We start from the raw sequence: 55,494 nt of genomic DNA, 5'->3' as shown, positions 1-55,494 counted from the left end.
TTCGGGATCGATGCGTGGGCGTTGGGGGCAGTGCCCACCAGGCCGATGACATTATCGCCCAGGCCACCCATGGCCTCGGGCGACTCGGTGGCATTGACGGTGATGCCGTTGTGCTCGAAGTTCAAAACCTCAGCCATGATTATTCAGCCTTCTTGGGGGTGGAGTTGAGGACGCTGGTCAGTTCCAGACGGCCGGCGGTGCGCAGGGCGGATGCTTCGACGTCCAGCAGTTCAAGCTCCTCGCCAGCGGTGGACCAATGGCCGTTACCGATGGGGAAAGGGATGAGGACGGTGTAGGTTTGGCGCGTGGGCATGGGTAGGATTCTCCGGGTGAGAAATGCCAAAGCCCCTGCGGGAGGGGCTTTGGGGAGGCGAAAAAAAACCGCTTTCGCGGTGGGGGTTACTTAAGGAACGTAGGTTTTTCAGGCCAGACTAAGGCCTCGGGATCTGCGCCCTGATCCGGGATATCACGTAACCCTTGACGGTAAGCCACAAATGCTGGGCGATCTTTGTCCGCAATTGGATAATCAGGCATAGCCGCGTAGTCACTGGATGACAGGTCAGCATCACGCGCGGCGCGAATCAGTTTCCATTTAATCAATGGGTGAATTTCAGGAAGTACAAATTCTGGTTTCATCAATATTTCTCCTTAACCCAGACCCAATAGGGTTCCCCATTCGGTGGGGCGAGTGACAACGCCTGTACAGGCACCGGCAAGCATCACTTCAACCGTCCCCGTTGCAGAACCGCGGACTGGGTGAACGTGCATGTAATTAGCGAAGAAGTTGTCAGGCATGTGAAGCACGGAGCACCAGCGCCATTTGCCCTTCGTATTACCAGTGGCCCACGCCCCCTCAATGGTGCCTTCATTGACCCGAACAAAAGCGCCCATCGTCATGCAGTTATTCAACGGCACAGGAGTCGTTCCGCTCAAGCGCCCCGTATCGATCGATGTGGGAAACGCCAGCCAAGTCATGGATTTGTTTTCGGACCACTTCATTTGCCAAACATTAACCTGATTTCGCCAGTAACCTGCCGCCCTTATATCAAACCCGGGAAACTGCTCGCGCACATCAGCCTCCACTTGGCGCATAAACTCAACGTCAGCGTCCGGCCGCCCAGCAGATTGAGCCTGCTGTGTAATAGTCCGTACTTTGGTGGCGGTGACTTCGCTATGCACATACCAGCCATCAATCAGTTTGCCAGTGGTATCGGGCTCCATATGAAAGTTTTTCGTCACGGCAAGACGAGGCAAGCGGCTATTCAAACTGGATAGCTGCTCATCATATTTCGCCCTTGCGTCCGTTAGCGCCTTATCAATTTCGCCAATCTTCCCTGTCACGACGTTGGTTAGCGCATTCGCTGCGCTAACCACGGCCGCCAGTTGCTGTTCAGTACTCAATGTTTGAACTCCTTGTAGTGCATTGAACGGTTGGCTGACTCTCTTCAATCAAGCCAAGTTTGAGGGTAATTAAACAACCACTAATCCACCTGGGTCTCCGCCTCCAGATTCATAACCCGAAGGAGTATGGCGATATCTCTGGACATACTGTCGATGCTGGCAGCCGACAACGAAGCCAACTCTTCAGTTAGCAGAATATTGAGACTCTCAGTCCCCACGACTACCGTCACGCTATCCGCCGGCAACGGCGAAATATCCAGCGTGAACCTCTGCAGTACCCGAGCCGCCGCCGCTTTATACGTCAGCAACTTCCCCGCCACGGAATACACCGCCAGCAAGGTCCCACTGGCGAGGTAAAAGCCGAACTCGCCAATTTCATACTCATCGTCGCCGTCAAACAGCGCGGCCATCCTGAGTTGGCGCTCGCCCAGGTCTTCGTAATCCACAATGGCGACCCGTTGGCGCTCATCGCGCAAGACCACTTCCGTGCCATCGGGGTTGTAGCGGCCGGTACCGGCGCCGATGTGGGTGATTTCGCCTTTGAGGCCCTGGTTCCTGGCCTGCAGCACTTCATCCAAACCCTTGGAAGTGAAGCGCACCAGGCGCGTGATTTCATCTGTCATGGCTGCGCCCTGAGGTCGTAGTCGTTAATGGTGTAGTGCCGGGCAACCCCGGCACTGTTTAGCCGAGCAACCAGCGCAAATTCCGGCAGCGCGCCATCTAAATAGAACTCCCCGTCGCTTAAAGGGGCGTCAAGCACTTGCGTAAACGCAAGCTGACCTTCGGTTTCATGCACGATCGTAATCGTGGCCTGATCCCGCTCGCTTTTGGCCGCGTTGACACGGCGGATCAGCCGGTTGTGGTCGCCACTGGACCAACTGCGCCCAATGATCGCCTGCACGTCAAAGGTGTACGGCATACCGGTTGGCCGCTGCTGATACCAGGCGCTGATGTTGGGAGTAAACCCCAGTGACTCCACCGCATGGCTCAAGGCCTTGGGTGTGCCGGCCTGGCGCTGGATCTGCCAGGACAAGGCCACGGTCAGGCGCTTTTCCGATTCGCTGGCTTGGGCATCCCATTCGCTGACACCTCGGTCGGCGGCCAGGTAAGGCAGAAATTCGCTGGGGGTTTGCAGCGGGTTCATCAACGCTGGAAACGGCGGTGCGACCCGGTCAAGCAGCTTGCCGAACCCTGCATCCAGCGCCTTTTCCAGCGGTGAACTGTTGGCCGGCAATAAACTCGCTTTGGGTTCACTCATAGCGTGCGCACCTCCACCTCGACACCCGTGCAATACGGGGCCTGGAACGCGCTGCTGACAATCGGCGCCAGCGGTTCCAGGATTTGCAGTTGCGCCGCCCCTGCACTGTGAATGGCGTAGTCGATCCAACTGGGGTCGACGCGCCCTTCCAGGCGATGGCAGGAATCAGCGTAAGTCTGCAGCAGTTGCTGCGCCGCCATTTGGGTCAAACCCGAGTCTGGCCCGGCGTTGATCCTGGCGATGACGCGAATCTTGTAGGGTTGAATCTGTGCGCCCTGGACGGTGACGAGATCGGTTTCCGGGCGTACATCAGACCGTGCGAAATGTCGGCGCACACCGTCAAGCAAATCCGTGGATGGGGTACCGTCACCGTCACGCGACAGCACGGTGACCATCACTTCGCCGGGCGCGATGCGTCGGCCGTTACCGTCTTTGACCTGGGCCGCATAGCCGTCCGGATCGAAGGTGTAGTTGACGGTCACCACGCCCGGCGATGCGCTCTGGACCTTGACCGCCGGCCGCTCGCCGAGGGTGAACACTTCGCGGCGGTACTGCATCCGCGAACCCGCCGCCGGGGCGTGGGGTGCCAGGTAATAGCGCAGGCGGGCATCGTCGTCGCTTTCCAGGATCGGCGGCACCGGCGGGAAAGCCGCAGGGTCACCGGGATCGAGTACCTGGCGTTCCAGGCCCATGTCCGCCAGCCGTGCATCCAGGTTACTGCCGGTGGCCCACCACGCCAGCATCTGCTTGATGCGTGCATTGTATTTGCGCTCATGGGTTTGCAGGCGCACGCAGAAAGCTTCCAGCGCCAGGGTCAGCAGTTCGCTTTCGTTGTCGAGGCTGACCTTGAGTTTGGCCGCGCTTTGCGGCGCACTCGCTGCAACGTAGTCGACCACGAACGCCTTGAACTCGGCCAACAAGGGCTCGAACTCGTCAACCGCGATAATCGCCGGCTCGGCCAGTTGGTTCTGGCCAGGGATCAGCATGCTCATGTCACGACCTCAAAGGTTTGTTGGCGGTTTTTCCAGGTGCCGGCAAAGCGCAACAGCAGGCCAGCGCCCTGGCGGGTGGCGACGATGACCTGGGGCTGAAAGTCGCCGATGCCGTTCTGGCCGTTGTAGAACGCCTGGGCGGCATGGCTCTGGGCGAGCAACAGCAGGTCGTCGCCCAGGTTCTGTCCGAGCAACTGCGGGATCAGCGAGCCATACAGCGGACGCTTCTGCCGTGTGCCAATGGGCGTGGTCAGCGCTCGGGTGGCGCGCTGGACGAATTGCAGCCAGTCATCGACGGCCTCCCCGGTGTTGCGATCGATGCCAATCATGGAGTGTCCTTGTCAGGGGCTGATGACCCGACCTTGGTGGTCTATCACCGGGCCGCTGAAGTGAGCACCGCCGGCATCCAGCAACAGTGCGGTGCCGCCGATTTGCAGGGTGATGCCCTGCGGGTTGAGGGTCAGGCTGGCGGCGCCGACCTTGAGGTCGACCTGTTCGCGAGAACCGGTGACCATCGTCGGCCCGTTGGCCCAGTTGAAGGTGTGGCTGGCGTCGTCGTAATCGCTTTGGGTACCGTCTTGATGGCGCCGTCGGGTCACCGAGGGAACCGTCGAGACTGGCGGAAAGAGACTACTGTTGAGGCCGAACAGAGCCACGGACTGCGCGCCCCCTTCCCCACCGCCGTAGTTGAGCAACAAACATTGCTCGCCTACGGACGGAATACGGGTTTCGGTTTGCGCACCGGCGCTGGGGTTGAAAAAGCGGATGGCCGGCGTGAGCAACTCACCGTGGCTGACCCGGCAGGTATTGCTGGCGGCGTCGACCTGTTGGCAAACGCCAATCCGGCAGAAGCTTTCAGCGCGGCGGTACAAGTCCTCCAGTTGGGCCTCCATCTCCGCCAGCCGCTCGACGATTGGCCCCAGTTGCATGCGTAGCAGCGCGTCGAACATGGGCTACTCCGCCAGTGGTCTGTATTGATCGGGGTCATCGATGTTCAAGACGTCCCAGGTACAGGCGAACAGCGCTTGGCCCGTAGGATCGTTGAGTAACTCGGGCCCGAGATAGAGGGTTTGAGTGAAGGAAACAGTCCAGGTGTCGTAGTCCGTCGCTACGGTGGAAACCCTAGAAGGAGCGGCGACCATATTCGTCGGTAAATCGCACTGGGACTGAGGCAGGTTCCAACGGTTGTCCAGCACCAGGTCCATCAGTTGGCTGGCCAGGTCACAGGCATCGAACGGCAAGGCGCCGGGGGCAACCATGGCTCTGAGCGAAATGGCCAGGACATGGGCCTTGCGTCCTTCGCGAGAGCGAATGCCCGGACCGTTGCCTTCAACCGTGATCATGACGCCGGTATTCTCCAGGTCACTCTGGAAGTCCCGGTGGCTGCCGACCTTGAGGTCCGGGTAGGCCGCATGCAGCGCCGCGCCGATAGCCTGGGGTAGTTGGGATGGCTTTTCGATAAGGGTCATTTGGGTAGCATCCTTGCGGTTACTGCGGGTCCTGACGAGACCCTTCATTGATCCCGATGCGCTTGGCTGCCCAGCGCTCATACAGGCCGATGGCCACGTCGGCGCCGGCCATGGCGGTCAGGCAGCCAATGGCGCCGGCAGTCCAGATCGACATACCGGCGGCATAACACAGCATCAGGGCCGAAACCCCGCAGACCATGCACGCGCCGGACCTGAGCGCCAGACGGCGGATCAACGACCAGCCGCGGGCGCCCTCCTTGTCGGCGCGCCACATCTCTCCGGAAACGCCGCCGACCAAGGCCAATATGATCACCAGCCAGATAGGCATTTCCGCTAACGCTTGTTGTTCGTTTGTCATGTCACGCCTCCTGGCTGAGCACTGAATAGTCCGTTTTTCAATTACACACACTTCGATAGGTAGGCATTCCAAAAAGCCCGGTAGCCCGGGCTTTTCAGTAATGATGTCCTCGGACTTTCGGCGCTACTGGCGCGGTACGGTCCTTTCCTGAATGTTTTTCCGACCACGATCCCTGTCTGCCGGATAACTGCTTCTGGTGCTTTACGCTGCACACCCGGGTCAGTTGCCAACCCTCTGAACCGTTAAGGCCGGTTCATCGCTGCCTGTTTTTGAAGCTGGGCGAAACTAAAGAGCGTCGGCATCCTTGCCGGTGTTGCCTGGCATCCCTGCCACCGCTTCGATGGCGTCCTTGCCGATGTTGCGTGCCTTCCTTGTCTTCCTTGGCAGCATCCTTGCCGCCTCCACCAGGCCTTGTTGGCTGGCTTGAGATGGATAATATGCATGTATGCATATGCAGTCAATGCATTGGTGCATTTATTTTCTCGAAAGATATGCATTTGAGCATTCAAAGCCTTATGTGCTCGGGCTTGGAGGTGTTCTGCAGGCGAAAAAAAACCCGCTCATGGGCGGGTTTCGTCTTACGCGATGAGGTCAGCGGGCGTACATGCCCCACCAGAAAACATGACCGAGGATGCTGATCTGCTCATCCTGAATATCCTGGAAGCTATAGTCTTCATCCGGATGCTCATCACGGTTGAAGCTGCGCAGGCGAATCCCGGAAGGCAGACGGTAGAGCTGTTTCACCCGGAGCTGGCCATTATGATTGATGGCATACAGGTCACCATCGACGATGTCGCCAATCCCGCTCTTGCCGGCATTGACCCCCACCGTCGCGCCATCGCGCAGCACCGGCAACATACTGTTGCCGCGCACCGTCACGCATTTGGCCTGATCGAACTGCACGCCGTTATGCCGAAGGCTGCGCTTTCCAAAGCGCAGGCTGGCTTTCTCACTTTCCTCGATGACGAATCTTCCTGATCCAGCAGCCAATTCAACCTCGCGCAGAAAGGGGATCGACACCTCGTCATCATTAACGGGCGTGTCGTCGTCCCACAGGCTTATGTCCTTGAGCTCCGAATGCATCGGGTCGCGCCCATCATCCCGCAAAGCACCCACCCCGGCGCGCCCGCGCAGGTGATCGGTGCTGACGCGAAAATACTCGGCGATGCGAGAGATGTGTTTGTCCGACGGGTCAACGATCTTGCCGCTGAGGATCCGGGACAGTGTGGATTGAGGCACACCGGTGCGTCGGTGAAGCTCCGTGGGGGAGATCCGATCGCGATCCAGCAGCTCTTTCAAGACGATAGAAACGTTGCGTTTTTGCATAACGCGGATATTGCCGTGAGTCTTGAAGGTTGGCAAATGCTAATTTGCATATTTATGCATTAAACACACAATCTTGTTTAGATTGAAACAAAATACTGTATATGCAAACAGTTAATTGCTTTCTATCATTCAGAACCGCTTGATATCGCCGCAGGGTAGCCTGATGCCACACCGAGCGGATGGACAGGCGCCCTTGCTTATCGACAATTCAGGGCCTATGTATAAGACTCTGGAACAACATGGCCAGCAACGACGGAGGTGCTCATGGCTTATTCAGCGCTAGCTGTCGCTAACGCCTTCATTGAACGCGCGAAGGAAGGCAAGCTTTCGGGCCTGACGCCCATGAAGCTGCAAAAACTGCTGTTCTACACGCAGTCCTGGCACCTGCGTGAACGGGATCAGCCGCTCATGGATGACCACTTCGCCCGCTGGCAATATGGCCCGGTCATCCCGTCGCTGTACCATGAGTTGAAATCCTACGGCAGCCGTCCGGTCACTTCGCTGCTCAGCAATTTGAAGCCGGACGACGAAGACATCATCTTCGTAACACCGAGGATTCCCGACAGTGACACCTATGCCCACCGCCTGATCGATCGGATCATCAGCAAATACGGCAAATGGTCAGGCACCCAACTGTCCAACCTTTCCCACGAGAACGGCACAGCCTGGGCGCTCAAGGGCGCCGACGGTTCCGCCATCGACTGGCAAGACATGGCAGCACTCATTCATCCCAAGAGTCGCATCCGTGAGTGAAGAACTCGACAGTCTGGAACTCACCCTGCCCCCCGAGGCAGGACCTGACCAGGACTCACAAGCCGGTGGCGAGCAAGCCATAGGCACCGATGATGAGAGAAACCAGAACCTCAAAGACCAGAAGGCCGAACGGCAACTGCGCAAGAAATATGCGGGGCGTGCGTTCTGGTTTGCAGCTTGTGGTGTGATCTTCTGGGCGGTGCTGCTGGTGTGGAATGGGTGGTCGACGTATTACTCGGGTAAGGCGCCGTTCTCGGATAACGTGTTGATTGCCATCACCACGGCGACTTCAATCAATTTGTTTGCGGCGTTTCTTGGGGTGATCAGAGGGTTGTTTCCGGCAAGTGGGCGTAGATCCAGATAGCCTGGTCATACTCACGCCCTGCATTCTCTCTATCCGGCATTGAGATGTGAGTGTGCAAAAGTCAGTTCACCATTTCAGGCACTGATCGGACTATTAGTTTTTTCTGCCTTATCCAACAGTGATGGGTTGCAAAAATAACACTGGCGGCGAGAGCTGATTCCGCCGCTAACCCGTGACGGCTGTCGCGCCTTTTCAGTTGAAAATAGGCGACGCATTGATTTCAAGTGACACAACTATCCCAGTTGCGCCCTCCCCACCACCACGCTACCCTCCTGCCCATCGCTGCCAATTCAGCGATCGGGCCTGAGAACCCGGCAAGATGCAGGCGCACCAAGCGCACCATAACCCGACATGCAGGCGTTTTTCGTCCATCATTTCGTGCAATGGCGGCTGTGCGTGGGAGACCTTCGGGTCTGCCGGGTTCCTGTATCTCCGGTTTCTCAGCCTGCGCACAGCTGCCACCCATTCGCCTGAGAACGAACGTGGTAGCTCTCACTTGATATGGGAGTTTTACCGATGACCGCTACAAATGCGTCTGCATTAACCACCCTCGGCGTCACCCCCTTCTCCTTTCACTCCGACCAGCCTCTATTCCGCGTCAACAGCGGTGTTTCCCTGCAGGAAGCCTTGCATCACGCCTCCGATCTTCTCCATGTCGCCAAGCTGCTCGCAGAAGATGCGGCGATGACCAAGGAGACGGACCGTTACGCATGGGCGTCGCATTACTTGCAGGAGATGGTCAAGGCGGTGATTGATGATGTGGTGAAGGTGTTGGATTCGCCCGGCAACATTCAGTAAGGGGCGATAAAAAGAAGGGGGCGGTGTATTTGAATGAATGCGCTGCGCCCTTCTTCTATTTCTACCTGGCCGTTTGCAACCTGCGAACCCCCGACCTCGCGTGTTAACCTTGCGCCCATCGCAACAAATGCTGGGCCAAGCGCCCCCTTTGCCCCATCACTTTCAACGAATTTGCCTACTACCCAATGAGTAAAAACACCTCCGATCTGTCCTCCCACACGCCAATGATGCAGCAGTACTGGCGCCTGAAAAACCAGCACCCTGATCAGTTGATGTTCTACCGCATGGGCGACTTCTACGAGATCTTCTACGAAGACGCGAAGAAGGCCGCCAAGCTGCTGGACATCACCCTGACCGCGCGCGGGCAGTCGGCGGGGCAGTCGATTCCGATGTGTGGGATTCCTTACCATTCATTGGAAGGTTATCTGGTCAAGTTGGTGAAGCTGGGCGAGTCGGTGGTGATCTGTGAGCAGATCGGCGACCCGGCCACCAGTAAGGGGCCGGTGGAACGGCAGGTGGTGCGCATTATTACGCCGGGCACGGTGAGTGATGAGGCGCTGCTGGATGAGCGGCGCGATAACCTGATCGCTGCAGTGTTGGGCGATGAGCGTCTGTTCGGCCTGTCAGTGCTGGATATCACCAGCGGCAATTTCAGCGTGCTGGAGATCAAGGGCTGGGAGAACCTGCTGGCGGAGTTGGAGCGTATCAATCCGGTGGAGTTGTTGATTCCGGATGATTGGCCCAAGGACTTGCCGGCAGAGAAGCGCCGTGGGACCAAACGTCGTGCGCCGTGGGATTTTGAGCGTGATTCGGCGCTGAAAAGTCTGTGCCAGCAGTTCTCGGTGCAGGACCTTAAAGGCTTCGGTTGCGAAACCCTGACCCTGGCCATCGGCGCTGCCGGCTGCCTGCTCAGCTACGCCAAGGAAACCCAGCGCACGGCCCTGCCGCACTTGCGCAGCCTGCGGCATGAGCGGCTGGACGATACCGTGGTGCTGGATGGCGCCAGCCGTCGCAACCTGGAACTGGATACCAACCTGGCGGGCGGACGCGACAACACGCTGCAATCGGTGGTCGACCGCTGCCAGACGGCCATGGGCAGCCGCTTGCTGACTCGTTGGCTGAATCGTCCTCTGCGGGATTTGACCGTCCTTCAAGCACGTCAAACCTCTATTACCTGCCTGCTTGACGGCTATCGCTTTGAAAAACTGCAGCCGCAACTGAAGGAAATCGGCGATATCGAGCGCATCCTCGCGCGGATCGGCCTGCGTAATGCGCGGCCCCGTGACTTGGCGCGCCTGCGGGACGCGTTGAGCGCCCTGCCGCAACTGCAAGTGGCGATGACCGAACTGGACACGCCGCACCTGCAACAGCTTGCAGTCACCGCCGGCACTTACCCGGACCTGGCGGCGCTGCTGGAAAAGGCCATCATCGACAACCCGCCAGCGATCATCCGTGATGGCGGTGTGTTGAAAACCGGCTATGACAGCGAGCTGGATGAGCTGCAATCGCTGAGCGAAAACGCCGGCCAGTTCCTGATCGACCTGGAGGCCCGCGAAAAAGCCCGCACCGGGCTGGCCAACCTGAAGGTCGGCTACAACCGCGTGCATGGCTATTTTATTGAGCTGCCGAGCAAGCAGGCGGAGTCGGCGCCTATCGACTATCAACGCCGCCAGACGCTCAAGGGCGCCGAGCGCTTTATCACCCCCGAACTCAAAGCGTTCGAAGATAAGGCGTTGTCGGCCAAAAGCCGCGCCCTGGCGCGGGAAAAAATGCTCTACGAAGCCTTGCTTGAGGACTTGATCAGCCGCCTGGCGCCGCTGCAGGACACCGCCGCCGCCCTGGCGGAACTGGACGTGCTGAGCAACCTGGCCGAACGTGCGCTGAACCTGGACCTCAACTGCCCGCGCTTTGTCAGCGAGCCGTGCATGCGCATCGTGCAAGGGCGCCACCCGGTGGTGGAGCAGGTGTTGACCACGCCATTCGTCGCCAACGACCTGTCGCTGGACGACGACACTCGCATGCTGGTGATTACCGGCCCGAACATGGGTGGTAAATCCACCTATATGCGCCAGACCGCGCTGATCGTGTTGCTGGCCCACATCGGCAGCTTCGTGCCGGCGGCCAGTTGCGAACTGTCCCTGGTGGACCGGATTTTCACCCGGATCGGGTCCAGCGACGACCTGGCCGGTGGGCGCTCGACGTTTATGGTGGAAATGAGCGAAACCGCGAACATCCTGCATAACGCCACCGACCGCAGTCTCGTGTTGATGGACGAAGTGGGTCGCGGCACCAGTACGTTTGACGGCCTGTCGCTGGCATGGGCGGCGGCCGAGCGTCTGGCACATTTGCGCGCCTATACGTTGTTTGCCACCCACTACTTCGAACTGACGGTGTTACCGGAAAGCGAGCCGCTGGTAGCCAACGTGCACCTCAATGCCACCGAGCACAACGAGCGCATCGTGTTCCTGCACCACGTGCTGCCGGGCCCGGCCAGCCAGAGTTATGGCTTGGCGGTCGCGCAGTTGGCCGGCGTGCCCACTGATGTCATCACCCGCGCCCGCGAGCACCTGAGCCGCCTGGAAACCACGGCCCTGCCCCATGAAACCGTGGTCGCCAGCCCGGCCAAGGCCAGCAGGAAACCCGCCGCACCGCACCAGAGCGACCTGTTCGCCAGCCTGCCCCATCCGGTACTCGATGAGCTGGCCAAGCTTGACCTGGACGACGTGACGCCGCGTAAAGCGCTCGAAATGTTATATGCACTGAAGACTCGGATATAACGCACACGCGTGCAAGCTGGTAGACTCTCGCGCGGTTTGGGATGCTGCGGGCTTTTAGCCTGGCCCGCAGACTATCGCTCCCGAACCTCGCGAGCCCTGCCACACAGGGTTTCGCTGCCGCCGCCTGAGGAGAAAATTAGAAATGACCTTCGTCGTCACCGACAACTGCATCAAGTGCAAGTACACCGACTGCGTAGAAGTGTGTCCGGTGGACTGCTTCTACGAAGGCCCGAACTTCCTGGTCATCCACCCGGACGAGTGCATTGACTGCGCCCTGTGTGAACCAGAATGCCCGGCTAACGCCATCTTCTCTGAAGATGAAGTACCTGCGGGTATGGAAAACTTCATTGAGTTGAATGCCGAGCTGGCGGATATCTGGCCGAACATCACGGAAAGAAAGGATGCTCTGCCCGACGCGGAAGAATGGGATGGCAAACCCGGCAAGATTGCAGACCTCGAACGCTGATAGCAGCGTCGTTGCCCAAAAAAAAAGGCCCCTTGCGGGCCTTTTTTGCGTTTTCATGTAGCCGCTTTCACTTTTCTACAGGCGAAAAAAGGGGCGGTATGACCCGCCCACATTTTTTCCCTAGTCCCTTTAATCCTTTTCATCGTCCTGATGAATCGCATCCTGCGACATTCCTTCAAACCACCGTTCCTTGATGGCTGTGCCAATCCGTGGACACAGGGCTGATGTTAGAGCCTCCCAAGATAAGTTCAACGGGATCCAAACGGATCGCGGCCAATCGGCGATGCTCAAGTGAAATTAAATAACTGTTTAATTTCAAACAGTTAGAAATATCGCTCGCAGATTCGAGACGCTCATTCCCGGTAAAAAAACCGAAAACCTACATGACGGTAAGCGAATGCTTACACGACTGATTGGGAAAAGAGCGTCACAAGCCTGTGCGGTACTGTTCCTACATCGGGATTCAGTCGTCGCTGACGGTGATCGTCGGCATCGCGGGACTGCTCGCCTCCTGCAGGACTATCCGCGCGCCCACATGGCGGGCCAGTTCCTGATACACCATGGCAATCTGACCATCGGGCTCGGCAGCCACGGTGGGCTTGCCGCCATCGGCCTGTTCGCGGATAGACATCGACAGCGGCAACGAGGCCAGCAGTTCGACGCCGTATTGAGTCGCCAGCTTCTCGCCACCGCCCTCGCCGAAGAGATGTTCGGCATGGCCACAGTTGGAACAGATGTGCACCGCCATGTTTTCCACCACGCCCAGCACCGGAATGTTGACCTTGCGGAACATCTCCACGCCTTTCTTCGCGTCCAGCAGCGCCAGGTCCTGCGGCGTGGTGACGATCACCGAGCCGGCCACCGGGACTTTCTGCGCCAGGGTCAACTGGATATCGCCGGTACCGGGTGGCATGTCGATCACCAGGTAGTCCAGGTCGCCCCAGGCGGTCTGGGTGACCAATTGCAGCAGCGCCCCGGAAACCATCGGCCCGCGCCAGACCATGGGCGTGTTGTCATCGGTCAGGAACGCCATGGACATCACTTCCACGCCCAGGGACTCAATCGGCACAAACCACTTCTGGTCCTTGACCTTGGGTCGTATGCCTTCGGCAATGCCGAACATCACACCCTGGCTCGGGCCATAGATATCGGCGTCGAGGATGCCCACGCGGGCACCTTCGCGGGCCAGGGCCAGGGCCAGGTTGGCGGCGGTGGTGGATTTACCCACCCCGCCCTTGCCCGATGCCACGGCGATCACGTTCTTGACGTTGGCCAGGCCAGGGATCTGCGCCTGGGCCTTGTGCGAGGCGATCACACACCGGATGTCGACCTTGGCCGAGCGCACGCCGTCGAGGCCTTCGATGGCCATTTGCAGCATCTGCGCCCAGCCGTTTTTGAACAGGCCGGCGGCGTAGCCCAGCTCCAGCTGGACCGATACGTGGTCAGCCTGTACCTCGATGGCCCGCACACAGCCGGCACTGACCGGGTCCTGGTTCAAATAGGGGTCGGTGTACTGGCGAAGGACGGCTTCCACCGCTGCGCGATTGACGGCGCTCATGGGCAACTCCCGAAAAAGACTGACTGAAACAGGCGGCTATCCTAACCGTTCCAGGCCACCAGCGGCATGCTTTCGCAGGATCGGAAGATGCTGAAACAGCACCACGGGGTGAAATAAATTTCCCGGCGCTTTATAGTGGCCGACCTCCGTTTCATCAAGTAGCCGAGCCCCATGTCCGAGCCACGCAAGATCCTCGTCACCAGCGCCCTGCCCTATGCCAATGGTTCCATCCATCTTGGCCATATGCTTGAGTACATCCAGACCGATATGTGGGTGCGCTTCCAGAAGCATCGCGGCAATCAATGCATCTATGTCTGCGCGGACGACGCCCACGGTTCGGCCATCATGTTGCGCGCCGAAAAGGAAGGCATCACCCCGGAACAATTGATCGCCAATGTGCAGGCTGAACACAGCGCCGACTTTGCCGAGTTCCTGGTGGAGTTCGACAACTTCCATTCGACCCACTCCGACGAAAATCGTGAGCTTTCGAGCCAGATCTACCTGCGGTTGAAAGACGCCGGGCACATTGCCACGCGTTCGATCACCCAGTATTTCGACCCGGAAAAGAAAATGTTCCTGGCCGATCGCTTCATCAAGGGCACCTGCCCGAAATGCGGCACCGACGACCAGTACGGCGACAACTGTGAGAAATGCGGTGCCACCTATGCACCCACCGACCTGAAGAATCCGAAGTCGGCCATCTCCGGCGCTACCCCGGTGCTCAAGGATTCCCAGCACTTCTTCTTCAAACTCCCGGATTTCCAGCAGATGCTGCAAACCTGGACCCGCAGCGGCACCTTGCAGGATGCCGTGGCCAACAAGATCGCCGAATGGCTGGATGCCGGCCTGCAACAGTGGGACATTTCCCGCGATGCGCCGTACTTCGGCTTTGAAATTCCGGGCGAGCCGGGCAAGTACTTCTATGTCTGGCTGGACGCGCCGATCGGCTACATGGCCAGCTTCAAGAACCTTTGCGACCGCACACCGGCGCTGGACTTCGATGCGTTCTGGGGCAAGGATTCCACGGCCGAGCTGTACCACTTCATCGGCAAGGACATCGTCAACTTCCACGCGCTGTTCTGGCCGGCGATGCTCGAAGGTTCGGGCTACCGCAAGCCGACCGGCATTGCCGTGCACGGCTACCTGACGGTGAACGGGCAGAAGATGTCCAAGTCCCGCGGCACCTTCATCAAGGCGCGCACCTACCTGGACCACCTGTCGCCGGAATATTTGCGTTACTACTATGCGTCCAAGCTGGGCCGTGGCGTCGACGACCTCGACCTGAACCTGGAAGACTTCATTCAGAAGGTCAACTCGGACCTGGTCGGCAAAGTGGTCAATATCGCCAGCCGTTGTGCCGGTTTTATCCACAAGGGCAATGCGGGTGTGCTGGTCGCTGAAAACGCCGCGCCGGAACTGACCGATGCCTTCCTGGCCGCCGCGCCGAGCATCGCCGACGCCTATGAAGCCCGCGATTTTGCCCGCGCCATGCGCGAAATCATGGGCCTGGCCGACCGCGCCAACGCCTGGATTGCCGACAAGGCGCCATGGTCGCTGAACAAGCAGGAAGGCAAGGAAGCCGAGGTCCAGGCGATCTGCGCCACCGGCGTCAATCTGTTCCGTCAGTTGGTGATCTTCCTCAAGCCGGTGCTGCCGCTGCTGGCCGCCGATGCAGAGGCGTTCCTCAACGTCGCGCCGCTGACCTGGAACGACCACGCCACGCTGCTCGGCAACCATCAGTTGAACGCGTTCAAGCCATTGATGACCCGCATCGACCCGGTGAAAGTCCAGGCCATGACCGACGCTTCCAAAGAAGACCTCGTCGCCAGCCAGACCGATACCGGCGCGACCGCGCCAGCCGATGACAGCGAGTTGGCCAAAGACCCTATTTCCGAGGAAATCGAGTTCGACGCTTTCGCCGCCGTGGACCTGCGGGTTGCACTGATCGTCAAGGCCGAAGCCGTGGAAGGCGCCGACAAGCTGTTGCGCCTGACCCTGGATCTGGGCGGCGAGCAACGCAATGTGTTCTCCGGCATCAAGAGCGCTTACCCGGACCCGTCCAAGCTCGATGGTCGCCTGACCATGATGATCGCCAACCTCAAGCCACGAAAAATGAAATTCGGTATCTCTGAAGGCATGGTGATGGCGGCCGGTCCTGGCGGCGCAGAAATCTATCTGCTCAGCCCGGACAGCGGCGCCAAGCCAGGTCAACGCATCAAGTAACCCCTGCAGGATGCCCCGGCGTTTCGACGCTGGGGCTTTTCAGCCCGCCCATATCGGCGAGCCGGGCGTCAACGCAATGATCAAAGCATGAACCTGATTCAACGTATCGACGCGCTGCTACCGCAGACTCAATGCGGCAAGTGCGGGCACCCGGGCTGCAAGCCTTACGCCGAAGGCATCGCTGACGGCGAGGCGATCAACAAGTGCCCGCCCGGAGGCCAGGAAACCATCGCCGGGCTTGCGCAATTGCTGCGCGTGCCGGTGCTGGCCCTGGATACGAGCCGCGGCGATGCGCCGGCCCAGATCGCCTACATCCGTGAGGCTGAATGCATCGGTTGCACCAAATGCATCCAGGCTTGCCCGGTGGACGCCATCATTGGCGCCGCCAAGTTGATGCACACGGTCATCATCGACGAGTGCACCGGTTGCGACCTGTGCGTCGCGCCCTGCCCTGTCGACTGCATCGAGATGCGCCCACTTGCTGAAGTCCTGCCGATTGTGGGCGACCTGGCGCGCAGCGATGACGAGCGGCGCGAACGTGGCCTTAAACGCGACCGGGCACGTCGGCGTTTCGAACAGCGCAACGCACGCCTGCAACGTGAGCAAGCCTGCAAACACGCCGAACGCGTGGCGCGGGCCAAGCGCATTGCGCCCGTGGCAACGGCATCAGCCGATAGCCATCAGGCCGCTCAGGATGCAGCAATCAAGCAAGCCAAAATCAGTGTCGCCATGAGCCGTGCGCAACTGCACAAATCCCTGAAGGCGTTTGGTCATCCCCCGACCTTTGAGCAACAGTCGCAATTGATTGTCCTGCAAAGGCAGTTCGAAGCCTCGGAGCAGGCGCTTGCCGCGCTGGAGGTCAACGTCCCGCCACCGCTGCCGACAAGCAAAAGCGCTGAACTCAAGCGCGCGAAGATCCAACTGGCAATGCGCCGGGCCGCATTGAAAAAGGCCCAGGATCAACAGGCTGACGAACAGCAACTGGCAAGCTTGAGTGCCGCGCTGGACGCCGCCGAGCAGACGCTGCATGACGCCCAGGCCACTTGCGACGCCAGCGCCAACGGTAACGCCTGACCCACAACCGACGCTGCGCTGTGTATTGCTACAATTAAGTCGATAGCCTGCAAGGAAACGTCCCTCCCTATGAACGCTGCAAAACGCCTGGAAATTTTCCGCAGGTTTCACGAAGACAATCCGGAACCCAAGACCGAATTGGCCTACTCCTCGCCGTTCGAGCTGCTGATCGCCGTGATCCTGTCGGCCCAATCCACGGACGTCGGCGTCAACAAGGCCACGGCCAAGCTGTTTCCGGTGGCCAATACGCCGGAGACGATTTACGCCCTGGGTTTGGAAGGGTTATCGGCGTACATCAAGACCATCGGCTTGTACAACAGCAAGGCCAAGAACGTGATCGAGACGTGCCGCCTGCTCATGGAGCTGCACGCCAGCGAAGTACCGCAAACCCGCGAAGCCCTCGAAGCATTACCCGGCGTGGGCCGCAAGACCGCCAACGTCGTACTCAATACGGCGTTCCGGCAGCTCACCATGGCGGTGGATACGCATATTTTTCGCGTCAGCAACCGTACCGGCATCGCTCGCGGAAAAAATGTGGTGGAGGTCGAGAAACAGCTGATGAAGTTCGTGCCCAAACCCTATCTGCTCGATTCCCATCACTGGCTGATTCTTCACGGGCGCTATGTTTGCCAGGCGCGCAAGCCTCGGTGCGGCAGCTGCCGGATCGAAGATCTATGTGAATACAAGGACAAGACCTCCGACGATTGAGGGTTGTCGGGTTTTGCCTATGAATCGATTGAAAAAATCTTTTTTACGCGTCCGTGGTTTATCGCTATAAGGAGCGCCAATGGCAGTCTTAGCCTGGAGTGAACCTTATGAGCACTGGCAAAGAACAACTGGAAGTAGATGACGAACCGGTGGAGCTGGAAGACGATGACGCGCCAGCGCCCGTCCCGGAGGTGGCCAAGACCAATTTGAGCAAACGCCTGATTATCGACAATCTCCTGGAAGAGCGACGCTTGCAAAAACAATTGGCCGATTACGACTTCGACCTCTGACCATCCGACAGCCAGCCGGAAGCCTCCCTGACGGAGGCTTTTTTTGTGCCGGATTTTACAGCGGTGTCAGAAGGGTGAACGCCCCCTCCTCCTCACACCAAGCCATTGCGCTGGGCCAGCTCTATCAGGTCGACGAGTGACCGGGCATTGAGCTTCAGCAGCAGGCGCGTCTTATAGGTGCTCACGGTCTTGTTGCTCAGGAACATACCGTCGGCAATCTCCTTGTTGGTTTTGCCACGGGCCAGCTGTTGCAGCACCATCATCTCCCGCCCCGATAAACGTTCCACCATGTCAGCCTCACTGGCGTTGCCCATGGTGGACCGCACCGAGTTGAGCGCCTGGTTCGGGAAGTAGCTGTAGCCGGAAAGCACCGCCTTGATGGCGCTCAACAACTCGGTCAGGTCCTGTTGCTTGCACACGTAGCCGGCGGCACCGGCCTGCATGCAACGCATGGAAAAATGACCAGGTGCCTGGGACGTCAGCACCAGCACCTTGAACGACACGGCTTGCTTGGTCGAGGCCAGCCGGCAAATAACTTCAAGGCCATCGAGTTTGGGGATTCCAATATCCAATATGACAATATCCGGCATATGTTCCCGCGCAAGTTGCAGCGCATCGACACCGTTATCAGTCTCGGCAACAACCTCATAACCATGACGCTCCATTAGCATGCGCACAGCTAGCCGAATGACGGGATGATCATCCACGATCAGCACTTTATTCATGAGAAAGTCCAATTTCGCTGTTCGAATTATTTAGAGAAAGCACAATAGCCTAGTCGCCTGCTAGTTGGCATAGCGTGCCCCCCCGAGCAACAGCAGGCAGAGACCCAACCCACAACAAGAAAGGAATTAGCCTACAAAAATTCGCCAACTTTAGTGTATTGGGCTTTATGGAACCCTTCAGACCTTTCCCTGCTCGTACATATTTTGAGTGAAATATCCTCATCCCGAGGCCTATGCCGTAAACGTTGCGCACAGCGCTCTCAGGAAATACCCCTTGCTTACCGTTGCGGCTTATACAAAGGGCTGAAAAAAACCCGTCAGCTTCAGTTCCATTTAACATATTTATATACATCCAATTTTCCTACAGAAAATTCCACAAATTACAGATCCTTTGCGCCTATATGAGTGAATTTTCTGTAAGACATGGTTCCTGTCTAGATGTAAAAAACCTTTCCGCAGAAGAGTGGATTTCTGGAGCTGAAAAAATCTCGAAAGACTTGAATAAAACGCTTAAACACATACCAAACATTTTTAAACGTTGCCCACGCCTGATTAATGTTTGTATGGGTATATTCAGGGCAAAAAAAAGCCCCTTGCATAAGGGGCTTTCTCACAACAGGCAAAACACTCAGAACAACTTGCGTCCCTTGTTGGCCGCGATGCGCATGCGCAAGGCGTTCAACTTGATGAAGCCGGCCGCGTCCGCCTGGTTGTAGGCACCGCCATCTTCCTCGAAGGTCGCGATGTTGGCGTCAAACAGTGACTCATCGGACTTGCGACCGGTCACGATCACATTGCCCTTGTACAGCTTCAGGCGCACCACGCCGTTCACGTGGGCCTGGGAGGCGTCGATCATCTGCTGCAGCATCAGGCGCTCAGGGCTCCACCAATAGCCGGTATAGATCAGGCTGGCGTACTTGGGCATCAGCTCATCTTTGAGGTGGGCCACTTCACGGTCCAGGGTGATGGACTCGATGGCGCGGTGAGCACGCAACATGATGGTGCCGCCCGGTGTTTCGTAGCAGCCACGGGACTTCATGCCGACGTAACGGTTCTCGACGATGTCGAGACGACCGATGCCGTGTTCGCCCCCGATGCGGTTCAGGGTCGCCAGCACGGTGGCGGGTGTCATCTCGACACCATCCAGCGCGACGATGTCGCCGTTGCGGTAGGTCAGTTCCAGATACTGCGGCTTGTCTGGAGCATTCTCCGGGGAGACGGTCCATTTCCACATGTCTTCTTCGTGCTCGGTCCAGGTGTCTTCCAGCACGCCGCCTTCATAGGAAATGTGCAGCAAGTTGGCATCCATCGAGTACGGGGACTTCTTCTTGCCGTGACGCTCGATCGGGATCGCGTGCTTTTCAGCGTAATCCATCAGCTTTTCACGGGACAGCAGGTCCCATTCACGCCAGGGCGCAATCACTTTCACGCCGGGCTTGAGGGCGTAGGCGCCCAGTTCGAAACGCACCTGGTCGTTGCCCTTGCCGGTGGCGCCATGGGAAATGGCATCGGCGCCGGTTTCGTTGGCGATTTCGATCAGGCGCTTGGCGATCAGCGGACGTGCAATGGAGGTGCCGAGCAGGTACTCGCCTTCATAGACGGTATTGGCGCGAAACATCGGATAAACGAAATCGCGGACGAACTCTTCGCGCAGGTCGTCAATGTAGATCTCTTTCACGCCCATGGCTTGCGCCTTGGCACGTGCAGGTTCGACCTCTTCGCCCTGACCCAGGTCAGCGGTGAATGTCACCACTTCACAGTTATAAGTATCCTGCAGCCACTTGAGGATCACCGAAGTGTCCAGGCCGCCGGAATACGCGAGAACGACCTTGTTTACGTCGGCCATGCCATCACTCCACGGGGTTGTACGGAAAGGCAACGATTCTACCGATCAAAACCGCGAATTTACAGGGGCGCGACAGCAAATGAAGATAAAGCGACAGATTATGTCGAACGAGCGACCGATGACCGCGCCTTACGAGGTCGCAGCAGGGTTGCTCGGAGTTGCGGCCTGGGGTGCCGGTTTCTCGGGCGCCGCCACGCGTTCGAGCTGCACGTTGACCCGCCGGTTGCGCGCTCGGTTGGCGGCATTGGTGTTGGGCGCCAAGGGGTAGCTTTCACCATGGAAACGCATCGTGATCTGGGATTCAGGGATGCCGTTGGCCTTGAAGTAGTCCACTACCGCCAAGGCACGGCGTCGTGAGACATCACGGTTGGTCAGGCGGTTGCCGCTGTTATCCGAATGGCCGTTCAGCTCGATATGGTTGACCGTAGGGTCGGCTTTCATGAACGCGACAATGACCGACAGTTTCTTCCGGGCCGCTGCATCCAGTTCGATGCCACCACCGGGGAAACCGACTTCCGTCTGTTTAACCTGATCGTAGTTCATCGGCAACAGCTTGGTAGTACACAACTGATAGTCGTTGTAGGCCTTGGAGAATTTCACCGGCAGCAGGCGAATTTCCGAATAACCGCCTTCGCGTCCGTAGTGCCGCACGGTCGGGCTGCGGCCTTCGAGCAAACCGGTGAACAGACGCCCGGCCTGGGCCTGAGAGCTGTTAAACAGCACATCACCACTGCCGACGCGTACCGCACCGAGGTTGATGTCGCCGCGGCCCGGTTGCCAGGGCGCGGCGGCGGCCAGCAACGTGGCGGAGCCGGCACCGAGCGAACCACTGTAGGCTTTCAGGCGAAAGGTCGCCTGCTCGCCCGCCCGGCGCACAAACTCACCCGAACCGAAATCGGTGATCGGCTGGGTCAGGCGGCACTCGAACTGATCGCCCTCCACTTTCCACTCAATATTCTCCAGGCGTGTCTGGAACGTGAGGGCCATCGCGGGCAGGCTGGCGAACACACTGAGCAGGGCTAGATAATGCTGGCGCACGGGAGGCTCCACTGGTTTCTACAACACTTCAAGGCGTCATACATCGTTAAGGCATACCCAGTGCTATCGGTTGCATCCTGCAAAACTTGATAGCGAGTGCCTGCACGAGTCTTTTCCGGTAGCATTCCCACCAGATTGACCCGCCTGGAATCCCCAATGTCCGACCGCCTGACCCTGCTGCGTCCCGACGACTGGCATATACATCTTCGTGATGGTGCTGTGTTACCCCACACCGTGGCCGATGTCGCGCGAACCTTTGGCCGCGCCATCATCATGCCTAACCTGGTACCTCCGGTGCGTAACGCCGAGCAAGCCGATGCCTATCGCCAGCGTATCCTCGCTGCACGACCGGCCGGCAGCCGCTTCGAACCGCTGATGGTGCTCTACCTCACCGACCGCACCCAGCCTTCGGAGATTCGCGAGGCCAAGGCCAGCGGTTTCGTGCACGCCGCCAAGCTGTACCCGGCCGGCGCGACCACCAACTCCGACTCCGGCGTGACCAGCATCGACAAGATCCTGCCGGCCATCGAAGCCATGGCCGACGTGGGCATGCCGCTGCTGATCCACGGTGAGGTCACCCGTGGCGATGTCGACGTGTTCGATCGCGAAAAGATCTTCATCGACGAACATATGCGCCGCGTGGTCGAGCTGTTCCCGACCCTCAAGGTGGTGTTCGAACACATCACCACCGCAGACGCCGTGCAGTTCGTCACCGAGGCGTCGGCCAACGTCGGCGCGACCATCACCGCACACCACCTGTTGTACAACCGCAACCACATGTTAGTGGGCGGTATTCGGCCGCACTTCTATTGCCTGCCGATCCTCAAGCGCAATACCCACCAGGTGGCGTTGCTGGATGCCGCGACCAGCGGCAACCCGAAGTTCTTCCTCGGCACCGATTCCGCGCCCCACGCCCAGCACGCCAAGGAAGCCGCCTGCGGTTGCGCGGGATGCTACACCGCGTTTGCCGCCATCGAGCTGTACGCTGAAGCGTTCGAACAACGCAACGCCCTGGACAAGCTTGAAGGTTTCGCCAGCCTCAACGGCCCGCGCTTCTATGGCCTGCCGGCCAATACCGACCGCATCACCCTGGTTCGTGAAGACTGGACCGCCCCCGCCAGCCTGCCGTTTGGCGAGCTGACCGTTATCCCGCTGCGCGCCGGTGAAACACTGCGCTGGCGCCTGCTGGAGGAAAGCAAGTGAGTGAAGACCATTACGATGAAGACCAGGAACACGGCGGTGGCGGCGGTTCGCGCCACCCGATGGCCGAGCGTTTCCGCGGCTACCTGCCTGTCGTTATCGATGTAGAAACCGGCGGTTTCAATTGCGCCACCGACGCGTTGCTGGAAATTGCCGCGACCACCATCGGCATGGACGAGCAGGGCTTCGTGTACCCGGACCACACCCACTTCTTCCGCGTCGAGCCGTTTGAAGGGGCCAACATCGAAGCGGCGGCGCTGGAGTTCACCGGCATCAAGCTCGATCACCCGCTGCGCATGGCGGTGAGTGAAGAAGCGGCGCTGACCGACATCTTCCGTGGCGTACGCAAGGCGCTGAAGGCCAACGGCTGCAAGCGCGCGATCCTGGTGGGGCACAACAGCAGTTTCGACCTGGGCTTCCTGAACGCCGCCGTGGCGCGGCTGGACATGAAACGCAACCCGTTTCATCCGTTCTCCAGCTTCGACACCGCCACGCTCGCCGGCCTGGCCTATGGTCAGACCGTGCTGGCGAAAGCCTGCCAGGCAGCCGGCATCGACTTTGACGGCCGCGAAGCTCATTCGGCGCGCTACGACACCGAAAAGACCGCCGAGCTGTTCTGCGGCATCGTCAATCGCTGGAAACAGATGGGTGGCTGGGAAGACTTCAGCGACTGAGACTCGTCCCGCCAGGTCTGTAGGAGCGAGCTTGCTCGCGAAAAACGTCAACGATAACGCGTGCTTGCTGAATGAACGCGGTGCCTGTGAGGTTTTCGCGAGCAAGCTCGCTCCTACATGGGTTTAGGGCTTGCGGCGTTTCAGTGACGTATTTATGGGCTGATACAGCGCAATCACGCGCAAGTCGAATCGTCGCACCGCCCCGCCCATAAAAAAACCGGCCCTCACAGGCCGGTTTTTTTCTACCTTGAATCCGGCTTACAGCTTGCCGGCGTTCTCGGTCAGGTAAGCCGCCACACCTTCGGTGGAAGCGGTCATGCCTTTGTCGCCTTTTTTCCAGTTGGCAGGGCAGACTTCGCCGTGCTCTTCGTGGAACTGCAGCGCGTCGACCAGGCGAATCAGCTCTTCCATGTTACGGCCCAGCGGCAGGTCGTTGATGATCTGCGAACGCACAACGCCCTTGTCGTCGATCAGGAACGCGCCACGGAAAGCCACACCGCCTTCGGACTCGACGTCGTAGGCCTTGGCGATATCGTGCTTCATATCGGCAGCCATGGTGTATTTGACTTTACCGATGCCGCCATCGTTGATGGCCGTGTTGCGCCAGGCATTGTGGGTGAAGTGGGAGTCGATGGAAACGGCGACCACTTCAACGTTGCGTGCCTTGAAATCGTCCATGCGGTGATCCAGAGCGATCAGCTCGGATGGGCAGACGAAGGTGAAGTCCAGCGGGTAGAAGAACACCAGGCCGTATTTGCCTTTGATGGCTTCAGACAGTTTGAAGCTGTCTACGATTTCGCCATTGCCGAGGACGGCAGGTACGTCGAAATCCGGGGCTTGTTTGCCGACGAGTACGCTCATTGGATATCTCCTGATGAAGGGGTGACGATTGAAGTAACAGGACCAGCGTCGAGTCTGCCGTGTATTGGCGACAGACCTGTGACGCGGTCACGCTTCGTGAAGACCGACCATCATACACCGAAAAAACCGTTCGTCAGCGCGCAGGCAATACCCAAGGGACAGTCGACGAAACTATTTTGACAATCATTCTCGTTAACATTAAGATCCATCGCACTTAAGCCCTAAACCCGCGACGGTTCTCCTTATGTATGTGTGCCTCTGTACTGGCGTCACCGACGGACAAATCCGCGAAGCAATCTATGAAGGTTGCTGCAGCTACAAGGAAGTGCGTGAAACCACCGGCGTTGCCAGCCAGTGTGGAAAATGCGCATGCCTCGCCAAGCAAGTGGTGCGGGAAACCCTTACGCAGTTGCAGACAGCTCAGGCTGCGGCACCGTATTCAGTAGAATTTACGCACGCTTAAATAGGCGTGTTTTAAAGAACCGGACCCTGTGTCCGGTTTTTTTATGCCTGCAATTCAATTAGTTAGCGTCAAGACGCGGAACACAAACATTCTTATTCCGATTAATTTTCATTTATTATTCAATAACTTAGGTTTGACACCGGGATTGTCGCCGCTCAAACTCCGCCCATACACAGCTATTACAGGGCAGGACCCCAGTCATGAAAGGCGACATCTCAGTCATCCAGCAACTCAACAAAATCCTTGCCAATGAACTGGTCGCGATCAATCAGTACTTTCTGCATGCACGCATGTACGACGATTGGGGCCTGGAAAAGCTGGGCAAGCGCGAATACAAAGAATCGATCAAGGCCATGAAGGACGCCGATGCGCTGATCAAACGTATCCTGTTCCTGGAAGGCCTGCCGAATGTGCAGGACCTGGGCAAGCTGAATATCGGCGAGCACACCCAGGAAATGATCAGCAGCGACCTGGGCTTTGAACGCAAGAGCCACAGCGACCTCAAGGCCGCCATCGCTCACTGCGAAGCCACGGGCGACTATGGCAGCCGCGAATTGCTGGAAGATATCCTTGAAGACCAGGAAGAACACATCGACTGGCTGGAAACCCAACTGGGCCTGATCGACAAAGTCAGCCTGGAAAACTACCTGCAATCGCAGATGGGCGAATAACCCCAAGCGTTCAGGTACAAAAAAGCCCCGCTCTCTCACGAGAAGCGGGGCTTTTTATTGCAAGCCAATCAAGCGTCGGTCTTGGCTGCCGCGTTTGCTGCTGCGTCTTTGATCAGCGCCTGCAACGAGCCATCAGCTGCCATTTCAGTGATGATGTCGCTACCACCGACCAGCTCACCGGCTACCCACAGCTGCGGGAACGTCGGCCAGTTGGCGTACTTTGGCAGGTTCGCGCGGATTTCAGGGTTTTGCAGGATATCCACGTAGGCAAACTTCTCGCCACACTGCATCACAGCCTGGGAAGCCTTCGCGGAAAAACCGCACTGGGGAGCGTTGGGCGCGCCTTTCATGTAAAGCAGAATGGTGTTGTTGGCAATCTGCTCTTTGATCGTTTCGATGATATCCATGGAACACCTCTGCAGGAACTTTGCGACTCACGGGTCGGCACGGTGGCGCATTGTAACGCAAAAAACCTGCAGGATGCTCGGGCGCGCCGACAGCCAACCTCAAGCTGCCGAAACGCTCACCGGTACGCCGTTGAGCGCCGCATTGCCCGACAGCTCGTCCAATTGCCGCTCGTCGGTCAAGTCGTTGGCACTCGCCCCGGGCTGGCCGCTGGCGATGCTCATCTGCACACCCGGGCGCCCGTGCCCCCAACCGTGGGGCAGGCTGACCACGCCAGGCATCATGTCGGTGCTGGCTACCACCTCGATTTCGACCATGCCGATGCGCGAACTGACCCGCACCCGCTGACCGTCGCTCAATTGCCGACTGGCCAGGTCGTCGGGGTGCATCAACAGTTGATGGCGCGGCTTGCCCTTCACCAGCCGGTGATAGTTATGCATCCAGGAATTGTTACTGCGCACATGGCGACGGCCAATCAGCAGCAGTTCGTCAGCCACCGGTTGCGGATGCGCGGCAAAGCGCGCCAGGTCAGCCAGGATCACCACCGGCGCCGCCTGCACCTTGCCGTCGACGGTTTTCAGCCGCTCGGCCAGGTTGGGCTTGAGCGGCCCCAGGTCAACACCATGGGGATGATCGGCCAGCATCGCCACTGACAGCTTGTGCGCAGAGGCATCGCCGTAAGTCCCGGCGCGCAGTCCAAAGTCGATCATCTGCGCGGGCGGAATCGTCGGTTTGAGCACCACGCCGGTATGCGCCGCAAACGCCTTGGCCAGGCCGACGAAGATTTCCCAGTCGTGCAGCGCACCGTCAGGCTTGGGCAGGATCGCGCGGTTGAAGCGCGTGACATTGCGCACCGCGAACATATTGAAAGTGGTGTCGTAGTGATCGTTCTCCAATGCCGATGTGGACGGCAGGATCAGGTCGGCATAGCGCGTGGTCTCGTTGATGTAGAGATCGACGCTGACCATGAACTCCAACCCCTCCAGTGCCTGCTCCAACTGACGGCCGTTGGGCGTCGACAATACCGGGTTGCCGGCCACCGTCACCAGGGCGCGGATTTGCCCTTCACCTTCGGTGAGCATTTCCTCGGCCAAGGCAGACACCGGCAGCTCGCCGCCGTATTCAGGTCGCCCGGATACGCGGCTTTGCCAGCGGTTGAAATGCCCGCCTCCGGTCGACGCCACCAGGTCCACCGCCGGCGTGGTACACAAGGCGCCGCCCACGCGGTCCAGATTGCCGGTGACCAGATTGATCAACTGCACCAGCCAATGACACAGCGTGCCGAATGCCTGGGTCGAGACGCCCATACGCCCATAACACACAGCCTTGTCCGCTGCGGCGAAGTCACGCGCCAACTGGCGGATCTGCTCGGCAGGCACCGCGCACTGACGGCTCATGGCCTCGGCGGTAAACCCGGCGATCGCCTGGCGCACACTTTGCAGCCCCTCAACCGGCAAATGGCTGTCGCGGGTCAACCCTTCTGCAAAAAGCGTGTTGAGCAGCCCGAATAACAAGGCCGCATCGCCGCCGGGGCGCACGAACAGATGCTGATCGGCAATCGCCGCCGTTTCACTGCGTCGCGGGTCGACGACCACCACTTTTCCGCCCCGGGCCTGAATCGCCTTGAGACGTTTCTCAACATCGGGCACGGTCATGATGCTGCCATTGGAGGCGAGCGGGTTACCGCCCAGGATCAGCATGAAGTCGGTGTGGTCAATGTCCGGAATGGGCAGCAACAGGCCATGGCCGTACATCAGGTGACTGGAGAGGTGATGGGGCAGTTGGTCCACCGAGGTTGCGGAGTACCGGTTACGAGTTTTCAGCAGGCCAAGAAAGTAGTTGCTGTGGGTCATCAGCCCGTAGTTGTGCACGCTGGGGTTGCCTTGATACACCGCCACCGCATTCTGCCCATGCCTGGCCTGGATGCCCGCAAGGCGTTCGGCGACCAGCGCAAACGCGTCTTCCCACGGGATCGGTTGCCACTCGCTGCCCACGCGCAACATGGGCTGGTGCAGGCGGTCCGGATCATTCTGGATATCCTGCAATGCCACGGCTTTGGGACAGATGTGCCCGCGACTGAAGGTGTCCAGCGGGTCACCCTTGATTGAGGTGATCGACAGGTCGCCGTCGTCGTCTCGGGTGGTTTCCAGAGTCAGGCCGCAGATGGCTTCGCACAGGTGGCAGGCACGGTGATGGAGAGTCTTGGTCATGGCCAGTCTCTTTTATAAGGGCTTTGTTCAACTATGGGCCGCGCCTGCGCGGTGCGCCAGCAACGTTCGCGCGGTGAATCGACGGCTATAGGCAAGGGCATGGCTAAGCGTGAGCAAATGTTTCAGAAACTTCCCACAGGCGCCCCTGCACATTGCCTTGCGCTGCTTGCGACGCAGAAGGCTTTCGAGCCAATCCCCCGTCGCACCCCACCCATCCCCCCTATCAAAATTCATCCCTGGCCCAAGAATTGGCCCAGGTATCTACGGCGTCCTGCCGAAACGAACGAACGCAACTAACTTTGCCAATGCTAAAAATTGTGGCTATCTTCGCCGCCTACCCTATCCCCGTGGAAGGATTGCAATGATAGCCACAACTCTTACACCAATGCTGACCCTGTTTGTCATGACTGAAAAAGGGCTGGCTTTTACCGAACAGGCTGTTTCCCAGTTCAAAAGTATTATCGCCGAGGTGGTCATCGGACAAGATTCGGCACTCACCAACGATTACTCCGCTGAAATCGCCGGTGTATGCGATAGAGCTGGCGTCAAACACACCCAGCGCAAAGACTTTCAAGGACTCTCCACTGAATACGCCATGGCCATATCTTGGCGATGGCTAATAGATCACCCAGCACAGAAGCTGATCGTTTTCCATGACTCCCTGCTCCCGAAATACCGAGGGTTTGCGCCATTGGTCAATGCGCTGATCAACGGAGAAAGCAGGATCGGGGTGTCGGCAATCTTCGGCGCCAGCGAATATGATCGTGGCGACATCATCCATCAGACATCCGTGCCTATCCGCTACCCGATCACCATTGCTGAGGCGATCACAGCTGTAAACGAATGCTACCTGCATTCAGGTCTGGCGGTGCTGGAAGCGTTGTCCAGTGGAGAGCCATTGAAGGCTAAAGCACAGGACCATAGCGAGGCGAGCTATAGCCTGTGGCGAGACGACGAGGATTATCAAATTGACTGGACCCAGTCGGCCAGACGAATTCGACGCATGATCGATGCAGTCGGCAACCCCTATCGCGGCGCGTTCTGCCGGGTAGATGGTGTCCCGGCTCGCATCCTTGCAGCTGAAGAGTTGGACGATGTGCAGATAGAGAATCGAACAGCCGGGAAAGTGATATTCGTTGAAAATGGCACGCCTGTTGTCGTTTGCGGAACCGGCCTCCTAAGAGTTACCGCTTGCGTATCCGACGATGGTGGCGCGCCCCTGATACCACTTGCCAAGTTTCGTGCGCGGTTCAGTTGATAGGTGCTATCACACAATCCGTACCTTACCGCTGTCGTTACTGATGCCTGCGTCCAGTGGTATCAGCCATAGAATGGGAGTCGACCGGCGTTCGCCGCAATGCCACGCCACGATGTGCTTGATGGCGAACATGAATACCGCGTTCATTGCAAACCAGCTTGGTCACAGTGTACAAATGTTGCTCTCGACCTACGCGAAGTGGATCAACTGCGCATCCGACTGGGCCGAACTGAACAAGCTGAGCGTGTACAAATTGGCCCGGTTGTGGCCCATCGCACCAAAGGCGTCTGGCTAGAGCCCCTAAAAATAAGCCTCCTATTGGTAAGACGCGACATTTAATGTCAATATCGCGCCTTCCCCTATTTCGTCGCCCCGTGCGGCTTTCGCCGCAGGTCTCGCCCGTTGTCACAATAAACAAGGCTTTGAGTATCTGCGGTCTGTTGCAAAAAGGTAGTTAATGATGAGCGCAAGGCACTTTCTCTCCCTGATGGATTGCACGCCCGAAGAGCTGGTCAGCGTGATCCGTCGAGGCATTGAGCTTAAAGACCTGCGTAACCGCGGCGTACTGTTTGAGCCTTTGAAAAATCGCGTGCTCGGGATGATTTTCGAGAAGTCCTCGACCCGCACCCGCCTGTCCTTCGAAGCCGGCATGATTCAGCTGGGTGGTCAGGCTATCTTCCTGTCGCCACGCGATACCCAATTGGGCCGTGGCGAGCCGATCAGCGATTGCGCCATCGTGATGTCGCGCATGCTCGACGCCGTGATGATCCGTACCTTCGCCCACAGCACCCTGACCGAATTTGCCGCCAACTCGCGCGTGCCGGTGATCAACGGCCTGTCCGATGACCTGCACCCGTGCCAGTTGCTGGCCGACATGCAAACCTTCCTCGAACACCGCGGCTCGATCCAGGGCAAGACCGTGGCCTGGGTCGGCGACGGCAACAATATGTGCAACAGCTATATAGAAGCGGCCATCCAGTTCGACTTCCACCTGCGCATCGCCTGCCCCGAGGGTTACGAACCCAGCGCCGAGTTCATGGCCAAGGCCGATGGCCGTGTGCAACTGCTGCGCGATCCGAAAGACGCGGTGGTCGGCGCCCATCTGGTCAGCACCGACGTTTGGACCTCCATGGGCCAGGAAGACGAAACCGCCAGGCGCCTGGCCCTGTTCGCGCCATTCCAGGTGACCCGTGCCCTGCTCGACCTGGCCGCGCCGGACGTGTTGTTCATGCACTGCCTGCCCGCCCACCGTGGCGAGGAAATCAGCCTGGACCTGCTCGACGATCCGCGCTCGGTCGCCTGGGACCAGGCCGAAAACCGCCTGCATGCGCAAAAGGCCCTGCTCGAATTCCTCGTGCCGCCGTCGTACCACCACGCATGAGCCAGCCATTACTGCTGAGCCTGCGCAACCTGGCATGCGGCTATCAAGATCAACGGGTGGTGCAGAACCTCAACCTGCACCTCAACGCGGGCGACATCGGCTGCCTGCTCGGCTCCTCGGGCTGCGGCAAGACCACCACCCTGCGTGCCATTGCCGGGTTCGAGCCGGTGCACGAAGGCGAAATCAGCCTGGCGGGCGAAGTGATCTCCAGTGCCGGTTTCACGCTGGCACCGGAGAAACGTCGTATCGGCATGGTGTTCCAGGATTACGCGTTGTTTCCTCATCTGAGCGTGGCCGACAACATCGCCTTCGGCATCCGCAAGCACCCGCACAAAGAGCGTGTGGTCGTCGAGTTGCTGGAACTGGTCAACCTCAAAAACCTGGGCAAACGCTTCCCCCACGAGCTTTCCGGTGGCCAGCAACAACGCGTCGCCCTCGCCCGCGCCCTGGCGCCGGAACCGCAATTGCTGCTGCTGGACGAACCGTTTTCCAATCTGGATGGCGAACTGCGGCGCAAGCTCAGCCATGAAGTGCGCGACATTCTCAAGGCGCGCGGCACCAGTGCGATCCTGGTCACCCATGATCAAGAGGAAGCCTTTGCCGTCAGCGACCATGTGGGCGTTTTCAAGGAGGGTCGTCTTGAACAATGGGATACGCCCTACAACCTCTATCACGAGCCGCAGACGCCTTATGTGGCCAGCTTTATCGGCCAGGGCTATTTCATTCGCGGCCAGTTGAGCTCGCCCGAGTCCGTCAGCACCGAGCTGGGCGAGCTGCGTGGCAACCGTGCCTATACCTGGCAGACCGGTGGCGCGGTGGATGTATTGCTGCGACCGGATGACATCGTCTACGCGCCGGACAGTGCGCTGAAAGCGCGGATTGTCGGCAAGACCTTCCTCGGCGCGTCAACGCTATACCGCCTGCAACTTGCGACCGGCGCGCAGCTGGAGTCGATTTTTCCCAGCCATGTCGATCAGCAGGTCGGCGCGGATGTGGGCATTCGAGTGGCTGCCGAGCATCTGGTGCTGTTCCAGGCGTAAGCAGCGACCTGAAGAAACCGGGTTAAACCTGTAGGAGCGAGCTTGCTCGCGAAAAACTCACAGGCACCGCGTTCATTCAGGAAGCACGCGTTATCGTTGACGTTTTTCGCGAGCAAGCTCGCTCCTACTGGCATTAGGGCGAGCCCATCAAGCCCGGCCAATCGGCGCGAACCTGGCTTGGGTATGCTCAGCCAACACATCGGCCGGCAGCTCAACTTCCAGCCCGCGCCGGCCAGCACTGACAAAAATCGTCGCAAACGGCTCCGCGCTCACATCGATGAACGTGCGCAAACGCTTCTTTTGCCCCAAGGGGCTGATACCGCCCAATAGATACCCGGTGGAACGCTGCGCGGCCGCCGGGTCAGCCATTTCGACTTTCTTGACGCCTGCCGCATTCGCCAGGGCTTTGAGATCAAGACTTCCGACGACCGGCACCACCGCCACCAGCAATTCACCCTTCTCACTGCTGGCCAGCAACGTCTTGAACACCTGCGCCGGGTCGAGGCCCAATTTTTCCGCGGCCTCCAGGCCGTACGACGCCGCCTTGGGATCATGTTCATAACTGTGGATACGATGTTCGGCGCGAACTTTTTTCAACAGGTCCAAGGCAGGCGTCATGTGGGCTCCGAAAGATCAAACTGACCGTCGATTCTAGGCCAAGCCTGCGCAAAACGCTCTAGTACAGTCGCTCAAGCGCATACACGGCTGACTGATTCGATGATCATTCACCACACCAATAGTTCTTAAATGACCAACCGTTCACTTTCGACCTTTGACAGCGGTCATTCTTGTCTATATTTTTTCGTTTCCGAATGCTGTAGGAATAACTCCCCAGTACTCGAGCAGTAAGCCGTGACCAGGATGGGGATCCTCGCCACGGTGAAAATCGCGCAACCGTCCGTTGAGGCAGTGCGCCAGACAAGAACAACAACTGAGGTTTTCCATGACAACTGCTCTTCAACAGCCCTCACTTTCGAGCCAATGCATGGCCGAATTCCTCGGCACTGCGCTGCTGATCTTCTTCGGTACCGGATGCGTCGCTGCGCTCAAGGTCGCGGGTGCCAGCTTTGGCTTGTGGGAAATCAGCATTATCTGGGGCGTCGGCGTCAGCATGGCGATCTACCTGAGTGCCGGTATTTCCGGGGCTCACCTCAATCCGGCGGTGAGTATCGCCCTGTGCATTTTCGCCGATTTCGAAAAGCGCAAACTGCCCTTCTATATCCTCGCCCAAATCGCCGGGGCCTTCTGTTCCGCCGCACTGGTGTACACGCTCTACAGCAATCTTTTTTTCGATTACGAACAAACTCACCATATGGTGCGTGGCTCCCAGGCCAGCCTGGAATTGGCCTCGGTGTTTTCCACCTATCCCCATGCGCTGCTGAGCACGGCCCAGGCGTTCCTGGTGGAAATGGTCATCACCGCGATCCTGATGGGCGTGATCATGGCCCTGACGGACGATAACAATGGCCTGCCACGTGGCCCGTTGGCTCCGCTGCTGATCGGCCTGCTGATCGCGGTGATTGGCAGCGCCATGGGCCCGCTGACCGGCTTTGCGATGAACCCGGCGCGGGATTTCGGGCCCAAGCTGATGACCTTTTTCGCCGGCTGGGGTGAAATGGCCTTCACTGGCGGCCGCGATATTCCCTACTTCCTGGTACCGATTTTCGCGCCGATTGTCGGCGCATGCCTCGGCGCTGCCGCGTATCGCGGGCTGATTGCCCGTCATCTGCCGAGCGCCGCACCTGCTATAGCTGAAACAACTGACACGGCTGTCAACGGCAAGACCCGTATTTCCTGAAAGCGCCAGCCAGGGTCCCTGCCCTTCGTGACCCCGGCTGATTTCTGACTTCCTTATTTCGTCCAAGGCAATTGACATGACCGACCTTCAGAATAAGAACTACATCATTGCCCTTGATCAGGGCACCACCAGTTCCCGGGCGATCATCTTCGATCGCGACGCCAACGTGGTCTGCACCGCCCAGCGTGAATTCACCCAGCATTACCCGCAAGCGGGCTGGGTCGAGCATGACCCGATGGAAATTTTCGCGACCCAGAGCGCGGTGATGGTCGAAGCGCTGGCGCAGGCCGGCCTGCACCATGATCAGGTCGCCGCCATCGGCATCACCAACCAGCGTGAAACCACCGTCGTGTGGGACAAAGTCACCGGCCGCCCGATCTACAACGCGATCGTCTGGCAATGCCGCCGCAGCACCGAGATCTGCCAGCAGCTCAAACGCGACGGCCACGAGCAGTACATCAATGACACCACCGGCCTGGTCACCGACCCGTACTTCTCCGGCACCAAGCTCAAGTGGATCCTCGACAACGTCGAAGGCAGCCGAGAGCGTGCGCGTAACGGCGAACTGCTGTTCGGCACCATCGACAGCTGGCTGATCTGGAAATTTACCGGCGGCAAGACCCACGTCACCGACTACACCAACGCCTCGCGCACCATGCTCTTCAACATCCACACGCTGGAGTGGGATGCGAAGATGCTGGAGATCCTCGACGTACCGCGCGAAATGCTGCCGCAAGTGAAGTCGTCGTCGGAAATCTACGGCCGTACCAAAAGCGGCATCGCCATCGGCGGCATCGCGGGTGACCAACAGGCTGCCCTGTTCGGCCAGATGTGCGTCGAAGCCGGCCAGGCCAAGAACACCTACGGCACCGGTTGCTTCCTGCTGATGAACACCGGCGACAAAGCGGTGAAATCCAGGCACGGCATGCTCACCACCATCGCCTGCGGCCCCCGTGGCGAAGTGGCGTATGCCCTGGAAGGTGCGGTATTCAACGGCGGCTCCACCGTACAGTGGTTGCGTGACGAGCTGAAGATCATCGCCGATGCCACCGACACCGAATACTTCGCCGGCAAGGTCAAGGACAGCAACGGCGTGTACCTGGTGCCCGCGTTCACCGGCCTGGGCGCGCCGTACTGGGACCCGTACGCCCGTGGCGCACTGTTCGGCCTGACTCGTGGCGTACGCGTGGATCACATCATTCGTGCTGCCCTGGAGTCGATTGCCTACCAGACCCGCGACGTGCTCGACGCCATGCAGCAGGACTCCGGCGAACGCCTCAAGGCCCTGCGCGTGGACGGCGGTGCGGTGGCCAACAACTTCCTCATGCAGTTCCAGGCCGACATCCTCGGCACCCAGGTCGAGCGCCCGCAAATGCGCGAGACCACCGCACTGGGCGCGGCCTACCTGGCCGGCCTGGCGTGCGGCTTCTGGGGCAGCCTGGATGAGTTGCGCGGCAAGGCGGTCATCGAGCGCGAGTTCGAACCGCAACTGGATGAGGGCGCCAAGGAGAAGCTCTACGCCGGCTGGCAAAAAGCGGTCAGCCGCACCCGTGACTGGGAGCCGCACGAAGGCGCTGAATAAGCCGACCGCAGGTTGTAACTGGCAGGGAGCGGATTCCTGCGTCATCATGGGCCACTTTTGTATGGCAGCCCAAAGGACGCCCCATGAATCTGCCTCCCCGCCAACAACAAATCCTCGAACTGGTCCGCGAACGCGGCTACGTCAGTATCGAGGAAATGGCGCAGTTGTTCGTTGTCACCCCGCAAACCATCCGCCGCGATATCAACCAACTGGCGGACGCCAATCTGCTGCGCCGCTACCACGGCGGCGCAGCCTATGACTCCAGCGTCGAGAACACCGCGTACGCCATGCGTGCCGACCAGATGCGCGATGAAAAGCAGCGTATCGGCGAAGCCATCGCGGCGCAGATTCCCGATCACGCGTCGTTGTTCATCAATATCGGCACCACCACCGAATCCATCGCCCGCGCGTTGCTCAATCACCATCACCTGAAAATCATCACCAACAACCTCAACGTCGCCACCATGCTCAGTGCCAAGGACGACTTCGATGTCTTGCTGACCGGCGGCAATGTGCGGCGTGACGGCGGTGTGGTTGGCCAGGCCAGCGTCGATTTCATCAACCAGTTCAAGGTCGACTTTGCGCTGGTGGGTATCAGCGGCATCGATGAAGACGGCAGCCTGCTCGACTTCGACTATCAGGAAGTGCGGGTCTCCCAGGCGATTATCGCCAATGCGCGGCAAGTGATCCTGGCGGCGGACTCCAGCAAATTCGGGCGCAATGCCATGATTCGCTTGGGCCCGATCAGCCTGGTGGACTGCCTGGTCACCGATCAGCAGCCGGTGCCCGCGCTGGTGCAGGTGTTGAATGAACATAAGGTTCGTCTGGAAGTCGTTTAGCGCCTGGCCGGTCCCCATCGGGGGCAAGCCCCTCCCACATTTCAATGGCGTCGCACATCCAAGTGTGGGAGGGGGCTTGCCCCCGATGACGATTTATCCAACCCCCTCTTTCTTCAGCCAAACCCAGGCTCATGTTCACAAATTTTCCTTTCCCCGCCCTTCGATGAGTTTTTTCAATCGAAGTCGGCTGGCTGTGCCCGCATTTATCAGCTACCATTTTCGCAAATGAACATTAATGTTCGAATTCCAATACGAAAAGATCGCGAGGCCAAGCCGATGAACCCTTCTACCTTGCCTGCCCCACCGCTTGCCGAAGTCTATGATGTCGCCGTTATCGGCGGCGGGATCAATGGCGTCGGCATTGCAGCAGACGCAGCCGGTCGCGGTTTGTCGGTATTCCTTTGTGAAAAGGACGACCTGGCCAGCCACACCTCCTCAGCCAGCAGCAAACTGATCCACGGTGGCTTGCGCTACCTGGAGCACTACGAGTTCCGTCTGGTACGCGAGGCCCTGGCCGAGCGCGAAGTGCTGCTGGCGAAGGCGCCGCACATCGTCAAGCAGATGCGCTTCGTGCTGCCGCACCGTCCGCACCTGCGCCCGGCCTGGATGATTCGTGCCGGCCTGTTCCTGTATGACCACTTGGGCAAGCGCGAGAAACTGGCCGGTTCCAAAAGCCTCAAGTTCGGCGCCGACAGCCCGCTGAAAAGCGAAATCACCAAAGGCTTCGAATACTCCGACTGCTGGGTCGACGACGCCCGCCTGGTGGTGCTCAATGCCATGGCCGCACGCGAGAAAGGCGCCCATATCCACACCCAGACCCGCTGCATCAGTGCACACCGCAGCAACGGGCTTTGGGAAATGAACATGGAGCGCGCCGATGGCAGCCTGTTCTCGATCCGCGCCCGTGCACTGGTAAACGCCGCAGGCCCGTGGGTCGCCAAGTTCATCAAGGAGGATCTGAAGCTGGATTCGCCTTACGGTATCCGCCTGATCCAGGGCAGCCACCTGATCGTGCCGAAACTCTACGACGGGGCGCATGCGCACATTCTGCAGAACGAAGACCAGCGCATCGTCTTCACGATTCCGTACCTGAATCACCTGACCATCATCGGCACCACCGACCGTGAATACACCGGCGATCCGGCGAAAGTGGCTATCACCGAAGGTGAAACCGACTACATGCTCAAGGTGGTCAATGCACACTTCAAGAAACAGCTGAGCCGTGACGACATCGTCCACACCTATTCGGGCGTACGTCCGTTGTGCAACGACGAATCGGATAACCCGTCGGCCATTACCCGCGACTACACCCTGTCGCTGTCCGGCGCCGCCGGCGAGGCACCGATCCTGTCGGTGTTCGGCGGCAAGCTGACCACGTATCGCAAGCTGGCTGAATCGGCCATGGCGCAACTGGCGCCGTACTTCACGCAAATGCGCCCTAGCTGGACCGCCAAGGCCAGCCTGCCCGGCGGCGAAGACATGACCACGCCAGAAGCCCTGGCCGAGGCCATTCGCAGCAAGTTCGACTGGCTGCCAGGCGAAATCGCCCGTCGCTGGTCGACCACCTACGGCAGCCGCACCTGGCGCCTGCTGGAAGGTGTGCAGACCCAGGCCGACCTGGGTGAGCACCTGGGAGGCGGGCTCTACACCCGCGAAGTCGATTACCTGTGCGCTGAAGAATGGGTGACGCAGCCTCAGGACGTGCTGTGGCGCCGTACCAAGCTGGGCCTGTTCACCACGGCGGCGGAACAGGACAACCTGCAACGCTACCTGTCCCGGGTTGAACAGAACCGCAGCAAGATCGAAGCGGCCTGACCCCCTCCCGACACTGTAGGAGCGAGCTTGCTCGCGAAAAACCCGAGAGCGCCGCGTTTATCCAGAATAACCGCGGCGCTTTTGCGTTTTTCGCGAGCAAGCTCGCTCCTACCGTCCGCGGGTGTGACATTCGGTTTTCCGAACGTTATACCTCCTCTCTATTCGGTTAGCCGTACCTGCGATGCAGACAGCCACTGTCACACAAAGTTAATTTCCATGTAATTCAATACGTTAAGCTTTTGTTTTCGGTATGGCACGACTCATGCTCTACACTTCCTGACGATTGCCCGAGACGCCTCAGGAGCCGTCAAGGCATTCGCTGTACAAGAGAGCCGTTTAGCTGGCTTCATAAAAAAAACAAATGTCGAGGAAGTATTGATGCGCATCGTTCCCCATATCCTGGGCGCAGCTATCGCTGCTGCTCTGATCAGCACTCCAGTTTTCGCCGCCGAACTCACCGGCACGCTGAAGAAAATCAACGACTCCGGCACTATTACTCTCGCTCACCGCGACAGCTCCATCCCGTTTTCCTACATTGCCGATGGTTCGGGCAAGCCTGTCGGCTACTCCCACGACATTCAGCTGGCCGTCGTTGAAGCCCTGAAGAAGGACCTGAACAAGCCAGACCTGAAGGTCAAGTACAACCTGGTGACCTCGCAAACCCGCATTCCGCTGATCCAGAACGGCACTGCGGACCTTGAGTGCGGTTCCACCACCAACAACGCCGAACGCGCCCAGCAAGTTGACTTCACCACCAACATCTTCGAAATCGGCACCCGCCTGCTGGTCAAGAAAGACAAGGAAGGCAAGCCGTCCTACGCCGACTTTGCCGACCTGAAGGGCAAGAACGTCGTGACCACCGCCGGCACCACGTCCGAGCGCATCATCAAGGCGATGAACGCCGACAAGCAGATGGGCATGAACGTCATCTCCGCCAAAGACCATGGCGAATCCTTCCAGATGCTCGAAAGCGGCCGCGCCGTAGCGTTCATGATGGACGACGCCCTGCTGGCCGGTGAAGAAGCCAAGGCCAAGAAGCCGGACGACTGGGTCATCACCGGTACTCCGCAGTCCTTCGAAGCCTATGCCTGCATGGTTCGCAAAGGCGACCCGGACTTCAAGAAAGCCGTGGATGACGCCATTGTCAGCCTGTACAAGTCCGGCGAAATCAACAAGATCTACGCCAAATGGTTCGAAAGCCCGATCCCACCGAAAGGCCTGAACCTCAACTTCCCGATGAGCGACAAGGTCAAGGAGCTGATCGCCAACCCAAGCGACAAACCAGCGCCAGAAGTAAAAATCTGATACCTGACTAAGCTTATCGCCTGAGGGAGCCACCCCTCCCTCAGGCGTCTGTTACTACCTGCTGGCTTTAACTTGGAACACTCGACCTGGCGGTTTTCGAGCCGATCGTGTGTGCCTGGCGTTCAACGTCAGGTGGGAAATGGCATTCCCCAAGCGGGTGCTTGTACATCGATCGATTTCGGGGGAGACCCTAATGAATTACAACTGGGACTGGAGCGTGTTCTTCAAGTCCACTGGCGTTGGCAGCGAGACTTATCTCGACTGGTACATCGCCGGCCTGGGCTGGACCATCGCCATCGCTGTCGTGGCATGGATTGTCGCCTTGCTGCTGGGCTCCATTCTGGGAGTCATGCGCACCGTGCCAAACCGCCTCGTAGCGGGCATCGCGACCTGCTACGTGGAACTGTTTCGAAACGTGCCGCTGCTGGTTCAGCTGTTTATCTGGTACTTCCTGGTACCCGACCTGCTGCCGCAGAACCTGCAGGACTGGTACAAGCAAGACCTCAACCCGACCACCTCGGCCTACCTGAGCGTCGTCGTGTGCCTGGGCCTGTTCACCGCCGCCCGTGTGTGTGAGCAAGTGCGCACCGGCATCCAGGCGCTGCCCCGTGGCCAGGAAGCCGCAGCCCGCGCCATGGGCTTCAAGCTGCCGCAGATCTACTGGAACGTGCTGCTGCCCCAGGCCTACCGCATCATCATTCCGCCGCTTACCTCCGAATTCCTCAACGTGTTCAAGAACTCCTCCGTGGCGTCCCTGATCGGCTTGATGGAACTGCTGGCACAAACCAAGCAGACCGCCGAGTTTTCGGCCAACCTGTTTGAAGCCTTCACCCTGGCCACGCTGATCTACTTCACCCTGAACATGAGCCTGATGCTGCTGATGCGCGTGGTCGAGAAGAAAGTCGCAGTGCCCGGCCTGATCTCCGTGGGGGGTAAATAATGGACTTCGATTTCAGCGGCATCATCCCCGCGATCCCGGGCCTGTGGAACGGCATGGTCATGACCCTGCAATTGATGGTCATGGGCGTGGTCGGCGGCATCATCCTGGGCACGATCCTGGCGCTGATGCGCCTGTCGTCCAGCAAGCTGCTGTCCCGCGTGGCCGGCGCCTATGTGAACTACTTCCGTTCGATCCCGCTGCTGCTGGTCATCACCTGGTTCTACCTGGCGGTGCCCTTCGTGCTGCGCTGGATCACCGGCGAAGATACGCCGATCGGCGCGTTCACTTCGTGCGTCGTGGCGTTCATGATGTTCGAGGCGGCGTACTTCTGTGAAATCGTGCGGGCCGGCGTGCAGTCGATCCCCAAGGGACAGATGGCTGCCGCTCAGGCGATGGGCATGACCTACGGCCAGACCATGCGCCTGATCATCCTGCCCCAGGCGTTCCGCAAGATGACGCCGTTGCTGCTGCAACAGTCGATCATCCTGTTCCAGGACACCTCGCTGGTCTACACCGTGGGCCTGGTGGACTTCCTCAACTCCGCCCGCTCCAACGGCGACATCATCGGCCGCTCCAATGAGTTCCTGATCTTCGCCGGTGTCGTCTACTTCATCATCAGCTTTTCCGCCTCGCTGCTGGTCAAGCGTCTGCAAAAAAGGTTTGCCGTATGATCTCTATCAAGAACATCAACAAGTGGTATGGCGACTTCCAGGTGCTGACCGACTGCAGCACCGAGGTTAAAAAAGGCGAAGTGATCGTGGTGTGCGGGCCGTCCGGCTCGGGCAAATCCACGCTGATCAAGTGCGTCAACGCGCTGGAACCGTTCCAGAAGGGCGACGTTGTCGTGGACGGCACCTCGATTGCCGACCCGAAGACCAACCTGCCGAAACTGCGCTCGCGCGTGGGCATGGTGTTCCAGCACTTCGAGTTGTTCCCGCACCTGACCATTACCGAAAACCTGACCATCGCGCAGATCAAGGTGCTTGGTCGCAGCAAGGAAGAAGCCACCCAGAAGGGCCTGCAACTGCTTGAGCGCGTAGGCCTGTCGGCCCATGCCCACAAGCACCCGGGGCAACTGTCCGGTGGCCAGCAGCAACGTGTGGCGATCGCCCGCGCCCTGGCCATGGACCCGATCGTCATGCTGTTCGACGAGCCGACCTCGGCGCTGGACCCGGAAATGGTCAACGAAGTGCTCGACGTGATGGTGCAACTGGCCCACGAAGGCATGACCATGATGTGCGTGACCCACGAAATGGGCTTTGCGCGCAAAGTGGCCGACCGCGTGATCTTCATGGACGCCGGCAAGATCATCGAAGACTGCCCGAAAGAAGAATTCTTCGGCGACATCAGCGCCCGCTCCGAACGTGCGCAGCACTTCCTTGAGAAAATCCTGCAGCACTAAAGGCAACTCGCTTCTCTCCTGTAGGAGCGAGCTTGCTCGCGAAAGACGACAACGTTAACGCGTGTATCCAGAATTAACGCGGTGCCTTTGAGTTTTTCGCGAGCAAGCTCGCTCCTACAGTTGGCAGGCGAGAAGTAGCTGACCCAAGGCATCTGTGATGAAATGCGACCCCACTCAATATCGCGCCGCGCCGCCATCACTTGCCGTGAAGCCTCGTCTGATACGCCAACTGTTCCTGCCGCCGTTGATCATCGCCCTGATGATCGGCCTGGGTTTTATCGGCTTCTGGGTCAGTGAGTACTACGGCATCCGCACCCTCAGCGACAATAGCGGACGCCAGCTGGAGCTGCATGCCCGCACCGTCGAAAGCGAACTGAGCAAATACACCTACCTGCCCAGCCTGCTTGAGCTCGAATCCAGCGTTTCCCTGCTCCTGGCCGATCCCAGCCAGGAAACCCGCAAGACCGTCAACGATTACCTCGAAGGCCTGAACCGCCGCAGCCGCAGCCGGGCCATCTACGTCATGGACACCACCGGTCGGGTACTGGCCACCAGTAACTGGCGCGACGCCGACAGTTACCAAGGTGAAGACCTGTCCTTTCGCGCCTATTTCCAGAACGCCGTACGCGGCCAGCCCGGTCGTTTCTACGGCATCGGCAGCACCAACGGCGAACCCGGCTACTACCTGGCCCACGGCCTGGAAGAGCACGGCAAGATCATCGGTGTCGCCGTGGTCAAGGTGCGCCTGGAAGCGCTTGAGGAACGTTGGCAGCGCGCGCGCCTCGAAGCCTTTGTCAGCGATGAAAACGGCATCATCATTCTGTCCAGTGACCCGGCACGTCGCCTCAAGGCGGTGCGGCCCCTGAGCGATGACACCCGGGACCGCCTGGCCCACAGTCTGCAATATTACTGGGCGACCCTGAGCGCGCTGGAACCCCTGGCCCGCGAGCGCTTGAACGAAGGCAGCGAAAAGCTGACCTTCCCGGCCAACAGCGAAGTGGTCAGCGACAAGCACGAAGTCAGCTACCTGGCGCAAACACGCCCGTTGAATGACACGCCGTGGAATTTCACCCTGCTCACCCCGCTCAATGACCTGCGCCGCGCCGCGATCAACCAGGGCATCCTGGTCGCAGTCGCGTTCGGCCTGGTCGCATTTTTGCTGATTGCCTGGAACGAGCGGCGCAAGGTCATCGCCACCCGCCTTGCCGCGCGCGAAGCCCTGCAGGAAGCCAACAGCCAGTTGGAGCGACGGATTGCCGAACGCACCGCCGACCTGCGCGCCAGCAACGATCGCCTCAAGGGCCAGATCCGCGAACGGCGCCAGGCCGAAGAGACTTTGCGCCACGCCCAGGACGAACTGGTGCAGGCCGGCAAACTCGCGGCAATCGGCCAGATGTCCACCAGCATCGCCCACGAATTGAACCAACCCCTGGCCGCGCTGCGCACCCTGTCCGGCAACACCGTGCGCTTCCTCGAGCGCGGAGCCCTGGACACCGCGAGCGCCAACCTCAAGACCATCAACGAACTGATCGACCGCATGGGCCGCATCACCGCCAGCCTGCGCTCGTTTGCCCGGCGCGGTGACGACCAGGGCGAGGCGAGCCTGGCCAAGGCCGTGGACGCCGCGTTCCAGGTGCTCGGCGCGCGCCTGGACAGCGTGCCGCTGGCCGTGCACCGTGAGTTCGCCAATGTCCAGTTGCAGATCGACCAGACGCGCCTTGAGCAGATCCTGGTCAACCTGATCGGCAACGCCCTCGATGCTATGCAGGCGCAACCGGCGCCGCAGTTGTGGCTCGAAGGCCACAGTGCCGAGGGCAAGTATCGCCTGCGGGTGCGCGATAATGGCCACGGCATCGACCCCGAGGCGCGCAAGCATCTGTTCGAGCCGTTCTTTACCACCAAACCCGGCGAGCAAGGCCTGGGCCTGGGCCTGACCTTGTCTGCAAGCCTCGCGGCGGCCACCGGCGGCAGCCTGGCGGTGGAACATCCGGCCAGTGGTGGTACCGCGTTTGTCCTGAACCTGCCGTTGGCGGGCGCCGAAAAAGTTGAGTCGACATGAATATGCAAGCCCAAGCCCTCACTGTTCTGATCGTCGAAGATGACCCCCATGTGCTGCTGGGTTGCCAGCAAGCCCTGGCGCTGGAAGACATTCCCAGCGTTGGCGTGGGCAGCGCCGAAGAAGCCTTGACGCACATCGGCGAGAACTTCGCCGGGATTGTCATCAGCGATATCCGCCTGCCGGGCATCGATGGGCTGGAGTTGCTGACCCGCCTCAAGGCGCTGGATAAAAGCCTGCCGGTGGTGCTGATCACCGGGCATGGCGACATTTCCATGGCGGTCGGTGCCATGCGCAACGGCGCCTACGATTTCATGGAAAAGCCCTTCTCCCCCGAGCGCCTGGTGGACGTTGCCCGGCGCGCCCTGGAGCAGCGCGGGCTGGCGCGGGAAGTCTGGTCGCTGCGTCGCCAGCTGGCCGAGCGCGACTCATTGGAGGGTCGCATCATCGGGCGCTCGCCGGCCATGCAGGCCCTGCGCGAACTGATCGCCAACGTCGCCGACACCTCGGCCAATGTGCTGATCGAAGGCGAAACCGGCACCGGCAAGGAGCTGGTCGCGCGTTGCCTGCATGACTTCAGCCGGCGCCATTCCCACCCGTTCGTCGCACTGAACTGCGGTGGATTGCCGGAGAATCTGTTCGAAAGCGAGATATTCGGCCACGAAGCCAACGCCTTCACAGGCGCCGGCAAGCGCCGTATCGGCAAGATCGAGCACGCCCATGAGGGCACGCTGTTTCTCGATGAAGTGGAAAGCATGCCGATCAACCTGCAGATCAAACTGCTGCGGGTGCTGCAGGAACGCACCCTCGAACGCCTGGGTTCGAACCAGAGCGTGGCCGTGGACTGCCGGGTGATCGCCGCCACCAAGTCCGACCTCGACGAACTGAGCCGCGCCAGCCAATTCCGCAGCGACCTGTACTACCGGCTCAATGTGGTCACCCTGGAACTGCCGCCCCTGCGCGAGCGCCGTGAAGACATCCTGCAGTTGTTCGAACACTTCCTGCAGCAATCCTCGCTGCGCTTTGATCGTACCGCGCCGGAACTGGACAACCAGACCCTGTCGAGCCTGATGAGCCACGATTGGCCGGGCAACGTACGCGAACTGCGCAACGTCGCCGAACGCTTCGCCCTGGGCCTGCCCGCGTTCAAGAAAAGCGGCACGGGCGGCAGCACCCAGGGCCTGGCCTTTACCGAGGCGGTGGAAGCGTTCGAGCGCAACCTGCTCAACGATGCCCTGCAACGCAGCGGCGGCAACCTGACCCAGGCCAGCCAGGAACTGGGGATGGCCAAGACCACGCTGTTCGACAAGGTCAAGAAATACGGGTTGAGTCACTGATGGATCTATTTCTGAAAGCCGCGCTTGGCGCTGCGGTAGTGCTGATATTGGCGGCACTGGCCAAGACCAAAAATTATTACATCGCAGGCCTGGTGCCGCTGTTTCCCACCTTTGCGCTGATCGCCCACTACATCGTCGGCAAGGGCCGCTCGGTGGAGGACCTGAAGACCACGATACTGTTCGGGATGTGGTCGATCATTCCGTACTTTGTGTACCTGGCCACGTTGTATGTGGTGGTGGATCGGATGCGGCTGGAGGCGTCGCTGGCAGTCGCGGCGGTGGCGTGGCTGATAGCTGCAACCGTACTGGTCAGCGTGTGGGTACGCCTCCACTCCTGACACACCACAGTTTCAATCACATTCGGTCAGCGGACTATTTTGTCGACCTGAATGCCGAGCTTCTTCAGGCGGTACCAGAAACTGCGCTCTGAAATCCCGATGCGCTGCGCCGCTGCGGCCTGTACGCCGTTGCTCTCCTGCAAGGCCGCCAGGATGTACGACTTCTCCACCTCCGCCAGCGCCGCATCCAGGTCCTGCGGTACACCCGGCCCATCGGCCAGGATTGTCGCCGCGCCGGCCTCGGCGGGCCTGGAGGCGAACAGGTAACCCGGCAAATCGATATCTTCGATCACCGGCGACGCCGCCACGATGGTCGCCCGCTCCACGCAGTTTTGCAGCTCGCGGATATTCCCCGGCCAGTGGTACGCCGCCATGGCCTGCAAGGCTTCGGGGCTGAACCCGTTGATGCGTTTGCCGGCGGTCGCGCTGAGGGTGCGGGCGAAGTGCCGGGCCAGGGGCGCGATATCTTCCACACGCTCGCGCAGGGCCGGCAGCGGGATCGGGAAGACATTCAGGCGGTAATACAGGTCTTCGCGAAACTCCTTGTTGGCCACGGCGTCCAGCAGGTTCTTGTTGGTGGCGGCGATCACCCGCACGTCCACCTTGCGCTCGCGGGGGTCGCCCACCGGCTCGATAACCCGCTCCTGCAAGGCGCGCAGGATCTTGGCCTGCAAGGCCAACGGCATATCACCGACCTCATCGAGGAACAGCGTGCCCTTGTCGGCCTGCATGAAGCGCCCTACCCGGTCGGCCACGGCGCCGGTGAACGCGCCTTTGCGATGACCGAACATCTCGCTTTCCAGCAAACCTTCAGGAATCGCCGCGCAATTGACCGCCACGAACGGCTGGTCGGCACGGCTGCCGTGCTTGTGAATGGCGCGGGCGACCATTTCCTTGCCGGTACCGCTTTCGCCGGTCAGCAGGATGGTTGCGCTGCTGTCGCGCACCGAGTCCACCGCTTGCAGCACTTTGCGAAACGCCGGGCTGTCGCCCACCAGGCTGTCGAACTGTGCGTGCTCATCCAGCTCGGCGCGCAGCCGTGCGTTATCGCGCATGATGTCGCGAAATTGCAGGGCCTTGGCCACAGTGATGTCGAGCTCGTCGATGTCGAACGGCTTGGCAATGTAGTCGTAGGCGCCATTGCGCATCGATTGCACGGCATTTTTCACCGTGCTGTAGGCCGTCATCACGATCACCGGCACGTTTGCATAACGCTGCTTGATCTCGGCCAGCAACGCCGGCCCGTCCATGCCCGGCATGCGCCAGTCGCTGATGACCAGGTCGATGTCCTCCTGCTCCAGCACTTTGAGCGCGTGCAGGCCGTTGCCGGCGGTAAACACCTGGATGCCGTTCTGGCTCAGGGCGGACGACAGCAGTTCACAGAGCTTGGGCTCGTCATCGACCACCAATACGTTATGCGTCATGCCCGTCCTCATACTCGCCGTTGTCTTCACCGTTAGCCGGAATGTACAGGTTGAAGGTGGCGCCGGCATCTTTCTCGGTGACGCACTCGATGCTGCCGTCGTGACTTTCCATGATCGAATAGACTTTGGCCAGGCCCAGGCCTGTGCCCGAGGCCTTGGTGGTGACAAAGGGCGTGAAGATGCGCTCGACCATATCCGCCGGGATGCCCTCGCCGGTATCGGCGATGCTGATCACGGTATTGTCGCCCGCGCTGCGGATACCCAGGGTGAGGCGCCCGCCTTCGGGCATCGCGTCGATGGCGTTGAGAATCAGGTTGAGACAGGCCTGCTTGAGCTGCTTGGCGTCCGCGTAGATCGTGGCGTCGGGCGCCTGGTCGTCAATCTGGGCGTCGATGTTGTGAGTGCTCAACTCCGGGGCGCAGAAACCGAGGATTTCCTCCACCAGGGCGCGTGCCGGTTGCAGGACGCGCATCGGCGGATTGGGCTTGGCGAAATCGAGGAATTCAGTGATCAGTTCGTTGATCCGGCTGACCTCGCTGATGACGTACTCCAGGTGGCGCTTGTCGGTGTCCGGCAGGTCGGCGCGACGATGCAGCAGTTGGGTGGCGGTCTTGATGATGCCCAGCGGGTTGCGGATTTCATGGGCCAGGCCCATGGCGACTTCACCCAGGGCATGCAGGCGGTCACGCCGGCGTAGCTGGGCTTCCAGATGATGCAATTCGCCCAGCCGTGCAGTCATGTGGTTGAACGTGCTGCTCAGTTGCGCCAGTTCGTCGCCGCCGCTGACCACGACGCGGTGCGTGTAGTTGCCGGAGATCACCGCGTTCACGCCCTGGGACAAGTCACGCAGGGGCTGGGTCAGGCGTCGCGACACCCACATGCCTGCGGCCAGCGACAGCGCCGAGCTGACCAGGAAAATCAGCAGGAACAAATTGCTCTGGTTCACCAGCCCCACCAGGCTCGTGTGGCGCAGCAGGCCGCTGAAAATCACGCCTTGCAGCTCGCCGTCGTCGTTGAATATCGGCCAGTACAAGCCGCTGTACTGAGTGGTGAACTGCTCGCTCGGCTGCCGGGTGCTGCGCAGCTCGGCTTCGACGTCTTTGGGAATGCGCGACGGGTGATTTTCGAAACGCTGAGTCGAGAATATCTCGGAAAATCCCGACGGGTTGGCCAGGTACAAGCGCAGGTCGAGGGAATGCACGTCGGCCACGCTGGTAAGGAAACTGCTGTCCAGGTAAGTCGCCACCAGCAGCAGATAATCGACCCCATCGCGGGTGGTCTCGAAGGTCGACACCACCAGGCCTGTGCTCACACCGGCCACCTGTATGGTCTGCAACACCGCATTGCTGGTCAGGCTGATCTGCTTGACGATATCGTCGGCGGCGGTGCTGAACAGCACCTTGCGGTCGCTGGTACGAATCAGTGCCACCACATCGATGTCGGTGGCGCTGGCGATGTCGGCGGTGAGCTGGTCATGCCGTTCAGCCTGCCTGGATGAGGGTGGGCTGGCGTAGCGCAGGAACAGCTTGGCCATGCGCGCGTTATCGTGAAGGATGTCACCGATCTCGTCCTTGACGATCTTGGTCGACTCCTGCAGCCAGATGCGCACGTTACTGTCGAAAATCTGCGACAGCGTGGTGGCGGCCAGTTCCGCCGCGATCATGGTCGGAATGACGCTGACCAGCCAGAAGGCCAGCACCAGCTTGCGCTGCACGCTCCAGCGCGAAATGGCAAAGGGGCGGGCTTTCTGGCGGGTCTTGGTAATCATCAGGTTTCGCTTATCGCAGCAGCCATGGCAGGGTCGGAACGGTCCGGTCGGATAAACAGTTTTACAAGCGTGAGCAGGCCGTTGACCAGCCGATTGCGGTGGCGGAAAAACAGGCTGTTGCCCTGGAACTGGCATCCCAGGCGCAGTTTACTGGCATAACCGGCCTGGCCGCATTCGTACAGCGCAATATTGTGTTGAATACAGTAGTCGACATTGGTCAGCCAGCTGCGAAAGTACAGGTTGTACTCACGGCTGAACGTGATGTCATGCCCGAAAAACTTGTCGATCAGCCGATGCTCGTCAAGCAGCATCAGGTTGAACGCCACCAGATGCTCGTCCACCCAGTAAAGAACACACACCGCACGCTCTTGCAGTTGCTCGAGAATCCCCGTGAAGTAACCGGCGGGCAGGCGCTCGAACTGCAAGTCCGCGCGTGTGAGCGTCGCTTCATAGAGGCGCATCACCTCGGGCAGCACGTCATCGATGTTGTGCCGCCACTCCACCCGTGGCCCCGGCGCGCGCAGTTTGCGCCGCAGGTCCTTGCGGGTGGATTTGCCCAGCGAGCCCAGGTAGGCGTCCACCGACCCATAGGGTAGCGGCAACACGCCGGTGGGCAGGCTCGGCATGCTTTGAAAGCCTGCGGCGCGACAACTCTGGGCCCAGTGCGCATCATTGGTCGGTGCGTCCTTGACCGCCAGCAGGCCGATGCCGAACCCGTCGGCATCGCGCCGCGCCGCGATGAGCAATTGCTCGAGCAACAGGGGCCTGCGCCCCTCGGGCACGTGGCTGGCGACACCCGCATCACACCGTTCGGCCACCGGCGAGCCGAGCGCGTACAGGGCCAACTGCAAGGCCCCCGGCCACAGGCGTTGCAAGCGCTCGGTCAAGCGTTTGCCGACCCCGGACACCGTGGTGTCGAGGCGATAATGGGTCATGAACGCGACCGCCACGGCCACCAGCGCTTGATCTTCGTACACGGCCAGGTAACGCCACTGGAAGTCATCGATCGCGGCGTTTTCCACGGCGAGGTAATAGTCCCAGTCCTCCAGGGCACCGGGAAAACAGTCATTCCAGGCATCGCGCTGGATAGCCCGGATAGACGGGTAGGCTTGGGTGGTTATCACAGTTTTTCCTTATCAACACCGCCCCTGCTGCAGGAGCGAGCGTGCTCGCGAAAATCGCGCAGAGACCGCGTTCAGCCTGGCAGTACGCGTTATCGGGAACGACCTTCGCGAGCAAGCTCGCTCCTACAGGTAAGCGAATCAGGCCACACGATTGAGATGCATCGAATGCCGCTCGACAAACTCGGCGCTCAACTCGATCACACGGCGGTATTGCAGGTCGACGGTAATCATGTGATAGCAGTTATCCAGCAGAATCTTGGTCACCGGGCCACCGAGGTGGCGCTCCACGTAATCGGCGTTCCAACGGCTGGTGATGTCGTCCTCGATGGAGTGCAACACCAGCGCCGGTGCCTTGATCGCCGGCATGCGCTTCTTGACCACGGCGTTGAGGCGATGCAACTCGCGCACGGTGACGCCTTCCATGGTCAACAACCCCGCCTCGCTGCTCTCGCCCTCCTTCATCTGCCGCTCGACGACGGCCCGCAGGCGCTCGTTCTTGATGCCGTAGGGCGGCTTCTCCTCGAAGCTGCAAACGTGCACGCCGAACGGAATCTTCATCAGCAACGGCGTGAGAAAGGCCAGCTTGTTGATGCTCCAGCCGTCGTACTTCAAGGTGGTGGAATACATCAGCAGCCCGGCGACCTGCCCCGGGTGCTCGGCCGCCACGTACATCGACATCACCGCACCCATGGACAAGCCGCCGACGAACACCTGCGCGTGACGCCGCTTGACCTGTACGAAGGTCTTGCGCACCCCTTCGTACCAGTCGCGCCAGCCGGTGGCCTGCAGGTCGCTGTTATCGCCGCAGTGCCCGGCCAGGGTGGGCACGTACACCGTGCAATTGCCCGCCTTGACCAGCCCCCTGGCGACCTGGCGCAATTCCGTCGGAGTACCGGTCAGGCCGTGAATCAACAGAATCCCGACCGGACCCTCACCGAGAACGAAGCCGGCACCGCCTTCACCGAGGTCGATCTCGCCGATACTCACCGGTTGGTCGCTCGCACCAGCAGTTGCTCGAGCAGCTTCAGGCCCAGGTCGATTTCCGGGTAGCTGATTTCCAGGGACGGTGCCAGGGTGATCACGTTCTTGTAGTAACCGCCCACGTCGAGGATCAGGCCGAGTTTTTGGCCATCGACCACCATGTCGCCTTTCATGCCTTCCTCGACCATGTAGTCCAGGGTCGCCTTGTCCGGGGCGAAGCCATCCGGCCCGCAGATTTCGCAGCGCAGCGCCAGGCCCAGGCCGTCGACGTCACCGATGATCGGAAAACGTTTCTGCAAATCCTGCAGGCCTTCAAGGAAGTATTTGCCCTTGGCCATGACCATTGCGCCGTAGTCGATTTCGCTGGTCATCTTGAACATTTCCAGGCCCACCGCCGTGCCCAACGGATTGGAGGCGAAGGTGGAGTGGGTCGAGCCTGGCGGGAAGATCTTCGGGTTGATCAGCTCTTCTCGGGCCCAGATGCCGCCCAGCGGGTTGAGGCCGTTGGTCAGCGCCTTGCCGAACACGATCACGTCAGGCTGCACGTCGAAGTGCTCGATCGACCAGAGTTTGCCGGTGCGGTAGAAGCCCATCTGGATTTCATCCGAGACCATCAGGATGCCGTGCTGATCCAGGACGTGCTTGAGTTCGCGATAGAAGTTCATCGGCGGGATCACGTAGCCGCCGGTGCCCTGGATCGGCTCCACATAGAACGCCGCGTATTCGCACTGGTTGGTTTTCGGGTCCCAGACGCCGTTGTATTCGGTCTCGAACAAACGCGCGAATTGCTGCACGCACTGGCTGCCGTACTCTTCCTTGGTCATGCCTTTGGGGCCGCGGAAGTGATACGGGAACGGAATGAAGTTGGCGCGCTCGCCAAAGTGGCCGTAACGGCGACGGTAGCGGAAGCTCGACGTGATCGACGAGGCACCGAGCGTACGGCCGTGGTAGCCGCCTTCGAAGGCGAACATCAGGCTCTTGCCATTGCTGGCGTTACGCACCACCTTCAACGAGTCTTCAATCGACTGCGAACCGCCGACGTTGAAGTGCACGCGACCGTCGAGGCCGAATTTTTTCTTGGCGTCGACCGCGATCATTTCCGACAGCTCGATCTTGCCTTTGTGCAGGTACTGGCTGGCGATCTGCGGCAGCGTGTCGATCTGCTGTTTCAACGCATTGTTCAGGCGCGGGTTGGCATAACCGAAGTTGACGGCCGAGTACCACATCTGCAGGTCGAGGTAGGCCTGGTCTTCGGTGTCCCACACGTAGGAGCCTTCGCAGCGACTGAAAATGCGCGGCGGCTCGATGTAGTGAACGGTGTCGCCGTAGGAACAGTATTTGGCTTCTTTATCCAGAAGGATCTGGTCTTCGGCGGTGGCGATGCGGATATCAGACATGATGGAAGAGGTCCTGAGTGTCGGAAGAGGTATTGAAAGTCGCGGCGTTGGCGGCGATGCCTTGCGGCAGTTGCGCCAGCAGGGCAGGCACCTCGGCAAAGGTGTCAAAGCGCGCATGAGGAATCTGGTGAGCGACGCAATACTCGGCGAGGCTGCCCTTGGCGAACACGAAGTCGGCGGTGGAGGCCACGCACATGTCGGATTTGCCGTCGCCGATCACCAGCACGCGCTTGTTGCCCGGCGTGGACTTGCACTTGCAGTTGCCGGAAGCGGCGCGGCAGGCATCGCTGGCGTACGGGAAGTCGATGCGCCAGCTGTTCTGGTCGATCTGGCGCAGGCGGTTGGCGAGGATCGGCAGCAAGGTCACGTAGTTACGCGACAGAATGCGTGCGATGCCCTGCTCGATGCCGTCGCTGACCACTTCGATGGTCGCGCCCAGGCCCATGACGTGATCGACGAAATCCGGGAAGTCCGGGTCAATCTCGACGCTGTCGAAATACGCCAGCAGTTCGCTGGGGGTGGCCTTGATCAGCGCCAGCTGGCGGCTCAGGCATTCGCGTGAACCGATATGTCCATCCAGCCATTGCTGTTCGATGGTTTCCCACTCGGGGCCGGCGAAGCGCTGGAGGACGTTGTCGATGACATCGGTGGGGGTGATGGTCCCGTCGAAGTCACACACGATATGCCATTGAATCATTGCGTCTACCTTTGGAAAGAGGCGCGCTGTATGCGCTTGCATTACCGGTAGAGCAGGGAGCGTGCCAACAGGCCAGGGCCCAGCGGGGCTGGGGCTTTCTCAGGGTTTGCAGAGGATATGGGTTCGGCGAGCTACAATTTTTGTAGCTTGCTACAAACAAGATGAGTGCTTGCGCGCGAGGCGGCGTCTGCGCGTTCATGCGCGCATGAACTCATCAGGAAAGCGTGCCATGTCCACCTTCACGTCTGTCGTATGCGCAGGGTTTCTCGGGCTGTGCGGCCTCTCCAGTGCCGCCTGCGCGCAAGGCATCAGCGGCGACGTGGGCGCCGGCCTCAGCTACCAGCCCCATGACCCGACGGGCAGCCGCTACGAAACCCGCCCCGTGCCCTACCTGGACCTGGACTGGGGCGACGTCAGCCTGGGCACCGATGACGGCTTGACCTGGAGCGCGTTGAACGCCCATGGCATCACCGCCGGCCCGTATATCAATTACCTGTCGGGGCGTACGTCCAACGGCGCGCTGCAAGGTCTGCGCAATGTGTCGGACATGGCCGAGGTCGGCGGGTTCGTCCAATACGCCCCGGCCGATTTCTGGCGGGTCTACGCGCAGGTGGGCCAGGCCGTGGGCGGTGGGCATACGCAAAGTGGCGCGCTCGGCAAACTGGGCGGCGAACTGGGCTATCCACTGGGTAGCGGGATTATCGGCAGCACCGGGCTGGTCGCGCATATTGCCGATGCACGCCAGGCCAATACCTTCTTCGGCGTGGACAACCACGAGGCCGCCGCCACCGGCTTTCGGCCCTACACCGCCAGCGGTGGCGTGCAGAACGTGGCGCTGAGCCAGAGCTTCGCGTTCCCGGTGGCAACGCACTGGTCATTGCTGACCAGCGCCAGTTGGGTCCACCTGGTCGGTTCGGCAGCCAAGAGCAGCATCGTCAGACAGGCCGGCAGCGTCAACCAGCGCCAGGTGCAGACGGCGATCAGCTACAGCTTCAATTAAAAGCCACCACTGATCTACCTGATGTATAGAGATCAACATGTGGGAGGGGGCTTGCCCCCGATGAGGGAGTGTCAGTGAGTGCATCTGCGACTGACCCACCGCCATCGGGGGCAAGCCCCCTCCCACATGTTGAACCGAGTTCGACCTACCAGACCGGTCAGTTCTCTTCTCCCTCCGCCAACAGCGCAATCCCCGCCACAATCACCGCCACACCCACCCAGTGCAAAACGCTGATGTGCTCCCCCAGCCCCAGCCAGGACCCCAGCAACACCGCCACAAACACCAGCGAACTCAGTGGAAAGGCCAGAGACAAACTGCTGCGCCGCAGGATCAGCATCCACACAAAAAAAGCGCCGAGATAACTGGCAATCGCCGCCAGAATCCCGGGGTTGCGCGCCACCTGCGTCAGCCACTGCCAGTTGAAATCCATCTGGCCCAATTGATCACCGGCCACCTTGGTAAACAGTTGCCCGGCACTTTCAGTGGCGATCAACAGCGCCCACAGCACCAACGTGCCAAGACGCCCATGCAGCCAGCCCGTATCGAGGGTTTGCGTATTCATGCCTGGCCTCCCGCAATCGCCACCAACATCACACCGAAAGTAATCACCAGCGTGCCCAGCCAACGCCGTCGACTGACGGTTTCCTTGAGCACGACCCTGCCCGCCAGCACCACCAGGCAATAGGCCAACGCCGCCAGCGGAAACAGCAGGCTCAACGGCGCGCGGGACAAGGCTTCGAGCCAGACGAAAAACTCGATCACATAGGCCCCGACGCCGGCCCAGAGCAGCGGCGCATTGAACACCTGGCCCCAGAACGCGCGCAGGCGAAAACCGCCCTCGAGTTGCGGTAAACGGTCCACGCCCAGCTTGAAACACAACTGGCCAATCACATCGAGAACAATGGAAAACGCCAGCAACAGCACCACGGTCAGGGTCACGGGAACAGCTCCTCAAACAGGTCGATCAAGGCTTCATTGGTCGCCGCATTGCGCTGCAAATCCTGCGCGCTCCAACGCTCGGGCGGTGGCTGGTCGGACTTGGCCTCCCAGCGCTTGAAGGCGTTGCTGAAGGCCGGCGCCGCAAACTCGCCGCACACGTCGATGCCAAGGATGCGTTTATGCGCCGCCAACGCCCGCAGGGCCTGGAGCAAGTGGCTCAGGCGCATGCCACCCTGGTCCCAATTGGTGGCGGCGTCTTCGCTGGCCAATACGTCTTTGTCGATGGTGATCCAGATCGCTTCGGTGGGCAGGCTGGCGATCATCTCCTTGAGGAAGGCCGCCCAATCCAGTTCCGCCAGGTTGCGCCAGTGCAGGTGGTTTTCCTGCTGTTGGTGCCCGGCGCCATCGCCGATCCGGCCCCACACCTGCGACGGCGGGTGCTGCCAGGGAAACAGCTGCAATTGCCCGCGCTTGAGGGCGCCAAGGTTACCGCCGCGCAGTTGCGGGTTATGCAGGTCGTCACTGCAAGGCCCCAGGGTGACGATGCGTTTGATCGCCGGCATTTTCAGCGCGCGGTTGACCCACGACCCACAGTGACGCTTGGGCGCAAAGCGCACCCAGTCGGGGTGGTTGTCGAAGTGGATAAGGCTGACGGGCTCCTTCAAGCCGGCCAGGAACGCCGGCGTGAGGTGGTGGTAGTCGCCGGAGCCGACGAACAGGATTTCCGGGCGTGCATTGCTGGGCCGTGGCCGTTGGGCCAGGCGCTCGACAAAGCGCTTCCAGGTTTTTTCCGTGGACCACAGGCGCAGTTTCGGGCCCAAGTCCAGCAGGTCGAGGCGCGTCGCCCGGCCGCTGGCCAACCGCCGGGCAATCGGCGCCTGACCGGTGAGGCTGTGGTCGAGGTCAAGAATGTTCAAGGTAATGTTTCACCCCTAATGGCAGCGCCCAGCCGCAGGCCGGATGGGCTTTAGGGGGTCAATGCAAGGGGCGGGCCAGCGAAATATTCAAACCTGCACAGATCCAAATGTGGGAGGGGGCTTGCCCCCGATGGCGGCCTCGGGGCCGACCAGTATGTTGGATCAGATCGAGTACATATCCGTTTCTGCGGTAACGGCTGCTTAGGGTTCCGCTTTTACAGCGGCTCACTTTTGAAAAGCGCAAAAGT

57 protein-coding genes and 1 pseudogene (1 of these 58 cut by a window edge) are annotated in these 55,494 nt (G+C 59.9%); 29 read left to right on the top strand and 29 right to left on the bottom strand.

Features of this window, described 5'->3' with window-relative positions; translation table 11 throughout:
• The 12 genes from BFQ00_RS20300 to BFQ00_RS20250 form a co-directional block, all read right to left on the bottom strand.
• On the bottom strand, positions 1-137 hold the start of the coding sequence (locus tag BFQ00_RS20300) for a phage tail protein (RefSeq protein WP_065934534.1). The gene continues 1,030 nt to the left of window position 1, outside the view; 137 of the gene's 1,167 nt are visible here — the first part of the coding sequence; it begins with the start codon at positions 135-137; its stop codon lies beyond the left edge, outside the window.
• Positions 138-139: 2 nt separating this feature from the next.
• On the bottom strand, positions 140-313 hold the full coding sequence (locus BFQ00_RS29690; RefSeq protein ID WP_003189022.1) for a hypothetical protein: 174 nt from the start codon (positions 311-313) through the stop codon (positions 140-142).
• 86 nt (positions 314-399) lie between these two features.
• Complete coding sequence (locus BFQ00_RS20295) at positions 400-636, bottom strand: tail fiber assembly protein (protein WP_065891921.1); 237 nt, start codon at positions 634-636, stop codon at positions 400-402.
• A 12-nt stretch (positions 637-648) separates the two neighbouring features.
• Complete coding sequence (locus tag BFQ00_RS20290) at positions 649-1,401, bottom strand: hypothetical protein (protein WP_065886019.1); 753 nt, start codon at positions 1,399-1,401, stop codon at positions 649-651.
• A gap of 80 nt (positions 1,402-1,481) precedes the next feature.
• Complete coding sequence (locus BFQ00_RS20285) at positions 1,482-2,024, bottom strand: phage tail protein (protein WP_065934533.1); 543 nt, start codon at positions 2,022-2,024, stop codon at positions 1,482-1,484.
• Positions 2,021-2,659, bottom strand: coding sequence for a phage tail protein I (locus BFQ00_RS20280; RefSeq protein ID WP_065934532.1), 639 nt, complete (start codon positions 2,657-2,659; stop codon positions 2,021-2,023). Before BFQ00_RS20280 ends, BFQ00_RS20285 begins: the two co-directional genes overlap by 4 nt.
• The gene (locus BFQ00_RS20275; RefSeq protein ID WP_065934531.1) at positions 2,656-3,651 is read right to left on the bottom strand and encodes a baseplate J/gp47 family protein; all 996 of its coding nucleotides are present in this window, start codon (positions 3,649-3,651) and stop codon (positions 2,656-2,658) included. Before BFQ00_RS20275 ends, BFQ00_RS20280 begins: the two co-directional genes overlap by 4 nt.
• Positions 3,648-3,980: a phage baseplate protein gene (locus BFQ00_RS20270; RefSeq protein ID WP_065934530.1), complete on the bottom strand. Its 333-nt coding sequence runs from the start codon at positions 3,978-3,980 to the stop codon at positions 3,648-3,650. The genes BFQ00_RS20275 and BFQ00_RS20270 overlap by 4 nt, the downstream gene beginning before the upstream one ends.
• A gap of 12 nt (positions 3,981-3,992) precedes the next feature.
• Entirely contained in the window at positions 3,993-4,601 is a 609-nt protein-coding gene (locus BFQ00_RS20265) for a phage baseplate assembly protein V (protein WP_065886014.1), read from the bottom strand.
• 3 nt (positions 4,602-4,604) lie between these two features.
• The gene (locus tag BFQ00_RS20260; protein ID WP_065934529.1) at positions 4,605-5,120 is read right to left on the bottom strand and encodes a hypothetical protein; all 516 of its coding nucleotides are present in this window, start codon (positions 5,118-5,120) and stop codon (positions 4,605-4,607) included.
• Positions 5,121-5,139: 19 nt separating this feature from the next.
• Positions 5,140-5,478: a phage holin family protein gene (locus tag BFQ00_RS20255; RefSeq protein WP_065886012.1), complete on the bottom strand. Its 339-nt coding sequence runs from the start codon at positions 5,476-5,478 to the stop codon at positions 5,140-5,142.
• 591 nt (positions 5,479-6,069) lie between these two features.
• A complete protein-coding gene (locus tag BFQ00_RS20250; RefSeq protein WP_170827578.1) occupies positions 6,070-6,813 on the bottom strand; it encodes a LexA family transcriptional regulator in 744 nt (247 codons plus the stop codon).
• A gap of 255 nt (positions 6,814-7,068) precedes the next feature.
• On the opposite strand from BFQ00_RS20250, the gene BFQ00_RS20245 reads away from it, so the two are divergent.
• From BFQ00_RS20245 to fdxA, 5 genes are all read left to right on the top strand, one after another.
• Positions 7,069-7,557: a Panacea domain-containing protein gene (locus BFQ00_RS20245; protein WP_065886011.1), complete on the top strand. Its 489-nt coding sequence runs from the start codon at positions 7,069-7,071 to the stop codon at positions 7,555-7,557.
• A complete protein-coding gene (locus BFQ00_RS20240; RefSeq protein ID WP_065886010.1) occupies positions 7,550-7,921 on the top strand; it encodes a hypothetical protein in 372 nt (123 codons plus the stop codon). Before BFQ00_RS20245 ends, BFQ00_RS20240 begins: the two co-directional genes overlap by 8 nt.
• Before the next feature lie 516 nt (positions 7,922-8,437).
• Positions 8,438-8,719 (top strand): DUF3077 domain-containing protein, encoded by a 282-nt coding sequence (locus BFQ00_RS20235; RefSeq protein ID WP_065934528.1) that lies wholly within the window; start codon positions 8,438-8,440, stop codon positions 8,717-8,719.
• Between the two features lie 185 nt (positions 8,720-8,904).
• On the top strand, positions 8,905-11,496 hold the full coding sequence (gene mutS / locus BFQ00_RS20230; RefSeq protein ID WP_065934527.1) for a DNA mismatch repair protein MutS: 2,592 nt from the start codon (positions 8,905-8,907) through the stop codon (positions 11,494-11,496).
• A gap of 142 nt (positions 11,497-11,638) precedes the next feature.
• Positions 11,639-11,962: a ferredoxin FdxA gene (fdxA, locus tag BFQ00_RS20225; RefSeq protein WP_065886008.1), complete on the top strand. Its 324-nt coding sequence runs from the start codon at positions 11,639-11,641 to the stop codon at positions 11,960-11,962.
• A gap of 463 nt (positions 11,963-12,425) precedes the next feature.
• On the opposite strand, the gene apbC is transcribed toward fdxA, so the two are convergent.
• Positions 12,426-13,520 carry an iron-sulfur cluster carrier protein ApbC gene (apbC, locus tag BFQ00_RS20220; RefSeq protein WP_065934526.1) on the bottom strand — a complete coding sequence of 365 codons (1,095 nt, stop codon included), beginning with the start codon at positions 13,518-13,520 and terminating at the stop codon, positions 12,426-12,428.
• Positions 13,521-13,691: 171 nt separating this feature from the next.
• Between apbC and metG the strand changes: the two genes are divergently transcribed.
• The 4 genes from metG (at position 13,692) to BFQ00_RS20200 (ending at position 17,815) form a co-directional block, all read left to right on the top strand.
• On the top strand, positions 13,692-15,743 hold the full coding sequence (metG, locus tag BFQ00_RS20215) for a methionine--tRNA ligase (RefSeq protein WP_065934525.1): 2,052 nt from the start codon (positions 13,692-13,694) through the stop codon (positions 15,741-15,743).
• 87 nt (positions 15,744-15,830) lie between these two features.
• Positions 15,831-16,817 (top strand): electron transport complex subunit RsxB, encoded by a 987-nt coding sequence (rsxB, locus tag BFQ00_RS20210; protein WP_065934524.1) that lies wholly within the window; start codon positions 15,831-15,833, stop codon positions 16,815-16,817.
• Between the two features lie 69 nt (positions 16,818-16,886).
• On the top strand, positions 16,887-17,525 hold the full coding sequence (nth, locus tag BFQ00_RS20205; RefSeq protein ID WP_065934523.1) for an endonuclease III: 639 nt from the start codon (positions 16,887-16,889) through the stop codon (positions 17,523-17,525).
• A gap of 107 nt (positions 17,526-17,632) precedes the next feature.
• Complete coding sequence (locus BFQ00_RS20200; protein ID WP_065886003.1) at positions 17,633-17,815, top strand: PA3496 family putative envelope integrity protein; 183 nt, start codon at positions 17,633-17,635, stop codon at positions 17,813-17,815.
• Positions 17,816-17,907: 92 nt separating this feature from the next.
• Here BFQ00_RS20200 and BFQ00_RS20195 read toward each other — a convergent pair whose 3' ends face one another.
• From BFQ00_RS20195 to BFQ00_RS20185, 3 genes are all read right to left on the bottom strand, one after another.
• Positions 17,908-18,540, bottom strand: a complete 633-nt coding sequence (locus BFQ00_RS20195) for a response regulator transcription factor (protein ID WP_003188986.1) — start codon at positions 18,538-18,540, stop codon at positions 17,908-17,910.
• Positions 18,541-19,168: 628 nt separating this feature from the next.
• Positions 19,169-20,386 (bottom strand): argininosuccinate synthase, encoded by a 1,218-nt coding sequence (locus BFQ00_RS20190; RefSeq protein WP_065886002.1) that lies wholly within the window; start codon positions 20,384-20,386, stop codon positions 19,169-19,171.
• Positions 20,387-20,515: 129 nt separating this feature from the next.
• Entirely contained in the window at positions 20,516-21,424 is a 909-nt protein-coding gene (locus BFQ00_RS20185) for a flagellar protein MotY (RefSeq protein ID WP_065886001.1), read from the bottom strand.
• 156 nt (positions 21,425-21,580) lie between these two features.
• Between BFQ00_RS20185 and pyrC the strand changes: the two genes are divergently transcribed.
• Positions 21,581-22,627, top strand: coding sequence for a dihydroorotase (gene pyrC, locus BFQ00_RS20180; protein WP_065886000.1), 1,047 nt, complete (start codon positions 21,581-21,583; stop codon positions 22,625-22,627).
• Positions 22,624-23,298: a ribonuclease T gene (gene rnt, locus BFQ00_RS20175; protein WP_065885999.1), complete on the top strand. Its 675-nt coding sequence runs from the start codon at positions 22,624-22,626 to the stop codon at positions 23,296-23,298. Before pyrC ends, rnt begins: the two co-directional genes overlap by 4 nt.
• 258 nt (positions 23,299-23,556) lie before the next feature.
• On the opposite strand, the gene BFQ00_RS20170 is transcribed toward rnt, so the two are convergent.
• On the bottom strand, positions 23,557-24,159 hold the full coding sequence (locus tag BFQ00_RS20170; RefSeq protein WP_057724790.1) for a peroxiredoxin: 603 nt from the start codon (positions 24,157-24,159) through the stop codon (positions 23,557-23,559).
• Between the two features lie 244 nt (positions 24,160-24,403).
• On the opposite strand from BFQ00_RS20170, the gene BFQ00_RS28425 reads away from it, so the two are divergent.
• Both BFQ00_RS28425 and bfr read left to right on the top strand, forming a co-directional pair.
• On the top strand, positions 24,404-24,622 hold the full coding sequence (locus tag BFQ00_RS28425) for a bacterioferritin-associated ferredoxin (protein ID WP_083203330.1): 219 nt from the start codon (positions 24,404-24,406) through the stop codon (positions 24,620-24,622).
• A gap of 200 nt (positions 24,623-24,822) precedes the next feature.
• Complete coding sequence (bfr, locus tag BFQ00_RS20165) at positions 24,823-25,293, top strand: bacterioferritin (RefSeq protein ID WP_065891908.1); 471 nt, start codon at positions 24,823-24,825, stop codon at positions 25,291-25,293.
• A gap of 68 nt (positions 25,294-25,361) precedes the next feature.
• On the opposite strand, the gene grxD is transcribed toward bfr, so the two are convergent.
• Positions 25,362-25,700 carry a Grx4 family monothiol glutaredoxin gene (gene grxD, locus BFQ00_RS20160; RefSeq protein ID WP_027604591.1) on the bottom strand — a complete coding sequence of 113 codons (339 nt, stop codon included), beginning with the start codon at positions 25,698-25,700 and terminating at the stop codon, positions 25,362-25,364.
• 99 nt (positions 25,701-25,799) lie between these two features.
• Positions 25,800-27,908 carry a molybdopterin oxidoreductase family protein gene (locus BFQ00_RS20155; RefSeq protein WP_065934522.1) on the bottom strand — a complete coding sequence of 703 codons (2,109 nt, stop codon included), beginning with the start codon at positions 27,906-27,908 and terminating at the stop codon, positions 25,800-25,802.
• 361 nt (positions 27,909-28,269) lie between these two features.
• Between BFQ00_RS20155 and BFQ00_RS20150 the strand changes: the two genes are divergently transcribed.
• The 4 genes and pseudogenes from BFQ00_RS20150 (at position 28,270) to BFQ00_RS20140 (ending at position 31,587) form a co-directional block, all read left to right on the top strand.
• On the top strand, positions 28,270-29,166 hold the full coding sequence (locus BFQ00_RS20150) for a methionyl-tRNA formyltransferase (RefSeq protein ID WP_083208059.1): 897 nt from the start codon (positions 28,270-28,272) through the stop codon (positions 29,164-29,166).
• A 103-nt stretch (positions 29,167-29,269) separates the two neighbouring features.
• Positions 29,270-29,461 (top strand): annotated as a pseudogene (locus BFQ00_RS30125) (hypothetical protein); the annotation flags it as partial.
• A 165-nt stretch (positions 29,462-29,626) separates the two neighbouring features.
• A complete protein-coding gene (gene argF, locus BFQ00_RS20145) occupies positions 29,627-30,547 on the top strand; it encodes an ornithine carbamoyltransferase (RefSeq protein ID WP_065885995.1) in 921 nt (306 codons plus the stop codon).
• Positions 30,544-31,587, top strand: a complete 1,044-nt coding sequence (locus tag BFQ00_RS20140) for an ABC transporter ATP-binding protein (protein ID WP_065934521.1) — start codon at positions 30,544-30,546, stop codon at positions 31,585-31,587. Before argF ends, BFQ00_RS20140 begins: the two co-directional genes overlap by 4 nt.
• Positions 31,588-31,734: 147 nt before the next feature.
• Here the strand turns inward: BFQ00_RS20140 and ybaK are convergent, their stop codons facing one another.
• Positions 31,735-32,205, bottom strand: a complete 471-nt coding sequence (ybaK, locus tag BFQ00_RS20135; RefSeq protein ID WP_065934520.1) for a Cys-tRNA(Pro) deacylase — start codon at positions 32,203-32,205, stop codon at positions 31,735-31,737.
• Between the two features lie 325 nt (positions 32,206-32,530).
• Here ybaK and BFQ00_RS20130 point away from each other — a divergent pair, with 325 nt between their 5' ends.
• From BFQ00_RS20130 to BFQ00_RS20080, 11 genes are all read left to right on the top strand, one after another.
• Positions 32,531-33,385 carry an MIP/aquaporin family protein gene (locus BFQ00_RS20130; RefSeq protein WP_065934519.1) on the top strand — a complete coding sequence of 285 codons (855 nt, stop codon included), beginning with the start codon at positions 32,531-32,533 and terminating at the stop codon, positions 33,383-33,385.
• Between the two features lie 76 nt (positions 33,386-33,461).
• Complete coding sequence (gene glpK, locus BFQ00_RS20125) at positions 33,462-34,967, top strand: glycerol kinase GlpK (protein ID WP_065934518.1); 1,506 nt, start codon at positions 33,462-33,464, stop codon at positions 34,965-34,967.
• 83 nt (positions 34,968-35,050) lie between these two features.
• Positions 35,051-35,806 carry a DeoR/GlpR family transcriptional regulator gene (locus BFQ00_RS20120; protein ID WP_057724781.1) on the top strand — a complete coding sequence of 252 codons (756 nt, stop codon included), beginning with the start codon at positions 35,051-35,053 and terminating at the stop codon, positions 35,804-35,806.
• Positions 35,807-36,082: 276 nt separating this feature from the next.
• Positions 36,083-37,621, top strand: a complete 1,539-nt coding sequence (gene glpD, locus BFQ00_RS20115; RefSeq protein ID WP_065898210.1) for a glycerol-3-phosphate dehydrogenase — start codon at positions 36,083-36,085, stop codon at positions 37,619-37,621.
• A 378-nt stretch (positions 37,622-37,999) separates the two neighbouring features.
• Positions 38,000-38,926, top strand: coding sequence for a glutamate/aspartate ABC transporter substrate-binding protein (locus BFQ00_RS20110; RefSeq protein WP_065885989.1), 927 nt, complete (start codon positions 38,000-38,002; stop codon positions 38,924-38,926).
• 193 nt (positions 38,927-39,119) lie between these two features.
• Complete coding sequence (locus BFQ00_RS20105; RefSeq protein ID WP_065885988.1) at positions 39,120-39,866, top strand: amino acid ABC transporter permease; 747 nt, start codon at positions 39,120-39,122, stop codon at positions 39,864-39,866.
• Positions 39,866-40,537 (top strand): amino acid ABC transporter permease, encoded by a 672-nt coding sequence (locus tag BFQ00_RS20100; RefSeq protein ID WP_046071144.1) that lies wholly within the window; start codon positions 39,866-39,868, stop codon positions 40,535-40,537. Before BFQ00_RS20105 ends, BFQ00_RS20100 begins: the two co-directional genes overlap by 1 nt.
• Complete coding sequence (locus BFQ00_RS20095) at positions 40,534-41,268, top strand: amino acid ABC transporter ATP-binding protein (RefSeq protein WP_065885987.1); 735 nt, start codon at positions 40,534-40,536, stop codon at positions 41,266-41,268. The genes BFQ00_RS20100 and BFQ00_RS20095 overlap by 4 nt, the downstream gene beginning before the upstream one ends.
• A gap of 157 nt (positions 41,269-41,425) precedes the next feature.
• On the top strand, positions 41,426-43,327 hold the full coding sequence (locus BFQ00_RS20090) for a sensor histidine kinase (RefSeq protein WP_065934517.1): 1,902 nt from the start codon (positions 41,426-41,428) through the stop codon (positions 43,325-43,327).
• Positions 43,324-44,661: a sigma-54-dependent transcriptional regulator gene (locus tag BFQ00_RS20085; protein ID WP_065891899.1), complete on the top strand. Its 1,338-nt coding sequence runs from the start codon at positions 43,324-43,326 to the stop codon at positions 44,659-44,661. The genes BFQ00_RS20090 and BFQ00_RS20085 overlap by 4 nt, the downstream gene beginning before the upstream one ends.
• Positions 44,661-44,999 (top strand): GlpM family protein, encoded by a 339-nt coding sequence (locus tag BFQ00_RS20080; RefSeq protein ID WP_065885984.1) that lies wholly within the window; start codon positions 44,661-44,663, stop codon positions 44,997-44,999. The genes BFQ00_RS20085 and BFQ00_RS20080 overlap by 1 nt, the downstream gene beginning before the upstream one ends.
• Positions 45,000-45,025: 26 nt before the next feature.
• Here BFQ00_RS20080 and BFQ00_RS20075 read toward each other — a convergent pair whose 3' ends face one another.
• From BFQ00_RS20075 to BFQ00_RS20050, 6 genes are all read right to left on the bottom strand, one after another.
• Entirely contained in the window at positions 45,026-46,423 is a 1,398-nt protein-coding gene (locus BFQ00_RS20075; RefSeq protein WP_065934516.1) for a sigma-54-dependent transcriptional regulator, read from the bottom strand.
• On the bottom strand, positions 46,413-48,191 hold the full coding sequence (locus tag BFQ00_RS20070) for a sensor histidine kinase (RefSeq protein WP_065885982.1): 1,779 nt from the start codon (positions 48,189-48,191) through the stop codon (positions 46,413-46,415). The genes BFQ00_RS20075 and BFQ00_RS20070 overlap by 11 nt, the downstream gene beginning before the upstream one ends.
• Entirely contained in the window at positions 48,191-49,315 is a 1,125-nt protein-coding gene (locus tag BFQ00_RS20065) for a GNAT family N-acetyltransferase (RefSeq protein ID WP_065934515.1), read from the bottom strand. The genes BFQ00_RS20070 and BFQ00_RS20065 overlap by 1 nt, the downstream gene beginning before the upstream one ends.
• A 138-nt stretch (positions 49,316-49,453) precedes the next feature.
• Positions 49,454-50,302 (bottom strand): alpha/beta hydrolase, encoded by an 849-nt coding sequence (locus BFQ00_RS20060; protein ID WP_065885980.1) that lies wholly within the window; start codon positions 50,300-50,302, stop codon positions 49,454-49,456.
• Complete coding sequence (locus BFQ00_RS20055; protein WP_065885979.1) at positions 50,299-51,693, bottom strand: aspartate aminotransferase family protein; 1,395 nt, start codon at positions 51,691-51,693, stop codon at positions 50,299-50,301. Before BFQ00_RS20055 ends, BFQ00_RS20060 begins: the two co-directional genes overlap by 4 nt.
• Positions 51,686-52,390, bottom strand: coding sequence for an HAD-IB family phosphatase (locus BFQ00_RS20050; RefSeq protein ID WP_065885978.1), 705 nt, complete (start codon positions 52,388-52,390; stop codon positions 51,686-51,688). Before BFQ00_RS20050 ends, BFQ00_RS20055 begins: the two co-directional genes overlap by 8 nt.
• A 229-nt stretch (positions 52,391-52,619) precedes the next feature.
• Here BFQ00_RS20050 and BFQ00_RS20045 point away from each other — a divergent pair, with 229 nt between their 5' ends.
• On the top strand, positions 52,620-53,390 hold the full coding sequence (locus tag BFQ00_RS20045; RefSeq protein ID WP_065934514.1) for a MipA/OmpV family protein: 771 nt from the start codon (positions 52,620-52,622) through the stop codon (positions 53,388-53,390).
• A gap of 157 nt (positions 53,391-53,547) precedes the next feature.
• On the opposite strand, the gene BFQ00_RS20040 is transcribed toward BFQ00_RS20045, so the two are convergent.
• The 3 genes from BFQ00_RS20040 to BFQ00_RS20030 are packed head-to-tail and all read right to left on the bottom strand — an operon-like array spanning position 53,548 to position 55,246.
• Positions 53,548-53,952, bottom strand: coding sequence for an EamA family transporter (locus BFQ00_RS20040; RefSeq protein ID WP_065934513.1), 405 nt, complete (start codon positions 53,950-53,952; stop codon positions 53,548-53,550).
• Positions 53,949-54,329, bottom strand: a complete 381-nt coding sequence (locus BFQ00_RS20035) for an EamA family transporter (RefSeq protein WP_065885975.1) — start codon at positions 54,327-54,329, stop codon at positions 53,949-53,951. The genes BFQ00_RS20040 and BFQ00_RS20035 overlap by 4 nt, the downstream gene beginning before the upstream one ends.
• Positions 54,326-55,246, bottom strand: coding sequence for an arginase (locus tag BFQ00_RS20030; protein WP_065934512.1), 921 nt, complete (start codon positions 55,244-55,246; stop codon positions 54,326-54,328). The genes BFQ00_RS20035 and BFQ00_RS20030 overlap by 4 nt, the downstream gene beginning before the upstream one ends.
• Positions 55,247-55,494 lie beyond the last annotated feature (248 nt).

The organism is Pseudomonas sp. 28 E 9 (assembly GCF_900004785.1).
Classification (GTDB): domain Bacteria; phylum Pseudomonadota; class Gammaproteobacteria; order Pseudomonadales; family Pseudomonadaceae; genus Aquipseudomonas; species Aquipseudomonas orientalis_A.
This window is presented reverse-complemented; position numbering and strand designations above follow the sequence as displayed.

What these genes read in the sequence shown, in the direction of transcription:
- BFQ00_RS20130 (WP_065934519.1), top strand. Translation starts at nt 32,531, where the DNA reads ATGACAACTGCTCTTCAACAGCCCTCACTTTCGAGCCAATGCATGGCC.
- nth (WP_065934523.1), top strand. Translation starts at nt 16,887, where the DNA reads ATGAACGCTGCAAAACGCCTGGAAATTTTCCGCAGGTTTCACGAAGAC.
- BFQ00_RS20295 (WP_065891921.1), bottom strand. Translation starts at nt 636, where the DNA reads ATGAAACCAGAATTTGTACTTCCTGAAATTCACCCATTGATTAAATGG.
- BFQ00_RS20245 (WP_065886011.1), top strand. Translation starts at nt 7,069, where the DNA reads ATGGCTTATTCAGCGCTAGCTGTCGCTAACGCCTTCATTGAACGCGCG.
- BFQ00_RS28425 (WP_083203330.1), top strand. Translation starts at nt 24,404, where the DNA reads ATGTATGTGTGCCTCTGTACTGGCGTCACCGACGGACAAATCCGCGAA.
- BFQ00_RS20090 (WP_065934517.1), top strand. Translation starts at nt 41,426, where the DNA reads ATGAAATGCGACCCCACTCAATATCGCGCCGCGCCGCCATCACTTGCC.
- BFQ00_RS20275 (WP_065934531.1), bottom strand. Translation starts at nt 3,651, where the DNA reads ATGAGCATGCTGATCCCTGGCCAGAACCAACTGGCCGAGCCGGCGATT.
- glpK (WP_065934518.1), top strand. Translation starts at nt 33,462, where the DNA reads ATGACCGACCTTCAGAATAAGAACTACATCATTGCCCTTGATCAGGGC.
- BFQ00_RS20285 (WP_065934533.1), bottom strand. Translation starts at nt 2,024, where the DNA reads ATGACAGATGAAATCACGCGCCTGGTGCGCTTCACTTCCAAGGGTTTG.
- BFQ00_RS20195 (WP_003188986.1), bottom strand. Translation starts at nt 18,540, where the DNA reads ATGAATAAAGTGCTGATCGTGGATGATCATCCCGTCATTCGGCTAGCT.
- BFQ00_RS20070 (WP_065885982.1), bottom strand. Translation starts at nt 48,191, where the DNA reads ATGATTACCAAGACCCGCCAGAAAGCCCGCCCCTTTGCCATTTCGCGC.
- BFQ00_RS20110 (WP_065885989.1), top strand. Translation starts at nt 38,000, where the DNA reads ATGCGCATCGTTCCCCATATCCTGGGCGCAGCTATCGCTGCTGCTCTG.
- BFQ00_RS20260 (WP_065934529.1), bottom strand. Translation starts at nt 5,120, where the DNA reads ATGACCCTTATCGAAAAGCCATCCCAACTACCCCAGGCTATCGGCGCG.
- BFQ00_RS20265 (WP_065886014.1), bottom strand. Translation starts at nt 4,601, where the DNA reads ATGTTCGACGCGCTGCTACGCATGCAACTGGGGCCAATCGTCGAGCGG.
- mutS (WP_065934527.1), top strand. Translation starts at nt 8,905, where the DNA reads ATGAGTAAAAACACCTCCGATCTGTCCTCCCACACGCCAATGATGCAG.
- BFQ00_RS20140 (WP_065934521.1), top strand. Translation starts at nt 30,544, where the DNA reads ATGAGCCAGCCATTACTGCTGAGCCTGCGCAACCTGGCATGCGGCTAT.
- BFQ00_RS20270 (WP_065934530.1), bottom strand. Translation starts at nt 3,980, where the DNA reads ATGATTGGCATCGATCGCAACACCGGGGAGGCCGTCGATGACTGGCTG.
- BFQ00_RS20085 (WP_065891899.1), top strand. Translation starts at nt 43,324, where the DNA reads ATGAATATGCAAGCCCAAGCCCTCACTGTTCTGATCGTCGAAGATGAC.
- BFQ00_RS20280 (WP_065934532.1), bottom strand. Translation starts at nt 2,659, where the DNA reads ATGAGTGAACCCAAAGCGAGTTTATTGCCGGCCAACAGTTCACCGCTG.
- BFQ00_RS20150 (WP_083208059.1), top strand. Translation starts at nt 28,270, where the DNA reads ATGATAGCCACAACTCTTACACCAATGCTGACCCTGTTTGTCATGACT.
- BFQ00_RS20190 (WP_065886002.1), bottom strand. Translation starts at nt 20,386, where the DNA reads ATGGCCGACGTAAACAAGGTCGTTCTCGCGTATTCCGGCGGCCTGGAC.
- BFQ00_RS20170 (WP_057724790.1), bottom strand. Translation starts at nt 24,159, where the DNA reads ATGAGCGTACTCGTCGGCAAACAAGCCCCGGATTTCGACGTACCTGCC.
- BFQ00_RS20100 (WP_046071144.1), top strand. Translation starts at nt 39,866, where the DNA reads ATGGACTTCGATTTCAGCGGCATCATCCCCGCGATCCCGGGCCTGTGG.
- glpD (WP_065898210.1), top strand. Translation starts at nt 36,083, where the DNA reads ATGAACCCTTCTACCTTGCCTGCCCCACCGCTTGCCGAAGTCTATGAT.
- BFQ00_RS29690 (WP_003189022.1), bottom strand. Translation starts at nt 313, where the DNA reads ATGCCCACGCGCCAAACCTACACCGTCCTCATCCCTTTCCCCATCGGT.
- fdxA (WP_065886008.1), top strand. Translation starts at nt 11,639, where the DNA reads ATGACCTTCGTCGTCACCGACAACTGCATCAAGTGCAAGTACACCGAC.
- grxD (WP_027604591.1), bottom strand. Translation starts at nt 25,700, where the DNA reads ATGGATATCATCGAAACGATCAAAGAGCAGATTGCCAACAACACCATT.
- BFQ00_RS20040 (WP_065934513.1), bottom strand. Translation starts at nt 53,952, where the DNA reads ATGAATACGCAAACCCTCGATACGGGCTGGCTGCATGGGCGTCTTGGC.
- metG (WP_065934525.1), top strand. Translation starts at nt 13,692, where the DNA reads ATGTCCGAGCCACGCAAGATCCTCGTCACCAGCGCCCTGCCCTATGCC.
- BFQ00_RS20080 (WP_065885984.1), top strand. Translation starts at nt 44,661, where the DNA reads ATGGATCTATTTCTGAAAGCCGCGCTTGGCGCTGCGGTAGTGCTGATA.
- BFQ00_RS20075 (WP_065934516.1), bottom strand. Translation starts at nt 46,423, where the DNA reads ATGACGCATAACGTATTGGTGGTCGATGACGAGCCCAAGCTCTGTGAA.
- BFQ00_RS20120 (WP_057724781.1), top strand. Translation starts at nt 35,051, where the DNA reads ATGAATCTGCCTCCCCGCCAACAACAAATCCTCGAACTGGTCCGCGAA.
- apbC (WP_065934526.1), bottom strand. Translation starts at nt 13,520, where the DNA reads ATGAGCGCCGTCAATCGCGCAGCGGTGGAAGCCGTCCTTCGCCAGTAC.
- bfr (WP_065891908.1), top strand. Translation starts at nt 24,823, where the DNA reads ATGAAAGGCGACATCTCAGTCATCCAGCAACTCAACAAAATCCTTGCC.
- argF (WP_065885995.1), top strand. Translation starts at nt 29,627, where the DNA reads ATGAGCGCAAGGCACTTTCTCTCCCTGATGGATTGCACGCCCGAAGAG.
- BFQ00_RS20105 (WP_065885988.1), top strand. Translation starts at nt 39,120, where the DNA reads ATGAATTACAACTGGGACTGGAGCGTGTTCTTCAAGTCCACTGGCGTT.
- BFQ00_RS20200 (WP_065886003.1), top strand. Translation starts at nt 17,633, where the DNA reads ATGAGCACTGGCAAAGAACAACTGGAAGTAGATGACGAACCGGTGGAG.
- BFQ00_RS20045 (WP_065934514.1), top strand. Translation starts at nt 52,620, where the DNA reads ATGTCCACCTTCACGTCTGTCGTATGCGCAGGGTTTCTCGGGCTGTGC.
- BFQ00_RS20095 (WP_065885987.1), top strand. Translation starts at nt 40,534, where the DNA reads ATGATCTCTATCAAGAACATCAACAAGTGGTATGGCGACTTCCAGGTG.
- BFQ00_RS20235 (WP_065934528.1), top strand. Translation starts at nt 8,438, where the DNA reads ATGACCGCTACAAATGCGTCTGCATTAACCACCCTCGGCGTCACCCCC.
- ybaK (WP_065934520.1), bottom strand. Translation starts at nt 32,205, where the DNA reads ATGACGCCTGCCTTGGACCTGTTGAAAAAAGTTCGCGCCGAACATCGT.
- BFQ00_RS20050 (WP_065885978.1), bottom strand. Translation starts at nt 52,390, where the DNA reads ATGATTCAATGGCATATCGTGTGTGACTTCGACGGGACCATCACCCCC.
- BFQ00_RS20255 (WP_065886012.1), bottom strand. Translation starts at nt 5,478, where the DNA reads ATGACAAACGAACAACAAGCGTTAGCGGAAATGCCTATCTGGCTGGTG.
- BFQ00_RS20155 (WP_065934522.1), bottom strand. Translation starts at nt 27,908, where the DNA reads ATGACCAAGACTCTCCATCACCGTGCCTGCCACCTGTGCGAAGCCATC.
- BFQ00_RS20055 (WP_065885979.1), bottom strand. Translation starts at nt 51,693, where the DNA reads ATGTCTGATATCCGCATCGCCACCGCCGAAGACCAGATCCTTCTGGAT.
- rsxB (WP_065934524.1), top strand. Translation starts at nt 15,831, where the DNA reads ATGAACCTGATTCAACGTATCGACGCGCTGCTACCGCAGACTCAATGC.
- pyrC (WP_065886000.1), top strand. Translation starts at nt 21,581, where the DNA reads ATGTCCGACCGCCTGACCCTGCTGCGTCCCGACGACTGGCATATACAT.